Here is a 57,671-nt window from a genome sequence, read left to right on the forward strand (position 1 = left end):
TGTAGTCGAACAGCGGGCCGCTTACCGGATCGATGCGATGTTGCAGTCCGTCGGCTGCCAGCGCCGCGACGCTCGCCGCGTCCGTGCCGAGCAGCACGGCTGCCTCCGCGACGGGGGTGTCGAAAACCGCCAGGTCGGCGGGTGTCTGCACGAAGGAGATGTTCACGCCCGCTCCGCGATTAGTGCGGCCAGCTCGCGGACCGTGGTTGCGGCGTAGGCGATATCGTCCGGGATCTCGATGCCGAGCGCGGTCTCCACGTCCACGACGACGCGCAGTACCGCGAGGGAGTCGACGCCGGGCAGGTCCGCGATGGCGGCCTCGGTGGTGATCTCGGCGGGGTCGAGTGCGAGCCGCGTGGCGAATGCGGCGGCGAGAGCGTCTTGCACGATGTCGGCGTTCATGCGGGCGCGCCTTCCTCGGTGAGTCGCCGGCAGATATCGCGGGCCGCGCGGCGGCGCACCTTGCCGGAGCTGGTGTACGGAATCGTTTTGGGCGCAACGGGATACACGCGGGCGAGCTGGGGCCCGAGCGCGGCGCGGATGGCCGCCTCGACGGTGGCGGCCAGGTCGGCGGCGGCCTCCGGGTCGAGGGAGGTCTCCAGCAGCACGGCGATGTGTTCGGCTCCGGCGTCGTCGACGCCGATCGCCGCGCAGCGCACCCCATCCAGGCCGGGCAGACCCCCGACTATGTCCTCGACGTCTTCGGCGTAATAGTTCTGCCCGTGCAGGATCATCATGTCCTTGACCCGACCGACGAGGTAGAGCTCACCGTCGCGTTCGAAGCCGAGATCGCCGGTGCGCAGCCAGCCGTCGGCGGTGAAGGGCTGCGCGGTCTCAGGCACGCCCAGATAGCCGCCCATGACCGGTGCACCCGAGATCTCGACTTCCCCGACCCGACCCGGTTCGCTTATCCGCCAGCGCATTTCACCCACCGCGCGGCCCGCGCTCACCACGGTGCGCGCGACGGGATCGAATTCGGGGACCGTGCGCGGCTGGTCGCCGGGTCCGAGCCGGAAACGATCCACGATCACCGTGCGCACCGGCTCGCCCTGGCGCGCACAGGTCACCATCAGGGTGGCCTCGGCCATGCCGTAACACGGGCGCATGGCCTCGGCGCGAAATCCGCTGGGCGCGAAGGTCTTCGTGAATTCCTCGAGGACCGGCCGGCGCACTGGTTCGGCCCCGTTGAAGGCCAGCCGCCACCGCGACAAGTCCAGTTCGGGCGGTACGCCGTCCGGGAACGCTGACGCGAGCAGGTGATAGGCGAAGTTCGGCATGGGCACAGCGGTGGTGGGCGAGCCCGCGCATTCGCGCAGCCAGCGACCGGGATCCCGCACGAAATCCGAAGGCCGCCAAAGGCAGACGGGATTGCCGCGGACCAGTCCGGTCAGCGTCGCGAACAGGCCCATATCGTGAAACAGCGGCAGCCACAGGCCCATACAGTCCGTGACGTCCCAAGCTGCGGCCGTGGCGATGACATCCAGCCCGGCCATGATGTTGTCCGCGGTGAGCGCGACACCCTTCGGGGCGGAGGTGCTGCCGGAGGTGTACTGGATGACGGCGTACCGGTCCCGCCGAGCGCGATTGCGTTGCGCTCCAGGCGAATCCGTAGGCCGCGGGTCTCCCGGCTCGGTGATGTCGAGAATCCGCACCCCCGGCAGATCGACCTCGAGCCGCCGCAACAACCGCAGCCCCGTGTCGTCCACCAGCAGCGTGTCCAGTTCCGCGTCGACGGCGATCCGCCGCACCTGTCGCACGTAGGCCGCACCGCCCAGCGCCCCCGGCAGGGCGATCGGCACCGCCGCCGCCTCGGCGCGCAGACAGGCCAGCAGCCCGCGCACCCACGGTTCGCCATTGGCCAGCAGCAGGCCCACCCGGCGATCACCGTCCAGCGCGGCGGCGGTCAGCTCCGCGTCGCGCAGTATCCGCGTCACCGGAATCTCATGTCCCGCCGCAGGGAGGTGCAGCACCGTCCGCGGTTGCACCGCACGATCGATCTCGTCCCAGAGCATGGTGTCTGTCCTCCCTACGGCCACCGCGGACACTACCGACGCGGACCCCCGCCGATCGGCCGCGTTCGGCGGTTCTGTGACTGGCGATAGGAGCTCCCAATGAGCTCGCTCACCGGCGGTGCCGCGCGGACATACTGCGAACCGAAAGCACATGCCAGATCACTCGATTCGACGCAGTTGGGAACCGGGACCATGACCGAGACATTGTTCTTCGACCGCGCGTTCGCGCCGTTCACGCCGTTCGCCACCGAGAATCCGGATTACGCGAAGCTCGCCGAGATCGCGGGCGCGGCGGTGCCGTTCGGCGTCTACGCGGGCGTGCGGGTCACCGAACTCGACGCCGAGCACGCCCTGGTCGAACTCCCCGACAAGCCGGAGTTGCGCAACCACGTCAAGACCGTGCACGCCGGCGCGCTGTACCTGGCCGCCGATATCGCCTGCGCGGTGGCGTTCGTCGGCGCGGCCGCCACCGACCTGCCCGCGGTCGAATGGATGGTGGTCCGCGATTCGCGCTCGGCGTTCTTCAAGCCCGCCGTCGGCCGCATCCGCGCCATCGGCACCGTCGACCCGCGTGACATCCGCGCCATCGCCGAACGCACCGCGGCCGGCAAGTTCGACCTCGACACCCGCGCCGGTCTCTACGACGACAACGATGTCCTCGTCGGCAAGGTGAGCTTCGAATACGTCTGCAAACTCGCCGCGCCGACGGCCGACTGATCAGGAACGGAAGTCATGTCGACCCCAAGTCAGACCCCCGCCGCTGCCAAGCGGCCGTCGGAATTCGACACCCTCGAGGCGCTGCGGGTTTCGGTTCCCGCCTCCGATATCTCCGCCGCGGCGGAGTTCGTCGTGCGGGTGCTGCCCGCCGCCGACCCGGCCGCCCCGCTGCTGCTGGTGCTGCCCGCGATCGCGTTGAAGGCGAAATTCTATCTGCCCCTGGCGAAGTCGCTGCACGCCGCCGGATTCTCCACCGCCACGGTCGATCTGCGCGCGCAGGGCGAGAGCACCCCGCCCCTGGGCCAGGCCCGCAACTACGGCTACCGTCAGATGCTCGAAGCCGACCTGCCCGCGATCCTGGACGCGCTGCGGGAACGGTTCCCGCAGGCTCCGCTCTACCTGGTGGGCCACAGCCTGGGCGGTCAGCTCTCGCTGCTCTACAGTGCGGCCAATCCGGGCCGCGTGAGCGGCATCATCACCATCGCCACCGGCGTCGTCTACTGGCGCGCCTTCGATATCAGCCGCTGGGCTTCGGTGCTCTACGGCAGTCAGTACGTCGGCGTGGTGTCGCGGCTGCGCGGCGTCTGGCCCGGCGGCAGGATCATGGGCGGTCCGATGGCGGGCGGCGTCATGGCCGACTGGTCCTGGCACGCGCTGACCGGACGCTACCGGCCGGCCGGCTCGAAACTGAATTACGATCGCCTGCTTGCCGAATCGGCCACGCCGACCCTCATGGTGTCCTTCGAAGGCGACCCGCTCGGGCCGAAGTCGACGGTGGATCACCTCGCCGGGCGTTTGCGCACGGCGCGGCCCGCCCGCTGGCATGTGGGCCCCGGCGACGGCATCGCCAATCTCGACCATTTCGCGTGGATCAAAGACAGCCCGGCCCTCGGAATTCGCTTCGCCGAGTGGATCCGGGACAACCGGTAGGCTTCGCCGCAGCAGCCCGCCGGTACACCGAACGTCCGGCTCCCCCACTGCCTCTCGGGGGAGCCGGACGTTTCGTTTCGCGGTGTCTCAGGTGAGGCCGGCGATCATGGCGGTGTCGTGCCGGACGGCACGGAAGCGCGGGTGGTCCAGGAGGCCGTCGAGGAATTCGGCGGTGGTCGAGACCGCGGGGCCGCCCATGCGCAGTTCGGCCAGCGCGCGGCGCATCCGGGCGATGGCGGTCGGCCGATCCGGCGCCCACACCACGACTTTGGCGAGCAGGGAGTCGTAGAGCGGCGGCACCCGGTAGCCCAGGCGGGCGTGAGTGTCCACCCGGACGAAAGGACCACCGGGCAGTTCGAATTCGGTGAGTTCGCCCGGAGTGGGGGCGAAATCACGCGCCGGGTCCTCGGCATTGATGCGGCATTCCAACGCGACGCCGCGCGAGACGATATCGGCCTGGGTGTAGCCGAGGGGTTCACCGGCGGCGATCCGGATCTGTTCGTGCACCAGATCGATGCCGGTGACCATCTCGGTCACCGGATGCTCCACCTGGAGACGGCAATTCACTTCCATGAAGTAGAAGCTGTGGTCGGTGGGGTCGAGCAGGAATTCGAACGTGCCCGCCCCGACATAGCCCGCGGCGGTGGCACCGCGAACCGCCATGGCGCCCAGGTTCGCCAGCACATCGGCGGGCAGCGCCGGAGCGGGCGCCTCCTCCACCAGTTTCTGGTGCCGGCGTTGCAGCGAGCAATCACGGGCACCGAGATGCACCACCGTGCCCTCCTGGTCGGCCAGCACCTGAATCTCCACGTGGCGAGCCGATTCCAGATAGCGTTCCACATACAGGCGGCCGTCGCCGAACACCGCGAGCGCGGTGGCCCGGGTCCGGGCGTAGGCGGCGGGGAATTCGGCAGGATCGGAAACCACCGCCATGCCACGCCCGCCACCGCCCGCCACCGCCTTCACGATGACCGGGTAGCCGATCTCGGCCGCGAACTCCGCAGCTTCGTCCGGATCGGTGATCGGGTCGCGGCTGCCGGGCAACAGTGGCAAGCCCGCATCCACCATGATGGCGCGAGCACGCGCCTTGTCACCCAGTTCGGACATCACCTTGGCCGGGCAGCCGATGAAGATAATGCCTTCGGCCGCACAGACTTCGGCGAAATCCGGATCCTCGGAAAGGAACCCGTAGCCCGGATGGATGGCGTCCGCCCCCGACATACGGGCGGCTTCGATGATGGCGGGAATGTGCAGATAACTGGATTTCGCCGGGCCGGAACCGATACGGATGGCCTCGTCCGCGAAGCGCACCACCGCACTGTCGGCATCGGCGGTGGTGTACACCGCGATGGTGCGCAGCCCGAGCTCGCGGCAGGTGCGAGCGACACGCAACGCAATCTCGCCGCGATTGGCGATGAGAACCGAGGTGATCACCGTTCGGCCTCACGCAACAGGAGCAGCGGCTGACCGAATTCGACGGCGGTGGCGTCGGAAACGAGGATCTCCGCCACGATGCCCGCACGGTCGGCCTCCACCGGAACCATGAGCTTCATGGCTTCGGTGATGCCGACCTGCTGGCCCCGGGTCACCGTGTCACCGACGGCGACGAAGGGGTCCGCGCCCGGTTCGGGAGCATGGTAGAAGACGCCTACCATGGGCGCACACAGCGGGAAGGTGCCGGAATCGTCTGTCCCGGAACCGCTCTCGTCAGGTGCGGCGGCCGAGGCAACGCCACGCGCACCGGTTGCCGCCACCCGGCCGCCATGGCCGGCGACGGCACCCGGGCCGCTCTGTCCGACGGCGGTGACGGGACCGCCGTGGCCGCTAGCGGTGACCGAATCACGATGACCGGTAAGGCCAGCCGGGCTCTGGCCGTTGCCGGCGAGTGGTTCCAGGACCGCATCGGCGGCGTCGGTGGCCGGCTGCGCCCAGGTCACTTCGACCTGGAACACACCGGCCGCCACCCGGATCGACAGCGGTGGGCGGTCGGCGCGCGCGGCGGCGGCGAGCACGCTGTCGGCCAGCGCGGTGACGGTGTCGACGGTGTCGAGCAGCGGAGTGCTCATCGGGCGTCCTTTCCCAGAAGACGAGGGTGCTCGGCGGGGCTGTCGGCGAGCACCGCGCTGTTCGCGCCGAAGCGGCGGAAGCGGTTGTGGCGGGCGGTGATCAGCGTCGGCTGATCCTGCGGAAGCAGTTCGGCGAGGTAGTGGACGAGCGCGGCGCGCAGGTTGGCCGCCGCGGCGCCGTGATCGGTTTCCGCACCCGCGCCCGGCTCATCGATCACTCCGTCGATGACACCGAGTTCGAGCAGTGAGCGGGCATCGACCCGGAGCGCGGCCGCCGCGCGCGCCGCCTCCCCGGGCGTCTTCCACAGGATCGACGCGCAGCCTTCCGGGCTGATCACCGAGTAGACGGCATTGGCGCACATCAGAACCCGGTCCGCGACGGCCAGCGCGAGCGCGCCGCCGCTGCCGCCCTCACCGGTGATCACGGATATCACCGGAACGGGCAGTCCCGCCAGCAGTCTCAGATTCTCAGCGATCGCCACCGCCTGCGCCTGTTCCTCGGCCGCGATGCCCGGGTAGGCCCCGGCGGTGTCGACCAGGGTGATGACGGGCAACCCCAGCTTGGCGGCCAGCCGCATGACCCGCGCAGCCTTGCGATAGCCCGCCGGGTCGGGCATGCCGAAGTTGCGCTGCGCGAGTTCGGTTGTGCTACGGCCCTTCTGGGTGCCGATAACCGCCACCGGAACACCGGCCATCCGGCCCAGACCGGCCACCACGGCCGGGCAGTCGGCGGCGGCCCGGTCACCGTGCAGTTCGAAGAAATCGTCCACCAGGTGCGCGACGTAGTCGAGGGTGGTCGGACGGCCGAAGCGCCGCGCGGCCCTGACGCAGTCCCATGCCTCGCGTTCGGGCAGTCGTGCTGGGTCGGTAACCAGGGCACCAGTTTCCAGGGCCGCCACCCCGGACTCCAACGGATCTGATTCCAGCGCACCAGATCCCGGCAGTGCGGCATCCCGCTCACCGGATCCCCGCACCGCTGCACCCGGCCGACCGGATCTGATCACCACCGCGCCCGGCTCAGCGGAGCTTGCGACAGTCGGTCCGTCGCCTGCCGACAGCAGTTTCGCGAGGGTCGTCGCCAGCTCGGCGCGGGGCCGGATCATATCCACCACACCGTGTTCGAGCAGGAATTCCGCGGTCTGGAACTCCGGCGGCAGGCTCTGGCCGATGGTCTGTTCGATGACTCGGCGACCGGCGAAACCGAGTCGTGCGCCTGGTTCGGCGATGATCACGTCGGGCAGGGTGGCGAACGAGGCCGCTACGCCACCGAAGGTGGGGTCGGTGATGACCGCGACGGTGAGGATTCCGGCGGCGTCCAATTGCCCCAGTGCCTGAGCGGTTTTCGCCATCTGCATGAGCGCGAGAATGCCCTCCTGCATTCGCGCCCCACCCGAGGCGGTGACCAGGATCAGCGGGGTGCGTTCGGTGAGGGCGATCTCCGCCGCCCGGGTGATGGCCTCACCGACGGCGGTGCCGAGACTGCCGCCGAGGAAACGGAAGTCCATGACGGCGAGCACGGCCGCGTGGCCGCCGATGGTTCCTCGCGCGCATTGCACGGCTTCGGCGGATCCGGTGCGTGCCTGGGCTTCTCGCAGCCGCTGCGGGTACGGGCGGGTGTCGGTGAACCGGAGCGGATCGGTTTCGGTCACCGCGACTTCGAGGATCCGCACCGATCCGGGGTCGCAGAGCAGGTCCAGGCGTTCGATCGCGGTCAGCGGGCCGTGCCATCCGCAGGCCGGGCAGACCTGGGCCGCGAGCTCGAATCGCTTGCGGTACAGCATCTGCCGGCAGCCGCCGCACAGCACCCAGTCGGGTGGGGCGGCGGTCCGGGCATCGGATTCGACGAGGGTCATGGTCATCCCTCCAGCGGGGTGGGCAGATAGGCGCAGGCGGCGGCGGGCAGCCGGGCCCCGGCCAGGCGCAGCGAGTGCACCCGGGCGGCGACGGCGGTGCCGCGCATGATCTGCGCGGCCAGCTCCGCCACCTGCCGGTTGCGGGCCGGGGCGAGGTAGGAGCCGGCGGCCCAGGCATTGAATCCGCCCATCGCGGGGCCGCACCACACCTGGTAGTCGGTGGCGCGGTCCGGCGCACCGGCGATGCTCCAGGCCGAGGAGAGGCCCAGATACCAGCGGAAGATCAACGCCATCTTGCGTTTCGGATCGCGTTCGGCGCGGGCGAGCTGTTCGGGATCGCGTTCGGTGAAATAGCCGACGCAGCCCTCCCACACCTCGTCCAGGGTGCGCTGGAAGACGCGCTGTTCCAGGCCGAGCCGTTCGGCGGCGGGGATGGCGTCGATGCCGTCGTAGGCGCGGTAGGTCTCGTAGAGCTGTTTGGCGCGCGCCGCGAACATGGTGCCTCGTTTGAGCACCTGCACCTCGACGCCCATCTCGAACATGTCCGCCGACGGAGCCATGGCACAGTCGGCGGTGCCCGCGGTCACCAGCAGCTGTTTCGTCGAATCCGATTGCGCGGCTTCGACACTGGCCTGATTGATGGAACCGGTGACCACATAGGAGGCCCCGAGCGCGAAGGCGGCGAACGCGGCGGTGGGGGTGCCGATACCGCCGGCCGCGCCGATCCGCACCGGCTCCGCGTACCCGAGTTCGGCCTGGATCCGGTCGCGCAGGGCGAGCAGTTCGGGCACCAGCACGGTGAGCGGCCGGCGGTCGGTGTGCCCGCCCGAATCCGCTTCGGCGGTAATGTCGTCGGCCATCGGCATCCGCCGCGCCAGGTCGGCCTGTTCGGCGGTGACCAACCCGGCCGCGACCAACCCCCGCACCATGGCCTCGGGCGCGGGCCGCAGGAACAGTTCGGCGACCTCGGCACGCGATACCTTGGCGATCACCTTGTTCTCGGCGATCACCCGGCCCTCGCGCGCCACCAGTCCCGCCAGCCGGTAGTGCACCACCTGCGGGGTGAGGCTCATGAACGCCGACGCCTCGATGCAGCGCACCTGATGCCGCAGGCACAGCTCGACCGTGGCCCGCTCCATGGCGAGTTCGCTGGGGCTGTGAATCAGGTTGCAGGCGAACGGTTTACCGGGCGCTCGGCGGGAGATCTCGCCCAGCGCCTCGTCGACGCGAGCGGGCAGCACGCCCGCCGCGCCGTAGGAGGCCAGGATGCCGTCGCGGGCCAGGGCGATCACCATTTCGGCCGAGGCGATGCCGTTCGCCATGGCCCCGGCCATATAAGCCGAGCGGACACCGTGCGCGCGCCGGAATGCCTCATCGCCCAAGGCTTCCGGGCGGCCCGGCGGCACCGCGGCCAGCACCTGCGCGCCGCGCGCTGCGGCCGGATCGTTGCCGACCGCGAGCCCGCCCGGGGTGCGGACCAGGAAGAACGGCTCGTCCAGCCGCAGCAGCGCGGCGCGCACGCTCGCCACATCACCGGCCAGGAGGGGAGATTGCGCGCTCACCATGACGGCGCTCCTTCCGCACGCAGTTCGACTGCGATATCGCTGAGTTCGTAGATGCGCAGGCCGGGCTTCCACATGCTGGCCTCGCCGACCACCCGCACCCGGCCGGGCCGGCGCTCGACCCGCGCGATGTGCACCTCGAGGGTGACTTCGCCGTCGGTGGGCAGGAATTGGCCCCGGTATTTCCAGGTGAACGGCACGCCGACCGGCAGCACGAAGCCGGGATTCTCCAGGCCGTCACCGAATCCGCTGTCCAACACCCATTCCTGCATGGCCTGGATGCAGGATTCGATGCCGAAGGATCCCGGAATGACCGGGTCGTACCGGAAGTGGCGGGCGAACACCCAGTGCGCGGGGTCGATGGGCTGTACCGCGTGCAGATAGCCCGCACCGAACTTGCCGCCACCGTCGACCACCTCCACCCGGTCGAGCAGGGCGAGGTGGTCCCGCGACACCAGCCGGGCGTGTGGATCGGCGCGCCGGGCGGCGATATCGATGGTCCGGGTGGCGGGCCGCACCGGCTGACTGTCCAGCCAGGTCGGCACATGCCGCCCCGCATCGAGTCCGGTCTGGTTCGCCATGGCGGCGTCACTGAAATACCCGAAAAGCGTGTCGCCGGAGTAGAACGGCTCGCCGTCCACCGTCATCGTGTAGTCGAAGGTCTGAAGGGTCGACCCCGGCATGGGCGAGGTGGACAGCAGCCGCGAATGCTCGACGATGGTCTTGTCACGCAGATCCACTTCGCGCAGCACGGTCGCGGTGCCACCCAGATTGCGCAGGCTCACGGTCGCCTCCGGATCGGCGAGCGTCGGCCCCAGGTAGTAGCCGAGCAGCAGCGCCGCCTGCAACGAGGTCTCCATGTACACGCAGTTGGGCATGGAGGCGTTGGCGGTCTCGTGGTAGTACCAGGAGTCGGCCGGGGAATCGTATTCGGTGGTGTGCGAACCGCTGTCGAGCTTGCCGCGCGTTCCGGTCATCCCCATGAACCGGTCCACCAGCAGCAGTCCCCCGTCCGGTGGCCGGGTCGCCTTGCGCGCGCTGTTGTTCGAGAATTCCGGTCCCATACCGATGCCTTGGTCGCCCCGGCACATCTGCGCGAGATGGAATTCACCCAGCAGGGCGCGTTCGCCGTAGCGTCCCATCCGGCCCAGCCAGCGGGCGGGAACGCCACCCGCTTCCGGTCCGATCGGCACGCCGGGCTTCTCCACCACCGCGACGGTCACGCCCCGCACCCGGCCGACCGGTGTCCCCGCCACCGAAACCACCGCGTCGACACGCAGATACGGCCTTGGCACCAGGTCGATTTCGGTGACGTCCAGCGCCAGTTCCAAGTCACCGGTGGTGAGCGGAGCGAGCTCCACCGCCACCGGCATCACCGGCAATCCGGGTGCTTCCCGTTCGAAAGTGGCATCGACCAAGCACAGGTGCAGCCCCACGGAGAGCGCGAACACCTGAGCCGCCTGCACGACCGCCTCGATCACCGAATCGTGATCGCCGGAGGACACGGCAATCCGGGCGACGAGTCCGCCCCTCCCCCGGTTCCCGCCGTAGAGCGCCAGCCCCGACACGGCGTTAATACCGTTCCCGCCCAACCGAATATCCGGATTGGCGTCATCCTGCGCGTACGCGGGTCCGAAAACGCCCGCGATATCCCCGGCCGCGAGACGGGCCAGCGCCGCACCATCCAGTTCCGTGATGGTGGTCCGAGCCAATGGCTTGAACCGCGCCTCCCGATCCACCACCGCCGCCGGCGCAGCACTCACCGGTTCGACAACCCTACCGGCCAAATGCTGTTCGAATGCTCTGCGCTGCAAGGCATCCTGTGCCCGCAATACTTGTTCATGGGACCGCACCAGGGCAGCCCGCAGGTCCCGCACGAGACCTGCGGCCGCATCATGCGCGGGCGCACCCGGCCACCCGAATGGGGACGCGGCCTTCGCATCGCGAGTGGTGAGAGCGGCACGGGCCTCGACCACACCCGAGTCGGTCCGAGTCGTCCCCGTCAGGGCCGAGGTCGGAGAGTGGTGGTTCGCAGTCGAGAGCAGAGCTGTGGTCTCGGCCGGGTTCGCCGCAGTTGTGGGCACCGGTGCGGGAGCGGCCGAGACGGTCTGGTCAACCGCCGCAGACGACGGTGCGGGAGCGACCGAGACAGTCTCGTCGGTCGCCACGGACAACGGTGCGGGAGCGACCGAGACGGTCTCGTTGGTCGCTGCGGACAACGGTGCGGGAGCGACCGCAACGGACTGGTTGGCCGCCGTCGGCCTCGAGGTGGTCGCGGTGGGGGCGAGCGCGTCGAACGGCTCGCCGACGAAATCGAGTTCGGCGGAATTCATTGCGCTGTCTCCGTTCGCCAGTGCGCCACCGATTCGGCGAACTTGGCTGCCATGGCCGGTGTCGCTACGAACACCAGCTCGTCGAATCGCAGGAGTACCCGGCCGGCGGGGTCGGTGGCCGTGGCGGTGGCGGTGATGCCGTTGGCATTTCGGCGGACGGCGTCTACCACCAGGAGGAAGTCGGTGTCGCCGGGCAGCGGGGCGAAGTAGTCCGCGCTGCCGATCGCCAGGGGCAGACAGGCTTGGCCGAGCAGGCGGCCGCCGAGCACCGAAGGGCCTTGCAGCATCAGGTCGGCGAGGACCGGGCTGTGCAGGGCTCCGCTGAAGGCTCCAGCGGCAACGCGGGTGTCGGTCAGGCGGCATCGCACGACCAGGCGGTCGTCGGTGAATTCGAGGATTTCCCGAAGTCCTTGCAGGCGTGGTCCGTGGAATTGCGTTGCGCTGGTGTAGATTTCCGCGCCGTCCGCCGCGCCTATGCCCAATGGCAGCGGGGGCCGCAGGGGTGCGGGTGCGGCGGCGGCCGCCAGTTCCAGGGTGGCCGCGTAGTGCGAGATGGGCAGCGCCCGGCCGCCGTCGCCGCGTGCGACCGCATCCACGATGATGCGGTCGCCCTCGACGCGGCCTTCGGAAAGCTCCACCCAGCGCGGGATTTCGGGACTGTCGTCGAAGACTATGCCCTTGTTCACCTGGAACCCGCGTACCCGGACCACTCGGAGTCCGGGGTGCGCCCGTTCGGCGACGTTGATCAGCCAGCCGAGACCGAAGGTCGCGGGCAGCACCTCCCGGTCGCCGATGCGATGGTCGCCGATCACCGGATCCGTTCGCAGGCCGGTCAGTTCCCGGCGTGCGATGAGCGCGGGCGCGGGATGGGGCGTGCTCCCACCCAAGGCGGTGGCTTCGCCGATCAGTACCCGGGTGTCCGCGCGGTGCGCTGCGGTGAACTCGTTCACGAAAGCCTGTGCGCCCGTGACCGGATCGAGCAGCGACACGCCCCGCGAAGCGAACAGGCTGCGCAGTTCGGGAGTGACCATGCCGCCGTCCCACGCGGCCCAGTCGATGGCGACGGCGTGCACGCCGGGATGCTGGCCGCGCCAGCCCGCCACGAAGCGGGCGAGTGCCTCGTTGGCGGCCGCGTAATCGGCCTGCCCCGGATTGCCGAGCAGGCCCGCGATGGACGTGAACACCACCAGGTGCCGCAGCGCCGTCTGGTCGACGGCGTCCAGCACCGCCGACAGGCCACGCAGTTTCGGCGCGAACACGCGGTCGATCTGCGCGATCGTCTTGTCCGGCAGCAGCGCATCGGCGAGAACACCCGCCCCATGCACGACACCGGTGACCCGGCGGCCGTGCAGCGCCGCACGTACCGCATCCGCGTCGGTGACGTCCACGGCGAGATACTCGGCCTTGGATCCGGCCGCATGCAGCCGCTCCAGGGTTTCCCGGATCTCCCGCTGCGCAACGAGTTCGCCGTGCAATCTTTGGATCTCACGCGGCGCGGGCCGTTCGCCGCCGGCACGCAGGTGGGCGATCACCGCAGCACGCAGGTCGGAGTCGGCCACCCCCGCCGCCCAGGCCGGCTCAGCGGTGAGCTCGGTCCGGCCCAGCAGCAGGAATTCCGCCGGGCATGCCTGGGCAAGGGCGATGACGCATAGTGCGGTGACGCCGCGCGCACCACCGGTCACCACGAACACGTCATCGGGTTCGATCAGCGGTTCCGCGGTCGGCTCCGGGTCGATCGGTGCAGCACCGACCGGAGCGGCGTCGACTGGATGGCGGTAGCGCCCGGGGACGATGGTGCGCCGCGTCCCCGCGAGGTCCACGCCGACCTCGAGGGTGTCCACGGCCGCGTCCGCGAGCTCGTCCAGCAGCGCCGCGACCATCCGGTCGGCATCCGTTTCGGGATGGATGTCGGCGGCCCGGCAGAAGAGCTGGGGCGCTTCGGCCGCAAGGGTTTTCACCACGCCGCCGACGCCCGCCGTCAGCCCTGCTTCGGGGGTCGCCGCACCGGTGAGTCCCAGCCCGCCGTCGACGCGGGTGAGCGTGAGGAACGCCGCCCGGCCGCCGTTGCCGTTGCCGTTGCCGTTGCCGTTGCCGTTGCCGTTGCCGTTGCCGTTAAGCGAACCCACCGCGTGCTTGGCGAGCAGAATGGCCGAGCCGAGCTGCCGTTCCGCACCGTGCCCGCCGGTCTCGCCGCCGAGCACATGCAACACCAGATCGACGGGCTCGCCCAGGTTTTCGCCGATGAGTCGCTCCGCCGAGGCCAGATCGGCATCGCCCGGCAGCTCGACGTGCCGCACCGTCCAGCCCCGCTGTTCCAGTCCCGCAATGATTTCCGTGGCATCCGGGCCGCCGTGATCGACGATCGCGGCGGTCGGTTCGGCCCGGAAGGGGCGATCTATCCGATCGATCGCGGGCAGCTCGACCAACTCGACCCGATGCCGGAGCGTCACGCTCCGGTCCCCCGAGTCATTGCGCTGATCCAGCGGTTCACCGACCTCCGAGCTCGGCTCAGCGATCGGCGACGGTGCTTTTGGGTCGACACCACCCGCCTCTCCGACCAGGACGTCGACCATCTGATCCAAAGTGCGTAGCTCACCCAGCATTTCGGGTCCGATGACCGGCAGCTCCGGGAAGCGCTCCTGCACCTCGCCGAGCACCTGCACCCGCTTGATGGAGTCGACGCCCAGGTCGGCTTCCAGATCCATGGTGGGATCGATCAGGTCAGTCGGGTAACCGGTCTTGTCGGCCACCACCTCGACCAGCGCGGCCCGCACCGACTCCGCGTCGAAACCCTGTCCGGCCGTATCTGTCTGGACAGCTTCGGATTCCGTCGCTGTCACCGCAGTCGCGGATCCGGTCGCGGCGGTCGCACTCGCACCCACGGGAGCGGTCACAGCGGCGGACCCGGTCACGGCCGGAGCAGCCGTCGCGGCCGCCGACGTCGCGGAATCGACCGCAGTTATCGCGACGGTGGCCGAATTCGTGGGCAGGGGCGCGACCGCACCCGCACCATTCGACGCGGCAATTGGCGCGGTCGCGACAGGATCGGACAGCGTGGGCACGGCCGGATTCGACGCCGCGACGCCGTTCCCGGACGCGGCCACTTCCTGCCGCACGGCTCCGTTCGCCGGAACAGCGTAGGGCTGGGGCGCGGACAGCTCACGGGGCTCGGCCGGGGCCGCGTCCACATAGTCAACGCGCTCCGACCGGATCGCCGGTGCGGCACCGAATTCCAGTTCGGCGAGGCGAGCGAGGACTTCGGCGGCACGCTCGTGAGCGTGTCCGATGGCGACGCTCTGATCACGCACCGAGGCGATGACCTCCGGCAGTCTCGGGTCGTCCAGGCCGTGCTGGGCGATCAGGCCGATGACGGTTTCGGCGACGTTCAACTGGCTGTCCAGGTAGCGCGAGTGCAGCGCGAGATGCTGGGCGGCCGGATCGTCCTCGGCGCGATTGCGGGGCTGGGGGTGGACGGACATCGGGGGTTCCTCCTGAAGATGGTGTGCCACAGCGCCATTGCTGGATATCGGCGCCGGCCCGGCGGGATGGCCGGACGCGGCGGCCGGGGCCGAATCGAAAGCAGAACTGGTGACCGGCGTACGTCCGGCAGCCGAGCCGGTCGCCGGCGCAAACCCGGAAGCCGAATCGGCGACCGCCGCGGGACCGGACGCCGATTCCGCGACCGCCGTGGCTCCCTGGCCCGGCACGGTTTCCGCAAACCGGGCGGGGGCGGGCTGTGCGGCGAGGGCGGAGACGCGGAAGCCGTCGGTGAGGCCGTTCTCGTAGGCGGTGCGCCGGGCGGGCGAAATGTGTTCGGGGGCGGACAGGGTGACCGTCATGCCCTTGCGCGTGGGCTGTTCGGGCGTCGGGGCGTCGTAGCGGTTGATGCCGGTGAGTTCCACGCCGAGCACCGCGAGCTGAATGGCCGCCTGCTTGAGGGCGAGGTCGGAGTCGCCGAGGGGGCCGCTGTCGGTGGGGACGGCGATTACGTCGGCGGCGCCGAGGATTGTCCGGACCAGGCCGGTGAGGACCTGTTTGGGACCGAATTCCACGAAGACCGTGACACCGTCGGCGTGCATGGCCAGCACCGCGTCCACGAATTCGACCGGGCGCAGCAGCTGCTGGGCCAGGATGTCGGCGTTGGCGGCGGTGTCGTCGGTGTAGCGGGCGCCGGGGCTGTTGGCGTAGACGGGTACGGCGGGCGCGCCGATGTGCGCGGTTTCCAAAGCGGCGCGGAAGCTTTCGACCGCGTGCCCGACGTAGGGCGTGTGGAAGGCCGCGGCGACCGGCAGCTTGCGCGCGGTGATGCCGCGCGTGGCGCATTCGGCCAGCAGGGCGTCGATGGCCTCGGTGCCGCCGCCCACCACGACCTGTTCGGATGCGTTGTGGTTGCACACCAGCACATCCGGCGTCGCGGCGAGCAGTTCCTCGACGGTTTCGCGGGTGGCGGCGAGCGCGGCCATCGTTCCGGTGTCGGCGCTACCGGGTGCGGGCGCCATGGCACTGCCGCGTGCGGCCGCCAGCCGGAAGTATTCGTCGTCGCCGAGTGCGCCGCCGGCCCACAGGGCGGTGAGTTCACCGAAACTGTGCCCCAGCAGGCCATCACAGCGCAGTCCGAGTTCGGTCAGGAACCGGAACTGCCCGGCGGCCAGCGCGCCGATGGCGGGTTGCGCGTATTCGGTGCGCCGCAGGGTGGCTTCCTGCTGCTGACGCAGCGCCGGGTCGAAGATCGGCGGCGGGAAAACCGCTCCCGCCAAACCCGGTTCGGTCCCGGGGAAGGCCGCGTTGGCGGCGTCGAAGGCGGCTGCCACGGTCGGCACGTTCACCACCGCTTCCAGGCCCATGTCCAGGTACTGGCTGCCTTGACCGGCGAAGAGCCCGCCCACCTTCAGCCCGGGGCGCGCGGTCCGCCGGAAGTGCACGCCCTGCGGCGTACTCCACTGCGCCGCATCCGGTTCCGCGTTCAGTCGCTCCACCGCCAGGGCGCGCAACCGCTGCTCGGTCTCGTCGTCGGCCGCCACGAATCCCACCCGGGCGTGCGCCGCGGGCACCGGCCCGCCGTCCACCGCGGGCGCACCCGAGCGCAGCAGTTCCAGCAGCGCGGCGGTGTCGGGCGCATGCCACAGGTAGCCGCGCGCGGTTCGATGCAAATTGCGCACCGCGGCCCGATCCGCGTCGTATTCCTCGAGCACCATGTGAAAGTTGGTGCCGCCGAAACCCATCGCCGAGGCCGCCGCGCGCCGCACCGACCGCCGCGGATCCCGGATCCAGGGCCGCAGTTTGGTGTTGACGTAGAACGGGGCCGAATCGAAGTCGATCCCGCTGTTGGGCCGCTCCACATTGATGGTCGGCGGAAAAACCTTGTGGTACAGGGCAAGCGACAGTTTCATCACGCTGGCCGTGCCCGCCGCGCCCTTGGTGTGCCCGATCTGCGATTTCACACTGCCCAGCGCCGCACCGTGCAGCGGGGCGGCATTGTCGACGAGCAGCTCGCGCAGCGCCGTCAGCTCGGTCTTGTCCCCGACCGCGGTACCGGTGGCGTGCGCCTCGAACAATTCCACCGAGGCCGGTGAGCAGTCGGCGTCCGCGTAGGCGCGATCGAGTGCGATGCGCTGCCCTTCCGCACGCGGCGCGTAGATGCTCTTGGCCCGCCCGTCGCTGGCCGATCCGAGCCCGCGGATCACCGCGTAGATCCGGTTGCCGTCGCGTTCGGCGTCGGCCAGCCGCCGCAGCGCCAGCATGCCGATGCCCTCACCGAGCAGCGTGCCGTCGGCGTCGTCGGAGAAGGGACTGATCCGGTCGGTCTTGGAGAGCGCGCCGACCTTGCCGAAGGACATGTACACGAAGATGGTGTTCTCGGTGTCCACGCCGCCGGTGATCATCATGTCGGCCCGGCCGTCCACCAGTTCGGCGATGGCCACCCGCATGGCGGAAAGCGATGCGGCGCAGGCGGCGTCGACGGTGCAGTTCAAGCCGCCCAGATCCAGCCGGTTGGCCACCCGCCCGGCCACCACATTGGCCAGGAACCCCGGGAAGGAGTTCTCCTCCCACGGCGCGAAGGCCCGCACGTACCGGTCGGAGATCTCCTGGGCGTCGGCCTCGGTCAGCCCGGCCGCCCGCACCACCTCCTTCAGCACCGGCGTGGAGAGCCGCGCGGCGAGCGGATGCATGAGCGGCACCGGCCCGGTGGTGCCCAGCACCACGCCGGTGCGCGCCGGCAGATACCACTGCGATCCTTCGGCCCCGCTGTCGCGCAACAGGTCTCGCGCCACCATCAGGCTCAGCGTCTGCATGGTGCTGGTGACGTCGAGCTGGTTGGGCGGCATCCCGAATTCGAGCGGATCGAACTCGACGTCGGGCAGGAACGCGCCCCGCCGCGAGTAGGTCTTGTCCTGGGCGGCGGGATCGGGATCGTAGTAATCCTCGATCTTCCACCGGGATTCGGGCACTTCGCTGGTGCAGTCGGTGCCGTCGACGATGTTCTGCCAGTAGTCCCGGTGATTGCGGGCCATGGGGAACAGGCTCGACATGCCGACGATCGCGATCGGATTGTCGGCCAGTCGCCGTCCGATCCGCGTGGTTTCCTCGCTCACGTGCTTCCTCTCTAGATGACGACGGCGGCGCTAGGCCGCGAAAGACGCCGTGGCCATGGGCATTCCGGTGGCGCCGGCCAGCAGTTCGGCGACGGCGTGCGCGAACCAGGCGTGCCCGCGCGGGCTCGGATGCAGCCCGTCCGCGTCCCACATGCCCGGGTCCGCCCAGTCGTCGATGGCGGTGACGTCGATGCACAGCGCGCCGGTGCGGGCGGTGGTCTCGCATAGGACGTCGTTGGCCCAGGCGAACCGGTCCCGCAGCAGGCCCCGGAAGGCTTCGGGCACCGGCAGATTCGCCGGGATATCGGCGTAGGTGGCGGTGAAGACCACGGTGTCCATGCCGCTCGACTGTTCGAAAATGGCGTCGAGATTGCGCCGGAAGCGCGCGGGATCGAAATCGCCGACGAGGTCGTTGACCCCGGCCACGACGCCGATCACCGGCGCTTTGTTGATCAGGGCGCGGGTCAGCTGCTGATCGACGACGTCCTGGGTGGTGGCCTGGAAGGTACCGAGATTGCGTACCGAATCGCCCGGGATGCCGAGTGTTTCGGCCAGCCGCGGCACCCAGCCGTGCCAGCCGCCGCCGGGCGCGGCGTCCCCGCGCCCTTCCACGAAACTGTCGCCGAGGGTGGTGAGTCTGATGGTCGGCATGGCTTGCCTCCTGTGCGGCGGGTCGGTCAGGACGCCGTGGCCGGATACATTCGCTCCCCCATGGGGGTGCCGGCCGCGGTGTAGAGGACGTCGAGGTGCTCGGGGGCGAAGAACTCCTTGCCGTGCAGTCCGCCGCCGATCATGCGGAAGAACTGGGTCAGGCCCAGTTCGCTGGCGCCGGCGGCCCGGAACACGGTCTCGTAGAACGGCGGCGCCTTCAGCTCGGAGATCATGCAGGTGAAGGCGAAGGTGTCGGCGCTGCGTTCGTCGCGGATGCGCTCGTATTCGCGCGCGGCCTCGTCGATGGGCCGCTCACCGGCGAGTCCGGCGTGCAGCTGCTCGGCGAGCACCTCGGAGTAGATCAGCGCGTCCGAGATACCCCAGCCGGTGAACGGGTCCTTGTGATAGCCGGCGTCGCCGACCAGCGCCCAGCCCGGTCCGGCCGAGCGGCGGTAGTAGTTGTCCGGGTAGCGCATGGCGCGGAAACGCTCGGTGCGTTTTCCGCTGTCCCGCAACTGTTCTCCGAATTCCGGCATGATCTGGTCGTAGACCTGCTGGAAATTGCCCTCCACATCGGCGCGGAATTCCGCGAACCGGTCGAGCGGGCGCATGACGGTGACCAGGTGCTGGTTGTCGTGGGTCGGCCAGGTGCCGAACTGCTGCCGGTCGAATCCGGTCCAGTGGTGAAATTCCCAGTCCAGGCCGTCGTAGTAGCTGTAGTAAACGAAGCAGCCGGCCGGATGCACCGAATGATATTCGGCGTCCAGCAGATCGCCGACGGTGGAATTGCGGCCGTCCGCGCCGACCACGAACTTCGAACGGAATTCGACTTCGGCGCCGTCGGCGGAGTTGCCGCGCACACCGCACACCCGGTCGTTCTCCCACACCAGCCCGGTCACGGTGAAGCCCTCGACCACCTCGGCCCCGGCTTCGCGGGCGGCGTCGACCAGCAGGCTGTCGAGCACGGTGCGCCGCGGCGCGTACACCTCGCCGATGCCCTCGACCTCGGCGAAACCGCGCAGCGTGATGCCGGTGTAGGAGAAGTTCAGGCGGCGGATCGGGGTGACGCCGGTGGCGACCAGCCGGTCCAGCAGGCCCCATTCGCGCAGCCGCGCCACGCCGACCTGGTGCATGTAGTGGGTGGAGACGGTGTCGCTGGGGAACGTCGAGCGGTCGACCACCAGGACCTTGTGTCCTTTGCGGGCGAGCAACATGGCCAAGGGCGAACCGGCGCACCGGGCGCCGACCACGATCACGTCGTACATGAAAATTCTCCTAGCTGCGGCGAATTCGACAAAGAAAGTTTCGGAGCTTCGGCGGGAAGCTCTCAATGGGTGTCTCCGGAATCGCATGGCGCGATTGACGATTCCGATCGGAAAGGGGAGTTGTGCGGGCATGCGGAAGTACGCGAATTCGGCGCGGGAGCGCGGCCGAATTCGCGAACAGTTTTCCTACGGGTCGTCAGTTTTCGTACAGTGCGGAAATATCCTCGGCGTATGCCTGTTCGATGACCGCACGGCGCAGTTTCAGCGACGGGGTGAGCTGACCGTTCTCTACCGTGAAATCGCCCGCGACGATGCGGAACTCGCGAATCGATTCGGCCCGCGATACCAGGCCATTGGCGTCGTCGACGGCGGTCGCGATCGCCGCGGCGAGCTCAGGGTTTCGATGCCGATCCTGCTGCGGCTCAGTCGATTCGCGTTCAGCCGCCCAGGCCGCGACGGCGGCGGCGTCCAAGGTCACCAGCGCCGCCACGAAGGAGCGCCCCTCCCCCACCACCATGCAGTTGCTCACCAGCGGATGCAGCCGCACCCGGTCCTCGAGGGGCGTCGGGGCGACGTTCTTGCCGCCGCTGGTCACCAGGATCTCCTTGCGACGCCCGGTGATGGACAGGTAGCCGTCGGCGTCGATCGCACCGAGATCGCCTGTGGGAAGCCAGGTTCCGAGATAGTCGGCGGCGGCGGGCCAATAGCCGGGCGAGGTGTTGGGGCCGCTGACCAGCACCTCTCCATCCGTGGCCAATGCCACCGCGGTCCCGGGCACCGGCCGACCCACACTGCCGTGCCGGTTGGCGTGCACCTGGTTGATGGTCACCGCGGTCGCCGATTCGGTGAGCCCGTACGCGCCCAGGATCTGCACCCCGGCACCGGCGAAGAAGGCGTCGGTGGTGGCGTCCAGGGACGCCCCGCCGCTGATCACATACCGGCACCGGCCACCGAAAACCCCGCGCACCGCCGCGAACTCGGTCTCGTTCAACGTCCGGTGCGCCGCCGCCAGCTCCAGGTCCACCGCGTCGTGGTCGAACAACGCCCGGCCGTAGTCGACGGCCACCCGCTCGGCCTCGGGGCCGATCGCGCTGCGGCAGCGCTTGCGGATCTTCTCCAACGCATACGGCACCAGGGCCAGGAAGGTGGGCCGGAAACCGGGCATGGCCGCGGGCAGCTCCGGGATCCCGGCCAGCAGCCCGCTCCGGGTCCCGCCGTACAGGCAGGCCAGCAGCACGGTGCGCCCGAAGATATGCGACAGCGGCAGCGCCAGCAGGGTGGACGCGTCCTCGGCGCGGAACAGTTCGGGCAGGTGCCGCACCGTATTCGCCGACGAGGCGAACATATTGCGATGGGTCAGCACGCAGCCCTTGGGCATACCGGTGGTGCCGCTGGTGTAGACGATGGTGGCGATGTCGTCGGCGCGCACCGCCGCGCGGCGTTCGGCGAAGGACGCCACCGGCACGGCCCCCGAACCGATGGGCGCGGGATCACTAAGCAGCCGCACCGGCTGCCGCCACCGCGCACCACCCAGCCGGGTCAGCAGCTCACGCTGCTCGGCGGTCTCGGTGAACCCGTATACCGCACCGGAATCCGCGAGCAGATGGTCGATCTGCTGTTCGGAGGCGGTCGGATACACCGGCACCACGATCGCGCCGATGGCCAGCGCCGCGAAATCCACCACGACCCATTCGTAGCTGTTGCGCCCGAGCACGGCGATCCGGTCGCCGTGCTCGACGCCCCAGGCCAGCAGCGCTTCGGCGAAGCTCACCACGTCCCGGTGGAATCGCCCGAAATCGACATCCTCCCAGCCGGATTCGACCGGACGGGACAGCACCGCCCGGCGCGGGCGCAGGCGCGCGCCCTCGGCGATCACATGGAACAGGCCCACCCGGTCGGGCAGGAGATCGGCCTCGGCCTCGCCTCGCGAGATCGCCGTCAGGCCGGGTTCGTCGACGGATGTGGACAGCAGCACGGTAACCACCTGAGGTTTTCGTTGACGTCGGTGCTCGCCACCCGGAGGCCGGCCGCTACAACGCGGCCAGCACCCGGTCGAGCCGTTCGAGGGTTTCGGCGTTTTCGCGATGCCGGATCGCCTGCCAGCCGGCCGTTTCGGCGGCCCGGCAGTTGTCCGCACTGTCGTCGATGAGCAGGCAGGAGGAGGCGGCCACGCCGAGATGCGTTTCGGCGAGGCGGAAGATGCGGGGATCGGGTTTGCGGATGCCGTGTTCGTGCGAGCGCAGGATCGCCTCGAAGCCGGCGGCATCCGGAATCAGTGCGCGGCGGTAGGGTTCCCATTCGCGCACGCTGTTGGTGAGCATCGCCAGCCGGCAGCGGGCGCCACGGCGATGGAGCAGGGCCTCGTAGAGTTCGGCGTTGAAACTACGGTCCCGGTACCACATTTCGCTGAACCGGCCGAGATCGGCGGCCGGGGTCCAGTCCGGCGCAAGCGCCGCGGTGACCAGCCCGCCCCACTCGGCCTCACCGAGCGCGCCGAGCTCCAGCGGAGCGAGGCCGTCGCCACCGTAGGCGGCGGCGACGGCCTCGCAGGCCAGCAGCAGCGCGGCGGCGGGCACCGCGCATTCGGCGGCCACCCGGTCCAGCACCGACGGCACCGGATCGGTGAGCACGCCGCCGAAGTCGGACCAGATGACCAGTTCGTCGAGCACGTCTTCGAGTCTCATCGCGTCCGAATCGCTCGGCAAGGCCGAGAATCCACACGCGCGGTTGGCGATTCCTATTGCGCCAGACCGGATTCCATCTTGATCGCGGATTCCAATGGCCGCGCCGATTCGATGCAACCCAGGAACGAGCGCACGATCGGCCGGTTGTCGTCGGCCCGCCACACCACGCACAGGTCGACCGTCGGCACCGGGTCGTGCAGCGCCACCGTCACGGTCTGGTTGTACCCGCCGGTGGGCGCGGCGCCGGCCCGCACGGCGGAGGCGAAACCGACCATCGGCTTCACCGACACCATGATGGCGGTGGCATTGGGGTCGTCGAGCTGGTGCTCGACATTGAGTTTGATCCCGCTGCGTTCGGCGGCGAGGTGGATGGCGTCGTACATGGCCGGGCACTGCTGGCGTTCGAACAGGATGCAGGGCTGGTTGGCCAGTTCGCTGAACGAGGTCCGGGAGCGCCGCGCCCAGCTGTGCCCGCGCCCGACCACCGCGACCAGCGACATCTGTAGCAAAGGGCGGCAATGGAATTCGGTGGAGGCGGGCCGGCCGTAGACCAGCCCGACATCCAGTGCGCCCGAGGCCAGCGCCGCCAGCTGCGGCCCGGTGCGCTGCTCGATCATATTGATGGTGACATTGGGCAGGATGGTGTGCATCCGGGCCAGCGCGGCGGGCAGAATGCGCTGCCCGCCCGCGAAGTTGTAGCCGATCCGCAGCGTGCCCGCGCGGCCGAGCGCCACTTCGCGCACCGCCGATCGGGCTTCCTCGGTCTGGGTGAGAATATTGCGGGCGAGGTCGCACAGGACCTCGCCCGCGGGCGTGAGATTCACCTGGTGCGAACTGCGTTCCACCAGTTGCACACCCATACTTCGTTCCAGCCGCTGGATCTGCTGGCTGAGTGAGGGTTGGGCCAGATGTAGACGGGCGGCCGCCCGGCCGAAATGCAGTTCCTCTGCCACGGCCAGAAACGACGACAAGAGTCTGAGCTCCATGCTTACCTCCCCTTCGGGATGGAGCCCAGCGTATCTCGCGCGGGTAACGACGGGTGAACCTCGCGAAGGGCGAGATGAACTGTCAGCTATCCCCCTGCACCCCCGGGCACGGTCGGCTACCCGATCTCGTGCACCAGACCCGGATGCGCCAGCCGCACCCGGCCCGGAAACAGTTGCACCGCTTCGGCCAGCCGCGCCTTGAGCCACACCTCGTCCGCGGTCGGCAGATGGGTGAGCAGCAGTTCGTGCGCCCCGGCCGCCGCCGCGGCGCGGGCCGCGTCGGCGGCACAGAGGTGACCGTGCGCGCTGCGGTCGGTGCGCTCCAGGCTGGCCTCGGCCAGGAACAGGTCCACCCCGGCCGCGAGCCGTTCCAGCGCGTCGGAGACCCCGGTGTCGCCGGTGTAGGCGAGCGTGCCGCCGGGCCCCGAGATACGCAGCCCGCAATTAGGTTTCGCGTGCGGCAGCGCGATGAACTCGCAACTGTCCGCCCCGATGGCGACGATATCGTCGGGCCGGTATTCGCGAATGTCGAAGCCCGCCTCGAAAACCCGGTCCAGCAAGGGCAGCGATTCGGTGGTCAGCACCGAGGCCAGGTTCTCCAGCACCGCACGCCCGCCGGCGGGCACGTACAGCGGAATCGCCGGGAACTCCGCCGGCAGGTTCTCGAACCAGGATTCGAACCCCGGAAACTTGGCCAGCGCGTACGGGGCCAGCAGCATCTTGCCCAGCGGCAGCAGGTCGTAGCAGTGATCGATATGCAGATGGCTGATGATCACCGCGTCCAGCCCGGCCGGATCGCACACCCCGCTCAGGGCGGTGGCGATACCGGGCCCGCAATCCAGCAGCAGCCGGCTGCCGCCCGTATCCAGCAGATAACCCGAACTGGGGTGGCCCTCGGCGGGCATACCCGCTCGGCAACCGAGCACAGTGAGGCGCATTCTTCTTCTCCGTTCCGCAGCTCTGCGAAAATCAGGTGGGGTGGATGGGACGAGCCGGCCGCTCCCCAGGCGACCGCTCGGTTACTTGAGCCCCGACCGCACGAAGGCGTTCACGATCTGCCGCTGCAACAGCAGGTACAGCACCAGCACCGGCAGGCAGGCCAGGCTGGCGACGGCCATCATCGGGCCCCACTGCTCGCCCTCGGTGCCCATGAAACTGCGCAGGCCCAGCTGCAACACGCCGTTGGAGCGCCGCAGAAGCACCGCGGGCCAGAAGTATTCGTTCCAGGCCGTGATGAAAAGCAGAATGGCCAGCGCGGACAGGGCGGGGCGCAGGTTCGGCACCACCACCGTCCACAGGATCGACCACGAATTGCGGCCGTCGATCTTGGCGGCGGCGACCAGTTCCTTCGGGAACGCGGCCATGTGCTGGCGCAGCAGCAGCACCCCCAGCGCCGAGCACAGCGTCGGAAGCACCACGCCCACCAGGGAATCCAGCAGGCCGAGGCGGCTGATCAGGATGTAGTTGGGCAACATGGTCACCTGGAACGGCACCAGCCAGGTGCCGACGAAGGCCAGGTACAGCAGCCGCTGCAACGGGAAGGTGTACATGGCGAAGGCGTAGGAGGCCAGCAGCGCCACCAGCAGCTGGCCCACCGTCGAGAGCGCCGCCACCACAAAGGTGTTCGCCAGCAGTCCGGCGATATCGACCTTGTGCGCGGCGTCGGCGTAATTGTCCAGCGACAGCGGCCACGGCACCGGCGCCAGCGAGTTGATGTCCTCGGGGCGGCGCAGCGCGGTGGCGAACAGCCAGTAGATCGGGAATACGCACACCACCGCGGTGAGCGCCAGCAGCGCGTGACTGCCCAGCGCGCGCAAACGGTCAATCGTCATGGAAGGCCACCTTTTCCGAGATCCACACCAGCACCCCAGCGACCACGCCGAAGCCGAGGAACAGCAGCACCCCCGCCGCGGCGCTGAGCCCGGCGTCGAAGCTGTGGAACGCGTAGTCCCACAACAGGTAGAAGACGTTCGTGGTGGCCTGCGTCGGCCCGCCCTGGGTCATGGAGTCGATGAGCGGGAAGGTCAGGGTGGGGCTCAGCACGACCGTGGTGAGCACCAGGAACAACAGCGTCGGCGAGAGCAGCGGCAGGGTGATCCAGCGCCGGATCTGCCCGTCGCTGGCTCCGTCCACGCGCGCGGCCTCACCGTAATCACCGCTGATCCCGGCCAATCCGGCCCACATCACCAGCATGGCGAAGCCCAGCAGATGCCAGCCGGTGATCACGATGATCACCCACGGCGCGGCCTGCGCATCGTAGACCCAGTTCCGGTCGGTGCCCAGCACCCGGTCCACCATCCCGTTGCCCGGATGCAGCAGCCAGCGCCACACCGCCGCCGCCGCGACCGGGGCCACCAGGAACGGCGCGAAAGCGAACGCCTGGTAGACGGTTCGGGCGCGGCCGGAGACCCGGCGCGCCGCGAAGGCGATCAGCAGTGGCAGCAGCACGGTGAACGGCAGCAGGCCCACGATCAGCACCACGGTGCGCCGGATGGACGCGCCGAACGCCGGAAGCTCCAGCAGCCGTTCGTAATTGGCGGTCCCCACCGAGCGCATCGGCGAGGTGGGCAGCAGGTTCCACGACAGGGTGGAGAGCTCGAACGCCTGCACCAGCGGGCGGTAGGTCCAGATGATCAGCAGGGCCAGCGCGGGCAGCAGGTACAGGTAGGACACCAGGCCCCGCGGCCGGCGCCGCCGCGCGTGCGACGCCGGGATCGGTTCGGAGACAGCGGTTTCCCGCTGCTCCGGCGCTTCGAGGACGAACATCAGGGCAGCAGTTTCGCGCCGGTGTCACGGGCGGAGGTCAGGGTGGACTGCGCGTCCTTGCCCTGGAACACGACGGCTTCGACGGCCTCCATCATGCCGTCCCGCACTTGCAGATAGCTGTTGCCCGGCATGGAGATCCACGGCTCCATCCGCTCCAGCTGCGCCACGTTCGGGGCCAGCAGCGGGTTCTGCTTCGACCAATCGGCCAGGCCGTCGGCGGCCTCGAGCAGCCCGGTGCGCAACGGCAGGTAGCCGATGCCCTGCGAGATCTTGATGTAGGCGGCCTCGCTGGTCAGGAAGGTGATCAGCTCCCAGGCGGCGCGCTGTTTGAGCGGATCCGAGGTCAGGATGTGCAGTCCGGCACCGGAATTCGTGGGAATCGTGGTCTTGCCATCGAAGCTGGGCATGGCGGTCGAACGCAGATCCCATTTGCCCTTCGCGCCGTTGACGAAGGTGCCCTGAATGGCGCTGGATTCCAGGATCATGCCGATGTCACCGCGCGCGAAAGCCTCGTAGCCCTGCTTCTGGTCGAGCTTGGGCATGGCGCCGGAGTTCACCAGGTTCTGCCCCATTCGGGCTACCTCCACCACCGGCTGGTCGGCGTAGGTGAGCTTGGCGCGGTCCTCGGAGATCACCCGGCCGCCATTGGAGCGCACCATCGACTGGAAACACCAGTCCTTGGCGGATTTGGTGAGGCAGTCGACGTAAACGCCGCCCTTACCGGTCTTGTCGGCGATCGCCTTGCCCGCCTCGGCCACCTGCGCCCAGGTCTTGGGCGGTTCCGCCGGATTCAGCCCCGCCTGCTCGAAAAGCGAAGCGTTGTAATAGAGCACGGGCGTGGACAGCACGAAGGGGATGCCGTAGGTGTGGCCGTCCCAATCGCTGAGGGTGCGCGCCTTCGGGGCGAAGCCGAAGCGCGCGCCGTCGAAGTTCTGCTGCACGGCCTGCTTGCCCACCAGGGTATCCAGGGGCTTCGCGCCGAGCTGATGGATGGTGAAATCCAGGTCGCTGAAACCGAGCTGGGCCACGTCCGGCGGGTTGCCGGCCACGACCTGGCTCTGAATGCTGGAGATGGTGTCGGTGGTCGGGTTGGGGCTGTTGCCCTGCGGCTTCTGCGGCGTCACCTTGATATTCGGGTGCTCGGTCCGGAACTGCGCGATCAGGGCGTTGAAGGTGTCGGTCCAGGCCCCGGCCAGACCGTAGTTGTAGGACTCGAAGACGATCGAGACCTGTTGTCCGGCAGCCAGTTCCGGAATGGTGGCGACCGATGTGGTCCCGGTCGCGGGGTCGGTGGTGCCGCCGAGACCGCAGGAGGTCAGGGCGAGCATGGCGGCGGTCACCATTCCCAGCAGGGGCACGGTGCGTTTCACGGTTTTCTCCTCATCGGGGTGGTGAAAATCAGGGGACCGGGACGGGGTGGGCGTCCTCGGCCGCGACCGGGTCCGCGGTCTCGGGCTGCCGCCAGGTCAGGCGCAGGCCGGTTTCGGGATCGAACAGGTGCATGTCGGCGGGGTCCACGGTGAAACCGATGGCGTCCCCGGCACGCACACCGCACGGGCGCGGGGCGCGGGCGCACACCTCCGCGCCGGGCCCGTCCGCGGCGGCCGCGCCGAGCCGCACGTGGATCAGCTCCTCGCTGCCCAGGTTCTCCACCATGGTCACCCGGCCGCGAATCGCGCTGTCGCCGTGCGTGATACGCAGCCGCTCGGGCCGGATGCCCGCGGTCACCGGGGTCGGTTCGAGCGCATCGCCCGGCTCGATGCCGAGCGCGGCGTCCACCCCCTCCGCCGTCACCCGCAAGCCGTCGACCTCGGCCCGGACCCGCGCCGGGAAGAGGTTCATCGGCGGCGCGCCGAGGAATCCGGCGACGAACGTGGAGCGCGGACGGTCGTAGAGCTCCTCGGGCGTGCCGACCTGTTCCACGCTGCCCGCATTGAGCAGGGCGATACGCCCGGCCATGGTCATCGCCTCGACCTGGTCGTGGGTGACGTAGACGAACGTCGCGCCCAGGCGGCGGTGCAGGGCGATCAATTCCGCGCGGGTGGCGCTGCGCAGTTTGGCGTCCAGATTCGACAGCGGCTCGTCCATCAGGAACGCACCCGGATCACGAACCATGGCGCGCGCCAGCGCGACTCGCTGCCGCTGCCCGCCCGAGAGCGCGACCGGGCGGCGGTCCAGCAGTTCCGACAACTCCAGCACGGCGGCGACCTCGGCCACCCGCTCGGCGATCCGCGCGCGCGGCTGCCGGCGCGAACGCAGCGGGAAGCCGATGTTCTTCGCCACCGTCAAATGCGGATAGAGCGCATAACTCTGGAACACCATCGCCAGATCCCGGCGCTGCGGCGGCTCCTGCGAAATATCGGTGCCGTCCAGCAGAATTCGCCCCGACGTCGGCTCCTCCAAACCGGCGATCAGCCGCAACAACGTCGACTTTCCGCAACCGCTGGGGCCGAGCAGAACGAGAAATTCCCCGTCCGCGATATCCAGCGTCACCGCTTTCACCGCATCGGTTCCGGCGAACCGCTTGGAAATCGCATCCAGGTACAACCGCGCCACGACTACTCCTTCAGACCGCGTCGGTCACTGTCGGCATATGAGTCACGCGGTCAGTCTGGGACACCGGACGGCATTCGAACCCGGGCGATTGTCAACACCAATCGGACGAATCGAGTAGCCACCGCGACCGTGCGGAGCGCGGGCGGCTCGGTGAAGGTGGTGGCGACGACGATCGGATTTCGCTAATCGACAGGGGCCGAACGTGACCGAGTTTCCCGTGCGAGTAGTCGGCCGCCGTGACGAGGCCGAGAATGTCTTCTCCCTGGAGCTGGCGGCGGCCGGCGGCCGGATGCTGCCGGAGTGGACGCCCGGCGCGCATATCGACCTCGCCGCGGGTCCGGCCGGGACGCGCCAGTATTCGCTGTGCGGCGATCCGGCCGACCGGCGGCGGTGGCGGATCGCGATCCTGCGCGAACCGGCCGGGCGGGGCGGGTCGGAGTACCTGCACCGCACCGCGCTGCCGGGCACCGATGTGCGGGTGTCGCTGCCGCGCAATCACTTCGAACTGACGCCGAGCGAGTCCTACGTGTTCATCGCGGGCGGCATCGGCATCACCCCGATAGTGCCGATGCTCGCGGCCGCCACCGCGGCGGGTGCGCGGGTGCGGCTGTACTACGGCGGGCGCACCCGCGCTCATATGGCCTTCGCCGACCAGTTGGCCGACCGCTACCCCGACGTCACCCTGGTGCCGCAGGATCGGGACGGACTGCTGCCGCTCGCGCGCCTTCTCGACGAGGCCGGTGCCGCCGAAATCTACTGCTGTGGACCGGAACCGCTGCTCGCCGCGCTCGAAGAGGCCGCGGCGGCCCGGAACTTGACCGTTCGCAGCGAGCGTTTCGCGCCCCGGCCGGTCGCCGGCACCCCGGTGAACACCGAATTCCGGGTCCGGCTGGGCGATTCCGGCACGGAGTACCGCATCGGCCCGAACCAGTCGATCGCCGACGTCCTCGAGGCGGCCGGCGTCGACATCATCACCTCCTGCCGCGAAGGCACCTGCGGCAGTTGTGAAACCGCCGTGCTCAGCGGAGATATCGACCACCGCGACGACCTCCTCACCGCCGAGGAGCGCGCCCGCGGAAACACCATGATGCTCTGCGTCTCCCGCGCCCGGACCGGCACTTTGGTCCTGGATCTCTGACCCTTCGATTCGTTGTACGCACTCTCGACACAGAAAGAAAACCGATGAGGAAAACCGCTGCGGCGTCCATGCTCGCCGCCGCACTGGCCATCGCCGCCGTGCCCGCTACGGCGCACGCGGACGAGGCCGTCGTCAACTACGCCGCGACCACCACCGACAAGTCGATGACCATCCGGGTCGACAACGGCGCCCTGGTGGTCGAGGACGGCGTATTCAAGATCAAGGACGCTGCCGGCAAGGTGCTCGGTGGCACCGAATTGTCCTTCCGTGTGGACGATTTCGTCTTCCCCATCGCCGCCGCGGTCGACGGCCACAGCGCCACCCTGACCCCGGAATTCACCGCGGAGCACGCGCAGTACAAGCCCGTGGCCCTCCCCTACGAGAACCAGGCGCCCTGGAAGAGCGAATACGAGCGCGAGCAGGCCGCCTGGAGCCGCATGACCAGCACCATCACCATGGGCGCCACCATCGGCACCCTGGTCGGCGGCATCGGCGGCGCGGCCGTGGGCTGCCTGCTCGGCGGCGCCACCAGCGCCGTGCTGACCGGCGCCCTGTCGGCCATGTTCGGCGCGCTGCCCGGCGCGATCGTCGGCTGCATCGCCGGCCTGAGCGTGATCGGCTTCCTGGGCACCATCGCCGGTCAGATCTTCGTCACCGCGCCGGTCGCGATTCTCGCTGCCGCGCAGTACTTCACCACCATCAACCAGCCCTTCTCGGCTGCCAAGTAGTTCCACCGTCCGGACTCCGCGCACCGCCGGATCGCTCTCGATCCCGCGGTGCGTGGCCCGCGACACCCGGCGGCGGCCGATTCGAAGCATTGCGATTCGACACCACTGCGATCAGAAAGCACGGCCATGGACACCAGCCCGAGCACCGAGACCGGGAAGCCCGAGCCGCGGAACAAGACGATCAGCAATCCCTATATTCACCGCCTGCAACGCAGGCACTTTCTGCTCTTCGATATCCTGCCGATCGCCGGAATGGCGGCGGCGGTGGCATTCACCTGGATTCGCCCGTTCGGCGTCCTCGAATTCACGCTGCTGTTCACGATGTGGCTGCTCACCGGCCTCGGCGTGACCGTGGGTTATCACCGGCTGTTCACCCACCGCACTTTCCAGGCCGCCCCGGCGGTGGTCGCCGTACTGGCCGTGCTCGGCTCGATGTCGGGTCAGGGCAGCGTCATCTCGTGGGTGGCGTTGCACCGGCGGCATCACGAATACAGTGACCGCGAGGGAGATCCGCACTCCCCCAACCTTTCCGGGTCCGGATTGCGGGGAGCCGTACGCGGACTGGCACATTCGCACTTCCTGTGGATGCGCCGCCACGAATACCCGAATATCGTGCACTACGCCCCGGACTTGATCAAAGACCGGCGGCTGGTGCGGGTGGCCCGGCTCTACAACTGGTGGGTCGCGCTCGGGCTGCTGCTGCCCGCGGTCGCCGGCGGGCTGATCAGCATGAGCTGGACCGGCGCGGTCAGCGGGCTGCTGTGGGGCGGGTTCGCGCGCATCTTCATCCTGGAACACATTGTGTGGGCGATCAATTCGTTCCTGCACATGTTCGGCACCCGCCCCTACGAGTCCCGCGAGAACAGCCACAACGGCGGCGTCTTCGCCCTGGTGACGCTGGGTGAATCGTGGCACAACAACCATCACGCCTTTCCCGAATCGCCCTCCTTCGGCCTGGACTGGTACCGGCTCGATCCGGGCTACTGGCTCATTCGCGGGCTCGCCGCGACCGGGCTGGCCTGGGATCTGAAGGTGCCCACCGCGGCCCGCATCGCATCCAAACGCATCGCCTGAGAGGCAAAGACATGGACAACCAGCCCAACAGCAAAGCCGCCATCGTCTCCTGGTGCCAGGAATACCTGGCGAGCCAGCTCGGGGTGCCGGCGAGCGCCGTCGACCCGGCCGCCGACTTCGACCGGCTCGGCATCGATTCCACCCTGGCCGTCGCGCTGCTGATCGAGGTCGAGGAGCGGTACGGCATCGATCTCTCGCCCGAGGACCTGTTCCGCAATCCGAGTCTCGACGCCGTCGCCGCCTACCTGCACGAGCGGGTCGGCGAGAACGCGGCCTGATCATGACCGGCCTCGAAGCGGATACGACCGCGCGCACCGACGCCGCCGCCGCGGCCATCCGGCACCACTACGACATCGGCAACGACTTCTACCGGCTCTGGCTCGACTCCAGCCTGAGCTACTCGTGCGCGCTGCGCGAGCGACCGGGCGACACGCTGGAAGTCGCGCAGGAGAACAAGCTTCGCCATCATCTCGACGCGGTGGACGCGCGCGGCGCGGGCGCGGTGCTCGATATCGGCTGCGGGTGGGGTGCGATCCTGCGGCGGTTGTCCCAGGAGTGCGGGGTACCGCGTTCGGTCGGACTGACATTGAGCGACGCCCAGGCGGATTACGTTCGGGCGCAGGAGTATTCCGGCGTCGAGGTGCGCGTCGAGGATTGGCGGCACTACCGGCCCGAGACGCCGTTCGACGGGATCATCAGCATCGGCGCGTTCGAGCATTTCGCGCGCCCGGACGACTCGGCCACGGCGAAGATCGCGGTGTACCGGGAGTTCTTCACCCGCTGCCGGGACTGGCTGCGGCCGGACGGGACACTGTCGCTGCAAACCATCGCCTACGCCAATATGACAGCCGCGCAGGCGGATTCGTTCATGCAGCAGGAGATCTTCCCGGACGCCGAACTGCCCACGCTGGCCGAGATCACGACGGCCGCCGAGGGATTGTTCGAGGTGCAGCGGATCAGCAGCGGCCGTCTGGACTACGCCTGGACCTGCGCCGAATGGGCGCGGCGGCTGCGCGCGGCCCGCGAGCCGGCCACCGAGGTCGCCGGTCCCGAGGTGGTGGCCCGCTATCTGCGGTATCTCACCCTGTCCGCCATGGGATTCCGGATGGGCAAGCTCACGCTGTACCGGCTGGTGCTGCGGCCGTATCCGAGCGGCTTCTTCGGCACGGGCGAACGCGCATGACCGCGGCGGGGCCGGCCCGGGTCCGGTTCAATCCTTTCGGCGCCGAATTCCGGCGCGACCCGTATCCGATGTACCGGGAACTGCGGGAGCGGAAGCCGGTGCACAAGACGCTCGGCATGTGGGTGCTCACCCGGCACGCCGACGTGCGCGCGGTACTGGCGAACCGCGACTTCAGCGCCGGGCTGATCCCGCGGCTCGTCGCCGAACAGGGCGCGAAGTTCGGGCAGGACGGCCTGGACCGGATCGAGCGGCTGGGCCGGAAATCGCTGGTGTTCACCGACAATCCCGACCACGCGCGGCTGCGCGGCCTGGTGAACCGGGTGTTCACCGCGGCCGCCGTGGAACGCCTGCGGCCGGTGGCGGACGCGGTCGCCACCCGCCTGCTCGAATCCGCCCGCGGCGACGGGGAATTGGACGTGATCGCCGATCTCGCCGCGCCGCTGCCGGTTTCGGTGCTGTGCGAATGGATGGACCTGCCCGGCGAGCTGCGCGCCCGGGTGGGGCCGTGGACCCACGACATCCGGTTCCTGCTGGAACCGGGTCTCATGCAGGAAGCCGACTTCGCCCGGGTCCGCGAAGTGGTCGAGGAGTTCGCGGGGGCGCTCACCGCCGTCCTCGCCGACCGCCGGCGGCGGCCCGGCGACGATCTGATCAGCCGTTTGCTCGGCACCCGCACCGCCGGCGGCGACGCCTTGAGCGAGGAGGAGCTGGTCTTCGTCTGCATCATGTGCTTCGTCGCCGGCAACGAGACCACCAAATCGCTGATCGGCACCGGCGCCCTGGCCCTGCTCCGCCATCCCGAGCAGGCCCGGCTGCTGCGCACCCGCCCCGGCGCGGTGAAACTCGCGGTCACCGAGGCGCTGCGCTACGACAGCCCGTTGCAGCTCACCAAACGCCTGGCCACCCGCGATGTCGAGATCGGCGGGCGGACGGTGCGGGCCGGTGATCAGGTGCTGGTGTGCCTGGGCGCGGCCAATCGCGATCCCGAGCGGTTCGCCCGGCCCGACGAATTCGATCTCACCCGCGGCGGTCTCGGCCATCTCGCCTTCGGCCACGGCATGCACGGCTGTCTCGGCGGGCAGCTGGCCGAGCTGCTGGCCGAGGTCGCCTTCGAACGGCTGAGCGGGCTCGACCTCACCCTGCGCACCGCTGAATTCGATTGGCAGGACCACAGTTTCATCGTCCGCGGGCTGCGCAGCCTGCCGGTCGCGGTCCACGCACCCTAGGAATCCCGAATGTCGCTGCCGCCCCTGCTGCCGGAGATCCTCCGGCAGCGCGCCGCCACCGAACCCGACCGGACCGCCTACATCTTCCTCGACGATCACGGCGAAGAGACCACCGTGCTGACCTACGGCGAACTGCACGCCCGGGCGCTCGGGGTGGCGGCGCGGCTCGCCGAGCGGTGCGCGCCCGGCGATCGCGCGCTGCTGGTGTTCCCGCAGTGCCCGGAGTTCGTCATCGCCTATTTCGGCTGCCTGTACGCGGGCGTGCTCGCGGTGCCGTTGCAGCCGCCGCGCCGCGCCCAAGTGCGGGAGGCCACCCGGTCGATCACCCAGGATTGCGCGCCCGCCGCGGTGCTGACCCTCGAACTGTTCCTGGAACCGCTACGGGCCGTGCTGGACCCGCTGTGCCCCGGCGCGCACTGGCTGGCCGCCGACCGGATCCCCACGCCCGCAACGCTGTTCGAGCCGGTGCTGCTCACTCCGGCGAATGTCGCCTTCCTCCAGTACACCTCGGGTTCCACCGCCGCCCCCAAGGGCGTCATGGTCACGCACGGCAATCTGATCGCCAACGAGGAGATGATCCGCCGGGGCTTCGGCCACGACCGCGACTCCACCGTGGTCGGGTGGGCTCCGTTCTTCCACGATCAGGGGCTCATCGGCAATGTGCTGCAACCGCTTTACGTGGGCGCGACCGCCGTCCTGATGTCACCGTCGGCGTTCATCCGGCGGCCGCTGCTGTGGCTGTCCACCATCTCCCGCTACCGCGCCCACACCAGTGGCGGACCCAATTTCGCCTTCGATGCCTGTGTCGCCCGCGCCACCACCGCCGCCTCCCTCGACCTGGACCTGAGCAGCTGGCGGGTCGCCTTCAACGGTGCCGAACCGATTCGCGCCGATACCCTGCGGCGCTTCGAGAAGACCTTCGCGCCCTACGGTTTCCGGTCCGGGGCGTGGTATCCGTGCTACGGCCTGGCCGAGGCGACACTGCTGGTGTCGGGCAGCACGCCCGGCACCGGGCCGCGCGTGCGCGAGGTCGATGCCGAAGCCTTGGCGCACCGCCGCGTCGCACCCGCCGGCGCCGCCAAACGCACCAGCCTGGTCGGTTCGGGACGGGTGCTGGCGGGTGAAGACGTGCGGATCATCGACCCCGGCACCGGCGTGGACTGCGCGCCCGATGCGGTCGGCGAGATCTGGGTGGCGGGCGCGCACGTGGCCGCCGGATATTGGCGCAACCCGGACGCCACCGATCGGACCTTCGGCGCGGCCGGGCGTTTCCTGCGCACCGGCGATCTCGGATTCCTCGCGGACGGCGAACTGTATGTGGTCGGCCGAGCCAAGGACATGATCATCATCCGGGGCCGCAACCACTACCCCCAAGACCTCGAGCAGACCGTGCGATCGGCGCATCCGGCGCTGCGTTCGGGGCCGTGCGCCGCCTTCACCGTGCCCGGGCCCGACCATGAGAAACTGGTGGTGGTCCAGGAGATTCGCGACCCCGCCCCGATCGATCCGCTCGAACTGGCCGCCACCATCAAGGCCGCGATCATCGCCGAGCACGAGATCGCCCCGGCCGCAGTCCTGCTCACCGCCCCCGGCCAGGTCGAGCGCACCAGCAGCGGCAAGATCATGCGCGCGGCCGCCCGGACCCGTTATCTCGCAGACCAATTCGTGCCCTGGACCCCACTCCCCGAACCGCATCGGAGCTGACCGTGCCGAATCCGCAACCCCCGAACCCCGATTACGCCCAGCTCGTCGAGGCGGCGGTGCTCAGCATGCCCGCCGCCCGGCACCTCGGCTTCACCTTCCATCGCATCGCGCCCGGTGAGGTGGAGCTGCATCAGCCGCACCGCCCCGAACTCACCCAGCACAACGGCTACTTCCAAGGCGGGGTGCTGGGCTCGCTGGCCGACTTCGCCGCCGGCTCCGCCGCGGGCACCCTGCTGGCCCCCGGCTGGATCAATATGACCCTCGACTACACCATCAAACTGCTGGCCCCCGCCAAAGGCACCCACGTCCTGGCCCGCGGCCGAGTCCTCAAACCCGGCACCTCCATCACCACCGCCGCCGCCGACCTCTACTCCGTCGACGGCGACGCCGAAACCCTCTGCGCCACCGCCCTGGTCACCATGCGCAACGTGAAGGTGGCCTGACCGGGCGAACTCGGTTCGGCAGCAACGCCGCGGAAATTTCGCGGCGCGCCGCATGCCGAACCCGCCCCGCACGGATCATGATTGGGCCGGTTCAGGTGCCCTTTTCCGGTGCATTGTCGAGCGCCGTCGAGGCCGGCGGTGAGAGGCGGTTCGGTGTGATCAGTGCGGCGTCCGAGGCGGTTTCGGGGAACCCGGCTCCCTTCACCTGGGTGACCGCGGTGTCCATGCTGGTGTTCTGCGCGATCCTGTGGGTGATCGTCGATTACATGCGCACCCATCCGCGCCCGGCGATGTGGGTGTGGGGGCTGTCGCTGCTGACCTTCCCGCTCTGGATCTGGGGGCCGGGCCGCGATATCGGGCTGATCAACTGGTTCTCGTGGGCCAAGATCCTGTCGGTGCTCATCCCGCTCACCCTGGTCGGCGCCATGCGGATCGCGGTCGCCGAGCAGCGGGAGGGCCGGTTCTGGGAGTTGTTGCGCAATCCGCGATTCCTGTGGTTTCCCTACGCCATCCTGTTCCTCAATATCGCCGAGGCGACGCTGCGCGATGCCGAGATCGGCAACTATTGGAACGCGGCCGTCGGGCTCGGGCTCTGCCTGACGATCCCCTACTGCCCGCGCTTCTGGGAGGTCCTCCCGGGCCGCAATGCCGAGCTGGTCGCCTACACCACCATGGCCTGGAACTTCCTCTACACCACCTGGAATCTGTGCTTCACCTTCGGTGGATATCCGCCCCAGGAAGAGCATTTCGCGGCCAGCATCTGCATTCTCGGTGTCGCGGAGATCTATCCGCTCGTCAAGGGCCGGCCCGAGCTCTACATCATGGCCCGCATCTACACGCTGCCGGTGCTGATGCTCGTCATCGCCATCTACAACATCTTCCCCACCGTGATGCCGTCGGACGGCTGGTTCGACAATGACGTCTGGATCGTCTGGGGCATAGTCAATTTCGCGCTGACCGTGCCGTATCTGTTCTGGTACACCTGGCAGCTGGAGACCGGCCGCGCCTTCGCCAATTTCCGCCGCGGCCGGGCCCGCGCCGAATTCCTGGCCGAGCACGGCGAGACCGTCGAGCAGATCATGGCATTGAGCGATTCGCTCGATGCCGCCGTGGACCCACATGGTCGCCACCGGTAGCTCACGCGGGTCCGGGCGCGCCTCCGCCCTCAGACGTCGAGGTCTTCCTCGATCTCCTTCAGGCGGTGGCGGGCCAGCGCCAGATTGCCGCGGTTGCGATCCAGCGCGAGGTAGAGGAACAGGCCCTTGGCCCGGCGCGCGCGGGTGGGCCGGATGAGGTGGTACTGACCGCTGAGCGTGATCAGGACGTCTTCGATCTCCTGGTTCAGCCCGAGCTGCTCGATGGTGCGCATCTTGGCGCGCACCAGTTCGGTATTGCCGGCCGCGGCGATGTCGATGTCGAGATTCTTGGTGGCCACCACGGTTCCCAGCGGCATCCCGCTGCCGTAGTCGACGACGGCGGCGCCGAGAGCACCATCCAGCAACATCATTTCCTTCAACGCAACGTCCAAGTCCGCCATGGTTTTTCCTCTCTCACGGTGCCCGGAAACAGGCCGAGCAGCCGCGACGCTACCGAGGCGGCGCAGTCGCGTCCGGCGTTCGATGAAGGATTCCGCAAGGTACGCAATTCACAAGTTATGCAATTAGCAGACCTGGCAGGCGAACGCTCTGATCGGACGGGTAAACCTACGGGTCGCGCGGTTCCGGCGCTGTCCAGGACGGTTGACGGCCGTGCGCGCGTTCGTAGGCCGCGCGGGCGGCGGCGGACCGCTCGCGTTCACGTCGGTCGGCCAGGGCGGGATCGAGGCCGTGCTTGGCCAGGCGGGCACGCCGGTAGACGTACATCAGCGCGGCGGTGAAGTAGATGAGCGGGAGATACAGCAGCGCCATCATGGCCAGCCCCATCCACAATGGGCCCGGGATGAGCAGGAACAGGCACAGCGGCGGGATGATCGGGATCAAGATGCGCAGCAGGTAGCGCCGGGTCGCGCCGGGGCCGGTGAGATCCTCGATCACCCAATCCGACATGGACGACGGCAGTACTCCGCCGGTGATGTAGCGAATCCGTTGGGCGAGAGTCGGACTCGTGCGTTCGGTCATCTAGGGCTGCTTTCGGCGGGGCTGGACAGGAGACCGCGGGCGACGGCTATGGCGTCGGGGGTGTGGTCGAACAGGTGGCCCGCGTCCGGTAGTGCGCCGACCGCGGCCAGACGGCGGCGATGGTCCGGGCGCAGACCGGAGATGAGGACGGTGATGCCGCGATGCTCGAGTTTGCCGATGGCGTCCTTCAGCGTGCGCGCGCCGGTGCTGTCGAGGGCGGTGATGTGGGACATGCGCAGGATCACCACGCGCACATCGGAGACCTCGGCCAGCTCCAGCAGGAAGCGATGGGCGGCGGCGAAGAACAGCGGGCCGTCCAGGCGGTAGGCGACGATGTGATCGTGCAGCAGGTCGTGTTCCTCCGCCGAATGGTCGCCCTCGTCCAGGGGAATCTGGTGCAGCCGAGCCTCTTTCGACACCGCGCGCAGGGCGAGCAGGACCGCGATGCCGACACCGACGGCGACCGCGGTGACCAGGTCCATGGCGACGGTGACCACGAAGGTGGCGATCATGATCGCGGTGTCGCCCTTGGAGGCGCGGGCGATAGCGCGCAGCGACGCGGTCTCGACCATGCGCACGGTGGTCGCGAGCAGCACCCCGGCCAGCGCGGCCAGCGGGATGTGCGCGACCAGCGGCGCGGCCAGATACACCAGGGCGGCCAGTACGACCGCATGGAAGAGCGCCGCGAGCCTGGTCCGCGCTCCGGATCGGACATTGACGGCCGTGCGGGCGATCGCCCCCGTCGCGGGAACGCCACCGAACAACGGTGCGGCGATATTGGCCAGACCCTGACCGAAGAGTTCCCGGTCGGGATTGTGGCGGGTGCCGACCGCCATGGAATCGGCGGCCGTGGCCGAGAGCAGCGATTCGAGGGCGGCGAGTGCGGCCACCGCCAGTGCCGGGGCGAGCAGCCCGCCGAGATCGGACAGGTGCAGGAACTCCAGTGTGGGAGCTTGTAATCCGGCCGGAATCGCGCCGATGGTGGCGACATCCAGATGCAGGACCACGGCGGCGAGCGTCGCGACGATCACCGCCAGCAGGGCGAAGGGCAGCTTCGGCAGGTACCGGCCGCCGAGCAGCAGGGCCGCCGCCACCGGCAGGGCGATCAGCAGCGGCAGCGGATCGGGGTGCGAAAGATATTGGCGCACCGCGTCGGCCGCGGACTGCCACACCTTCTCCCCTTCGGCATGCGCGATGCCCAGCGCCGCCGGGAACTGTTGCAGCGCGATGACCACCGCGATGCCCGCGGTGAAGCCCTCGATCACCGGGGCGGGCATATAGCGCACCGCGCGCCCCACCCCGGCGATCGCGAGCACCACCAGCACGAGGCCGGCCAGCAGCCCCACCGCCAGCACCCCGCCCCCGCCATGCCGGTGGAAGATCGGCACCAGCACCACGGTCATGGCGCCGGTGGGTCCCGAAACCTGGAAGCGGGAACCGCCGAAGACGGCCGCCACCGCGCCCGCGACCACCGCGGTGGCCAGTCCGGCGGCCGCGCCGAGCCCCGAGGAGATGCCGAAGCCCAGCGCCAGCGGTAGCGCGACCAGCGCCACGATCAAACCCGAAAGCAGGTCCGCCCCGGGTGCTTTCACGGCCGGTCGCCAATCCGACCAGGCCGGTAACAGCGCCCGCGCGCTCAACGGGCTTGCGACAGACGCTGTTTCAGCGCCGCCAGCTGCTCGCGGAGTTCCTCGGGCAACCGGTTGCCGCCGATACCGGCGTACCAGTGGTCGATGGAGGCGAGTTCGCGCACCCATTCGCCGTTGTCGACCGCCAGCGCGCTCTTGACCAGTTCCCGATCGGCGGGTTCGAACCCGTCGAGGTTCAGCGCTTCCGGGGTCGGCACCCAGCCGATCGGGGTCTCCGTCGCCTCGGCGGTGCCCTCCAGGCGTCCGAGCGCCCAGTCGAGCACGCGGACGTTGTCACCGAATCCGGGCCACAGGAATTGGCCGTCGGCGCTGCGGCGGAACCAGTTGACCTGGAAGATCTTCGGCAGCTTGGCCGGGTCGGCGGCCGCGCCCAGTTTCAGCCAGTGCGCGAAGTAGTCGCCGACGTGGTAGCCCAGGAACGGCAGCATGGCCATCGGATCGCGGCGCACCACGCCCACCTTGCCCGCCGCGGCGGCGGTGGTCTCCGAGGAGAGCACCGAGGCGGTGAAGACGCCGTGCGCCCAATCGAAGGTTTCGGCGATCAACGGAATGGTGGAGGCGCGGCGGCCGCCGAAGAAGATCGCCGAGATCGGCACGCCCCGCGGATCGTTCCATTCCGGAGCCACCGACGGGCACTGTTCGATCGGCGTGCAGTACCGCGAATTCGGGTGCGCGGCAGGGGTTCCCGAGGCGGGCGTCCAATCCTGTCCGTGCCAGTCGATCAGGTGCGCCGGGGCTTCGCCGGTCAGCCCTTCCCACCAGATGTCGCCGTCGTCGGTGCGGGCGGTATTGGTGAAGATGGAATTGCCGCGCTCGATGGTGGCGATGGCGTTCGGGTTGGTCTTGACGCCGGTTCCCGGTGCGACGCCGAAGAATCCGGCCTCCGGGTTGACCGCGTAGAGCCGCCCGTCGTCACCGAAGCGCAGCCAGGCGATGTCGTCGCCGACCGTCTCGGCCTTCCAGCCCGGCAATGCGGGTTCGAGCATGGCCAGGTTGGTCTTACCGCACGAGGACGGGAAGGCGGCCGCGATGTAGTGCGTCTTCCCTTGCGGGGAAGTCAGTTTCAGGATCAGCATGTGCTCGGCCAGCCAGCCCTCGTCACGCCCCAGCACCGATGCGATGCGCAGCGCGAAGCACTTCTTGCCCAGCAGCGCGTTGCCGCCGTAGCCCGAGCCGTAGCTCCAGATCTCGCGGCGTTCGGGGAAGTGCGAGATGTACTTGGTCTTGTCGCAGGGCCAGGCTACATCCGGCTGCCCGGGGCTCAGCGGCGCACCGACCGAATGCAGGCATTTCACGAATTCGGTTTCGCCGGTGAGCTTCTCCCACACCTGCTGCCCGGAGCGGGTCATGATCTGCATCGACACGGCCACGTACTCCGAATCGGTGATCTGCACACCGAATTTGGGGTCGGCCGCTTCCAAGGGCCCCATGCAGAAGGCGATCACGTACATGGTCCGCCCGGCCATCGCACCCCGGTAGTGCTCGGTCATGACGGTGCGCATATCGACCGGATCCACCCAGTTGTTGGTCGGCCCGGCATCCGCCTTCTCCTCGGAGCAGATGTAGGTGCGGTCCTCCACCCGCGCCACATCGTCGGGATCCGAGACGCACCAGAACGAGTTCGGCTTCGCCGGTAGCGGTACGAACGTGCCCTTGGCGACGAGCTCGGCGGTGAGCCGGTCCCATTCGCCGCGGGAGCCGTCGCAGAACACGATCCGCTCGGGTGCGGTCAATTCGGCGACCTCGGCGACCCAGGCCAGGATGCCCTCGTGGTCGGTGGGCGCGGCCACGGTCGCGGCGACAGAACGTTCGGACACGGCGAACCTCTCTTTGCGGAACAACTAGATAGTTATTTTAGAAACTCTGCAATCAGCAAGTACAGAGGGCACCCCTGTGAGGTTGGGCGCACCGCTATGCGGGTTGTTCGAGCACCTCGGCCTGGCCGGCGACGACCCCGGTCAGAATGGCGCGGGCGGCGGCGAGCAGCTCGGCGACCTGGGGCGAGGTGAGTTCATAGGTCACCGACAGCCCTTCACGGCGGGCCACCACCAGACCGGCGCGACGCAGAATCGACAGCTGCTGGGACAGATTCGCCGGCTCGACCTCGATCTCGGTCAGCAATTCCGAGACCGCGTGCTCGCGCTGGCTGAGCAGCTCCAGCACCCGGATACGTACCGGATGTCCGAGCGTTTTGAAGAAGTCGGCTTTCATTTGATAGAGCGGCCGTTGCAGTCCTGGCATGTACGCGCCCGCTCCTTCCGCTGACGACCGTCCTCGACACGGACCGGCCATCTCCTGATTGCAGAGTTTAGCAAATAACACATCCATCCCCGATGATGTCCGAGCAACCACGCACCCGCGTGACCGACAGGAGAACGCTCATGCCCCTCGCCACCCTCAATGGGATCCGGCTCAACTACGACGTGACCGGCACCGGGCCGTTGGTCGTGCTGATCATGGGTACCGGCAGCCCGGGGCGGGTGTGGCGCACATACCAGGTTCCGGCCCTGGTGCAGGCGGGCTTCCGGGTCGCCACCATGGACAATCGCGGTATCGCGCCGTCGGACGAGTGCGCGCACGGCATGCGGGTCGAGGATCTGGTCGCCGATACCGCGGCGCTGATCGAGCATCTCGGCGGCGGCCCCGCGCATGTGGTGGGCACTTCGATGGGCGCGCGGGTCGCGCAGGAACTCGCGCTGGCCCGGCCGGGATCGGTGCGAAAGCTGGTGCTGCTGGCCACCACCGGGCGTCCGCATCCGATGGCGCACACCATGAATCTGGGTGAACAGGCGTTGATCGATCAGGGCATACAGCTGCCGGCCCAATACGCGGCGGCGGTCAAGGCGTCGCTGAACCTGTCCCCGCACACGCTCGAAGACCCCGTCAAGGCCCAGGAGTGGCTCGACATCTTCGAGTACACCGCGGGCGCCAAACCCTCGCCCGGCGTGCGCGCGCAGCTGCGTATGGATCGCTCCCGCGACCGGCTGGCCGATTACGCGCGGATCACCGCCCCCACCCTGGTGGTGGGATTCGCCGACGATCGCATGCTGCCACCGGTATTCGGCCGCGAGGTGGCCGCGGCCATCCCCGGCGCGCGGTTCACCGAAATCGAAAAGTGCGGCCACTACGGCTATCTGGAGCGTCCCGAAGAGGTCAACCGCACCATCATCGACTTCCTCACCGCCCGAACCGCCTGACCCGCAACACCTTCCGACCACCGACGAACAGGACCAGCCGATGAGCCAGTTACCACCCTGCCCCGCGTGCGCGAGCGAATACACCTACGAGATGGGCGCACTGCTCACCTGCCCCGAATGCGCCCACGAGTGGCAGGCCGAATCCGCCACTGACGCAGGGGAAGAGCAGGTGATCCGGGATGCGGTCGGCAATGTCCTCGCCGACGGCGACACCGTCACCGTGATCAAATCCCTCAAGGTCAAGGGCAGCCCCACCGGCATCAAGGCCGGTACCAAGGTCCGCAATATCCGTCTCGTGGACGGCGTGGGCGATCACGACATCGACTGCAAGGTCGACGGGATCGGTCCGATGCAGCTCAAATCCAGTGTGGTCAAGAAGGTCTGACGGCCGCTGATCCGGCCGCCAGCACCAGGCCGAGGTTGCCGTCGTAGCGGCGGTAGAGCAGCCGCCCGCGGCCTGCCTCGGCGTCGGTGTAGAACAGGAACGGCAGGCCGTAGCGGCACAGGCGGGCAGCGGCTTCCGCTTCGGTGAGCTCGCGGGTCGGCTGCGGGTTCACGGTCAGGCGCAGAGCGGTGATCTCGCGGGGCGGGCGGGTGTGGTGCTGGCGGGCCAGGCGGACTCCGGTCGGCCCGGCCCAGTAGACGAGGGCGTCCTCGCCGGTGTCGCGGTCGGTGAACAGGTGGGCGTCGTAGTCCATGGCGTCCATCGCCGCCACGGCCGCGCGCACGTCGCCGACCATCGGGACGACCGTCTTCCAATGCACCACGGGCTTTTCCGCACCGGCGTACGCGAGCGGGGCGCGGCCCGGGTCGGGTTCCCAGCGGGGCGGGGCCAGATCGAGCAGGCGGGTCAGTTGGCGGTCCAGGCGTTCGGCGGCGAAGGTGAGCGCGAAGCCGCCGGGACCGTCGGCCTGAGCGCGCACCGGCCGGCCCGCGCATTTCACGTTCACCTGCGCGATGGTGGTGCCGTGGGAGTTGCCGAGCGCCGTCAGCCGGATCCGCGCATCCTGCCCGAGATGGTGCCGCCGCAGCAGCTGGCCGATCACCCGGCGGGCGCGGCGCACCATCACATCGTCCACTCCGCCCGCCGCGACCACCTCTACTTCGGGCTCGACCACTGTCGCCAATCCCCTTGCGCTCACGGTTACCGACCTCCTCCGCTTCGATTCGACCGGGTCCCCGGCCGTCACCAATGCCACCATCGCGCCGGACCCGCCCACAGGGCCGAAAGTCCCCGTCCGGCACCACCTGCGCGAGGTGCCCGGCGTGTCGGAGAACGCGCGGCTAACTCACCTCCGGGCTCGTTCGCGGGCGAGCGCCCGATCGCGCTGTTCTTCGAAGCGCGGGATCTGCACCTGCCGCAGGTCGTCCAGGTAGACCGCCAGGCGGTCCCGGGCCTTCTCCCCTTCGGCACCGAAATCGTTGCGGCCGAATACATCCCAATGCCGGAGCACCGGCTCGAGCACGTCCTCCAGGTGCTGGCGCAGATCGTAGACGCCGTGTTTGGCCATCAGCACGCCGTTGCGGCGGAAGTTGGGCATGCCGGCGCCGGGCATCCGGAAGTTCTCGACGATCAGGTCGATGGCCTGCATGGCTTGATCCGGCACCAGGTCCAGCGCCGCACCGCACAGGGTCCGGTAGAAGATCATGTGCAGGTTCTCGTCGAGCGCCAGCCGCTGCAACATGCGGTCGGCGATCGGATCGTCGCACACCTTGGCGGTATTGCGATGACTGATCCGGGTGGCGAGTTCCTGGAAGCTCACATACGCCACCGAGTACAGGAAGCCGGCATGGGCGGCCGCGGTCGCGGCGTCCAGCGGCGCGGCGAAACCGTGTGTCATATGCACCATCCGGTCGTTCTCCAGCGCGACCGGATCGACGCCGCGGGTCACCACCAGATAGTCGCGCAGCACCACGCTGTGCCGGTTCTCCTCGGCGGTCCAGCGCCCCACCCAGGTGCCCCACGCGCCGTCGCGGGAGAAGTTCTCGGCGATCTCCCGGTGATAGGAGGGCAGATTGTCCTCGGTCAGCAGATTGGTGACCAGCGCCGCCTTGGCCACCTCCGACAGCGTGGATTGCCCCGGCTCCCAATCGATTCCACCGAGCTGCGCGAAATTGCGCCCCTCGTCCCAGGGCACATAGTCGTGCGGATGCCAATCCTTGAACACCGACAGATGCCGATCCAGCGCCTGCCCGGCAACCGGTTCGAGTTCGACGAGAATCTCATGCTGCGTAAGTTCACGCGCCACTGCTGGATCCACCTTCCGCTCCGCTGATCGGGTTGAACGCCATCGATCACCGTTCCGGATCGGGTATCGGACCGGCAGGGTCGAAGGTCACCCGGCGGGCGGGCCTTTCGATCACGGAATCGGGGTCCCGGAGCTCGCATCGCATTTTGCCGCGCCAATGAGGTCTTTCGACACTGGCTCGGGAACCGTTGCGCCACAGAGGATCAGCTGAAAACGAAGCGAAGGAGAGATCTCGTGAAGAAGCTGACCGCCGGTGTGATCGGGGTGGCGTCCGCCGTGGCGGGGCTCGCTGCCGGATACCCGATCCTCGCCCGCACTCGCTGCCTGACCTGGGGTGCGACCGCCGAGGAGGCGGGCCGGGCGCTACCCGGTGACGGGCTGCTGCCCACGCCGCAGGTGATGAGCACCCGTGCGGTCACCATCGAGGCGACCGCCGAGAAGATCTGGCCCTGGCTGGTGCAGATCGGGCCGGGGCGCGGTGGGGCGTACACCTATGACTGGATCGAGCAGCTGTTCGGTCTGGATATGCACAGCGCGGACGATGTGCTGCCGCAGTTCCAGAATCTCGCCGTCGGGGATGTCATGCCGCTCGGCGAATCGGGGCCGCGGATGCGGGTGGCCATTCTCGATCGGCCGCATTCGCTGGTCTTCGCGTCCGAGGATCACAACTGGGTGTGGGAGTTCGTGCTCGAACCCGTGGCCGCCACCGAGAGCACCCGGTTGATTTCCCGGAATCGGATCGCGCAGCCGGGCGCCGCCTGGCCCGCGCGCCTGTTCTCCATGCTCGTGATGGAGCCGGGCAGTCTGCTGATGGAACGGAAGATGCTGCTGGGTATCAAGGAGCGGGCCGAACGCCGGGATGCGTTGCCGGTGGTGACCAAAGACCTCGCCGGACAGCCACAAAGCCTGTATGCGCCGGACGCGCCCGCCCGAACACTTTAGCTATGACCGCCATGACCCCCTCCGCTGACGAGATGCCCGACCGCCGAACTGTGCTGGCGGCCATCCGATCGGCCGCCCGCGCGCCCTCAGTCCACAACACCCAGCCTTGGCGCTTGGTGCTGGAGGGCAAGACCCTGCATCTGTACACCGATCCGGATCGGCTGCTCACCGCAGCCGATCCGCACGGCCGGCAGCTGATCATCAGCTGCGGCGCGATGCTGCATCACATCCGCACCGCCTTCGGCGCGCTGGGCTGGCATACCGACACCGTGCGGCTGCCGAACCTGCTGGAGCCGGGACACCTGGCCGAAATCACCTTCCGCCCTTGGGAGAATCCGCCCCCGGGCCTGTCGGCGCGCGCCGCGGCCATCGATCGGCGGCGCACCGACCGCCTGCCCCTGGATCCCCCGCGCGACTGGGCCGCCCTGGCCCCGCGCCTGCGCATGCTCGCCTCCCCGCACTACCTCGAGCTGGACACCCTCGACGACAGCGTGCGGGCCCGCCTGGCCGCGGCCTCCGAGCACACCGCCGTCCTGCGCCGCCACGACATGATGTACCAAGCCGAAATCGGCTGGTGGACAGGGCATTCCGGGTCGCCCGAAGGAGTTCCCGCCGAGGCGCTGGTCTCCGACGCCGAGTTCGCCCGCGTGGGTGTGGGCCGGGCCTTCCCCGCCGCACCGCATTCGGCCCGCCGAGCGGGCACCGAGGACCACGCCGTACTCGCCGTCCTCAGCAGCGAAGGCGATTCCCTCGAACAGTGGCTGCATACCGGCGAAGCCCTCTCGGCCGTCCTGCTGGAATGTACGGTCGCTGGCGAAGCCTCCTGCGCACTGACCCACATCACCGAACTCCCGGCGAGCCGCACTCTGCTCGCAGCCTTGGTTCCGGCGGGGCGTCATCCGCAGATGGTGATCCGGATCGGTCACCCCCCGACCCCGGAGACCGGTGCCCCGACACCGCGCCGGCCGCTGGCCGACATCCTCACCTTCCGGTGAGCCGAAACACGGGCGCGGCGGGACTGATGGCCTCGCCGCGCAGCCGTGTGGTGTTCAGCTCGCCAGGTCGCGGGTTCGCGTGTCGGGCAGCGGCTCCAGGGCGGGCTCGCGCGGCCCTTGGTCGAGCTTGAAGGGCGGGTATTCGTCGCGCATCAGAGCGCTGTAGGCGAAAACCCGGTAGAACCAGCGGTTCACGCCGAGCACGAAATCGAACAGGCCGCGCGGGTAGCGGGCGGTGAACAACAGGGCTACGGCCGCGACCAGGACCAGGATGCCGATCAGCGGGATCGTGGCGGCGTCGTTGCCGTCGTTACCGCCGCCGAGCACGACACCGCCGCTGTAGAAGGCGGCGAGCACCAGGTAGTGCGGAATGGCCAGCAACCACCACTTCACCAGCACCAGGCCGCGCGAAAGATGTTGCGGGTAGTCGATTTCCAGATCGGCGGGATAGTCGGTCGAGCGCAGGCTGAAGGGCGGATACCGGTCGGTGCCCAGGGCGGCGTAGGTGTAGAACTGCACGCGCCATGACCAGCGCATCACGCCGACGTTGAAATCGAAGATCCCGCGCGGATACCGGCCGGTGAACAGGATCGCGAACCCCGCCACCAAGGTGAGTACCCAGAAGGCGATCCACAGGAAGAACAAGACTATGTAGTGCGGGATGGCGAGCAGCCATTTCACCAGCCACAGCCAGCGTGACAACGGTTCGTCCAGATCGCCGCGCAGGCGCACGGGCCGCTCCGGGATAACCGGACCGGTGGATAGCGGTTCGGGATTCATGATTACTCCTCATGGACGCGGTATGCCCGTTCCCCATGGCGGAGAACGGGTTTCGATGTACGTCCCGCTCCAGCATCGACGGCCGGGCCATCGCGGCGGCAGGGCCTAAAAGCCCCATCCGCGGGACCGATGGCCTGAAAGCGGTGTACCGAATTCCCGGAATCGTCTCCCGCGCAGAGCTTTCAGGGACGGAGATCCGATCGGTCCGCAGGCAGCAGGTGGGCGGGGGTGACGGTCCGAGCCAAAAAGGCGCCGGTCACCGCCGCCATCACGGCGGCCATCACCAGCCCGCCGAGCAGACCGATCGCCGCCACCAGCGCCGCCGGCTGTCCGGGCTGCCAGAGCGGCATGGTCACCAGCATGAACGCGGTCAAGCCGGCGATCCACGCCACGGCTGTGCCCCAGATCCACAGCGTCGCGCCATCGACGAAGCGGCGCAGGATCATCCACTGGGCGGTGCCGATCGAGAAGACCATGATCAGTGCGCCCGCCGCCACCGCGGGGACTTGCACCCATACCGGCCAGGCTCCGAACCGCTCGCCGTACAGCATCGGCACCAGGCCGATCGACCAGGCCAGCACCGCGCCCGCGATAGTGGCCGCGATCCAATCGCGAGCCCGCAGCCGCGGCAGCGCCGTGCGCAGCACACCGGCTTGGAACGCGCCGAGTACGCCGCCCTCGATCATCCCGGCCAGCAGCATCGCGGCCACGGTGATGCCCGCGCCCGCGTCGGCCACCAGTGTTCCCGCCACCGCGGGCGCGCAGAAGCCCAGGAACTCGCCCAGGGTCACCCTGCGCAACCAGCGACGCCGAAGCGATTGGGCCGCAGCCGGTTTCGCGTCCGGCCGCACCGCGATGACCACATAGGGGTCGGTGGCGGACAGCTGGGCGCGGGGGTGCGCGCCCTGGTAGACGGCTTCGATCTGTTCGTGTTCCAGCGTTCCGGGCGCGACCACGTGCCCGGTGCCCGACAGCCAGCGGCCGTCGACCCGGATCGAAGCGGGATGGGGTGCGCGGAAATTGCGCCACCAGTTCTTGGCCTCGGCCTCGCCCACCCGGATGATCACGCTTTCCTCGGTGCGGACGACCGATACGGGCAGCGCGATGTTGCGGCCCGAACGCCGTCCCGTGTAACGCAACTCCCCCACCGCGTGCCGCAGCCCCGTCGGCAGGCGCAAGGCCATCAGCATCGCCGACGCGCCGAGTCCCGGCGTCTCGTATTTCGTTGTCACGGCGTCCTCCATCCGAGCGCATGCCTTGCGATCCCCGTCCAGGGTCCGCCGCTCGGAACCGCCGGTACAGGATCGAAAGTCACCGCCCCGATGGCCCTCGTCCCCGTGATCGTCTCTGATCAGCCGCGCAAGGTGTGGCCGGGCGGCACTCCGTACTCCTGCCGATACCACGCGGCGAACCGGGCGGGATGGGCGAATCCCCAGCGCGCCGCGACGATTTCGACGGTCTCGCCCGTGCCCGGGTCGGCGGCGCGCAGCTCGCGATGTGCGCCGGCGAGCCGCACCCGGCGCAGGTATCGCAGCGGGGTGGTGTCGAGGTGGCGGCGGAATCCGGCTTGCAACCCACGCGGACTCACCCGCACCTCGGCGGCGATGCGCGCCAGCGTCAACGGTTCGCCGGCATGCTCGTCGATGAACCGCACCGCGCGCCGGATGACCGCCGGAGCGGTGTGGCCGGGCCCGGGAATATGCGCCTGGGTCATCGTCGAATTGGGAAATGTGGCAAGCAGAGCGGCGGCGGTAAGCCGTTTCAAACCGCCGAGCAGCAGGGGATCGATGCTGTCGGTCCCCGATTCCATCAGCTGCCGGTACAGGAACGTGGAGGTATCGCTCCAGGCACGGCCAGCGCCGGCGAGCGGCGCGATCCCGTGGAACAGCACCCGCCCGCCGGGCACATCGCACAGTTCGGCGGCGTGTTCGGTCAGCTCCTGCGGCGCGAACCGGACCACCAGGTACACCATGTCCTGGAGGCCGGTCGACCAGCCTCCGTCCGTGGGCGCCAGCAGCATTCCGCCCGCACCGAGCGCCAGCTCCTGCTTCGCCGCGAGCAGCCGCCCGCGGCCCGCGACCAGCACCGCGGCGATCAGGCTGTCGGACGGCTCCCCCTCGGCCTCGTAACCGATTCCGGAGAATCGCAGCAGATCCACCCCCAGACCCGCGGTGGTCGCCGACCGCACCTCGACGCGCAAACGCTCGGGTGCCGACACCGTGATCCGGGCCCGATGGTCGATCACCAAGCTTTTGACCACTTCCACGCCCGATTCGGGGTCACGGGCCCGGACCTCGGTCCGTTCGATCGGAATCGCACCGGAGACCCCGCTCGGCGGCTGTTCTCGGGCATCTGGACTGGCCACGCCTACCAGTATTCCGGGTCAGTTCGCTGGCGGACGATATCCGGAAAACGAAGACCGTATCCGGAAAGCGCATCCCGCCAACGCATCACGCCACGCCGCCCGCACACCGGATCCGATACTGAGTTCGCTGTCGGCACGACAGGGTCACTGCGAAAAATGCACCCCCGGCAGAGGCAGTGCCCGGCCCCCGCGAGCTTCACCGTCCCGTCCAGCCCGCGGGGGCCGCACCTCATCCACTGCGAATCATTCGCCGCGGCAGGCCGATTCGATACGCTTCCGGCGCAGACCCGCGTGTTCCATTCCTCCGTCAGGTCGCTCCGGGCGCAAAGACCATCGATCCGGGGACCCGAGCCGTGTGTGCGGCGGCCCTGCGCTTCTGCCCCAGGCGGCGGGACCTTCTCCTCTGTGGCCGATCACGGCCCCGGACGCACGCTGGAAGCATCACGAATAAAGGAGGAGTGCGATGGAATACCAGGTGTCCGTGTGCGAGACCGTTCCGCACAATGTGCTCACCGTGCCGCTCGAAGTCCGGCCGGATCTGTTGAGCGAGGGCATCATCGGCGGGATGCGGCATCTGAGCGAGGTCGCCGCCCGGGCGGGCTTGACCGCCAACGGTGCGCTCAGCATCACCTTCCATCACGAGCTGCCCGCCGGGGACATGATCGTGGTGGATTTCGGCCTGCCGGTGGAACCCGCGCCGAAACTCGGCCCGAGCAGCGGTGCGCGGATCGTCGTCGACACCGCCACCTTGGTGGCGCGCACCTGCCATCGCGGTCCGTACCAGGAGCTGGACGGGGCCTACCGGGCCTTGCGGGAGTGGATGCAGGCCAACGGGTATCGGCCCGTGGGTCCGCCCACCGAGTCGTATCTGATCGGTCCCGACGAGGTCAGCGACCCGCGCCGGCTGATCACCGAGATCCGGGTGCCGGTCGCGCCCGCGCCGGCCATCACGGTCCATCTGGACGCCGCGTTCCCCGAAGCGGTGGAGATGACGCGAACCGCATTGCAGGAGCATGGTTTCGGCATCGTCACCGAGCTGGATATGCAGCGCACGGTGCGGGAGAAGCTCGGCGAACACATCGAGGAGTACGTGGTCCTCGGCGTCTGCAACCCCCGGCTGGCGTACCGGGCACTCGAGGTGGATCGGCAGGCGGGCCTGCTGCTGCCGTGCAATGTCGTGGTCCGCACCGACGAGACCGGCACCCTCGTCGAAGCCGCCGACCCGGAAATCCTGATCGCCGCCACCGCGATGCGCGAATTGCGCCCGGTCGGCCAGGAGGCCCGCAGGCTGCTGGCCACGGCCCTGGACGGCCTGCGCAGCGTGGCCACCACCGCGAGCTGAGGCGGCCGGGCGACATCCGCTCCGGCCGCCCCAGCGGTGCAGACCGCCGTGATATCCCGGCGGTCGAACACCGGCAGGGCGGCCGCCACGCAGAGTACGGCCGCGAGGGCCAGCCACAGATAGCCCAGGTGCAGGCCGGCGCCGAGCGGGCCGTGGCCGACGGCCTGCTGGAACGGTGACCACGGGCCCCAAGGGCGCACGGCGTCCACGATCTTCGATGCCGCGTACAGCACGTAGGCGCCGACCGCGACGACGCCGCCGACCGCGAGAGCGGGCAGGCGTCGGCCGGTGGCAGCGCCCACCGCCAGGGCCAGGGCGGCAAACGGCGCGGCCAAACTCACCATCGCCACCGAACCCGTTGCGGCGGCGGCGATTCCGACGTGCATGCCGAATATCGCCGAGCAGGAGAGCACCGCGGCGAACAGTACGGTGCCGAGCACGATCAAGCCGGTGAGCAGGACCGCGGCCTGTTCCAGGAGCAGGCGCACCGGCGTCACCCGGGTCATCAGCAGTACTTCGAGAGTTCCGGACTCCTCTTCGCCGGCGATGGCGCGAGCACCGCGGGAGATCGCGAAGACCAGGAACAGGGTGGGCAGCATCATGCTGTAGAGCTCGGTGTTGAGAAAGCCCGCGCCCGTGCCGAATTCGTCGATGGCGAACAGATCGCGGAGTGCTTCCGGGTAGTTCGCCAGCATGTCCGAGAAGCCAGCGATGTTCGAAATCGACGGGTACAGGGCCGATTCCAGCAGCACCAGCGCGACGATGCCGATGCTCCAGCCGATCAGCCCGCGCCGTTGATCGCGCAGGGATTTGAGGTAGACCGTGCGAAACATCAGAGATCCTGTCCGTAGTAGGTGAGGAAGACGTCCTCGAGATCGGGTTCGTGGCTGACGATGTCGGCGATGCCGTAGGGCGCGAGGAACTTCAGCAGCTCGGCGGTGGAACCGTCGACCTCCACGTGCAGCACCCGCCCCGTTCCCGTCACCGACCGCACCCCGCCCACCGCGGTCAGCAGGCGCGCGTCCGGCGGGGTACCGGCGAAGGTCAGGTCGATGCGCCGCAGCGAGCGCGCGGTCAGTTCGGCCACCGACCGCACCTCCACCAGCCGGCCGTGGCGCAGGATGGCGACCGTATCGGCCACCGCCTGCACCTCCGAAAGCACGTGCGAGGACAGGAATACCGTGCGCCCGGCGTCTCGCACCTCACGCAGCATGGTCAGGAATTCGCGCTGCACCAGCGGGTCCAGGCCCTGGGTCGGTTCGTCGAGCACCACTACGTCCGGCTCGGCCATGAACGCCTGCACGATGCCGACCTTCTGCCGGTTGCCGTGCGACATGGAACCGATACGCGCCGAGGTGTCCAGGCCCAGGCGCTCGGTCAGCGCCCGCAACACCGCGGGGTCGACGTCGCCGCGCAGGTGCGCCAGATAGGTGAGGTACTGCTCGGCGGTGAGATCCTGGTAGGCGACGAATTGTCCGGGGAGGTAACCGATATGCCGTTGCGCGGTCGCGCGCTGCCGCACAACGTCCGCGCCGGCGACGGTGATCGATCCGGCGGTCGGCCGCATCAGGCCGACCAGCATGCGGATGGTGGTGGTCTTGCCCGCGCCGTTGGGGCCCAGATATCCGAAGATCACGCCGGGCGGCACCTCGAGGTCGACATCGAGCAGAGCGGGCGAGCGACCATAGGATTTGGTCAGGCCGCGCAGGGAAATCATCGGTCTCATGCCTCGATCGTGCGCTGCCGCAGGGCTTCTCGGGAGAGGCCTGCGGATCGCATGAGATCGACCAATGTCACCTCCGCACGGCCCCGATTACCCCGGACAGCGGCGTGCCGCCGGCCACGTTCAGGGCGGAACGCGGTCGGCGGCAGCCTTTCCGAGGGGAGTGGCGGCTCACGCGACTCCCCCGGTCTACGGGGTCAGGACCATTGCCAGTCCGTCACCTCGGGCGGGTCCTCGCCGAAACGCCGGGCGTAGGCCCGGGCCGCGTCGAGCCGAGTGTGCAGCTCGGCGGTCAGCTCCGCCCGGCGGGGCGCCAGACGCGGCACCTCGGCCAGGGCCGCGACCGCGAGCTGATACCGGTCGATGCCGTTGAGCGCGCACATATCGAAAGGTGTTGTGGTGGTGCCGTTGTCGGTGAACCCGTGTACATGCATGCGGTCGTGGCCGGGGCGGCGATACGCGATGCGGTGGATCAGCCACGGATAGCCGTGGAAGGCGAACACCACGGGCGCATCGGTGAATATCTCCCGGTAGTCCTCGTCGGAGATGCCGTGCGGATGCCGGTCGGGCGGGAACAGCCGGGCCAGGTCCACCACGTTGACGACCCGGACGGCCAAGTCGGGCACCAGCTTTCGCAGCAGTGCGGCGGCCGCCAGGGTTTCCTGGGTGGGTACGTCACCCGCGCAGGCCAGCACCACCTCGGCAGGGCGCTGCTGATCGGTGCTCGCCCAATCCCAGACGCCCAGGCCGCGTTCGCAATGCCGGCGCGCCTGCTCACCGCTGAGGTATTGCAGCGCGGGCTGCTTGCCGGCGACGACCACGTTCACATAGCCGCGGCTGCGCAGGCAGTGGTCGAAGACGTACAGCAGGGTGTTGGCGTCCGGCGGCAGGTAGACGCGGCTCACCTCGGGCCGCTTGCTCAGCACGTGGTCGATGAATCCGGGGTCCTGGTGCGAGGCCCCGTTGTGATCCTGCCGCCAGACGTGCGAGGTGATCAGATAGTTGAGGCTGGGAATCGGTTTCCGCCAAGGGTATTCGGCGGCCATGTGCAACCACTTGGCGTGCTGCACCACCATCGAGTCGACGATGTGGGCGAAGGCTTCGTAGGTGGAGAACACGCCGTGCCGGCCGGTGAGCAGATAGCCTTCCAGCCAGCCCTGGCACAGGTGTTCGGACAGCACTTCGAAGACGCGGCCGTCGGGGGCGAGCCGGTCGTCACCGGGTTTGCGGCTCAGCCGCCAGCGCCGCGCGGTCGCCTCCAGCACCGCGTCGAGCCGGTTGGAGGTGTGCTCGTCGGGCGAGAAGAACAGCAGGTTCCGTGGATTGTCGATGAGCGCGTCCCGCAGATAGCCGCCCAGCACCCGGGTCGCCTCCGCGTGTTCGGTTGCGGGAGACGCGAATCCGACGGTGTAGTCGGCGACCGGCGGCAAGCGCAGATCACTGCTCGTATGGCCGTGCGCGCTCGGTTCCGCGCTCATCCGCCGGTGCGCCGGATGCAGCGCGGCGATGCGCTCGACCGGGCGGCCGCCGGGTTCGAACAGCTCCTGCGGCCGATACGAGCGCAGCCATTCCTCCAGCTGCGCAAGGTGTTCCGGATTCTGCCGCACCCCCGGCAACGGCACCTGATGGGCCCGGAAGGTGCCTTCGACGGCCACCCCGTCCACGGTATCGGGGCCGGTCCAGCCCTTGGGGGTGACCAGTACGATCAACGGCCGGTAGGGATTTCGCGGCCCCAAGCCGAGTTGCGCCTGCTCGCGGATTTCCCCGATGCGCGCGAAAGCCTCGTCCAGAACCGCGGCGTAACGCCGGTGCACTGCCGCGGGATCGGCCCCTTCGACATACATCGGTTCCCAGCGGTGCGCGGTCAGCAACCGATCGAGATCCTCACGCGCCATGCGGGACAACAGCGTCGGGTTGGCGATCTTGTAGCCATTGAGGTGCAGGATGGGCAGGACCGTGCCGTCGGTGAGGCGATCCAGGAACGCCGGAGCATGCCAGCTGGTGGCGAGCGCACCGGTTTCGGCCTCGCCGTCGCCGATCATGCACGCCACCACCAGATCCGGATTGTCCAGCGCCGCACCGGTGGCGTGAGCGAGGGAATACCCCAGCTCCCCGCCTTCGTGAATGGAGCCCGGCAGGTGCGGGGAGGCATGACTGGGCACCCCGCCGGGAAAGGAGAACTGCCGGAACAGCTCTCGCATACCGGCCAGATCCTGTCCGACCTCGGGGTGGCACCGCGAATAGGTGCCCTCCAGCCAGGTCGCCGCGTTCAGGGCGGCCGCGCCGTGGCCGGGTCCGAGCACGAACAGCATGCGCTGTCCGGTGCGGGCAATCACCCGGTTGAGATGCGCGTAGGTCAGGGTCACGCCGGGCACCGTGCCCCAGTGGCCGATCAGTCGCGGCTTGATGTGCTCGGGCCGCAAGGGCTCGGTCAGCAGCGGATTGTCCATCAGATAGATCTGGCCCGCGGCGAGATAGTTCGCCGCGCGCCACCAAGCATCGAGATCGGCGAGGCCGTCATCGGTTTCGGTGCCGGGGTCCGGCAGTGTCATCGTCATCGTCGTAGCTCTCGTCTCACCGCTCGCCGTGCACGACCATCACCGGGCAGCGGGCGTGCTGCACCAGCGAATGCGCCGTGGAACCGAGCAGCATGCCGAGGAATCCGCCCCGGCCGTGATTGCCGACCACGATCAGCTGTGCGCTGCCGGACCATTCGGTGAGCTGCTGCGCCGGGCCGTTCACGTATACGCGGCGAGTGACGTGCACGTCCGGGTACTTCTGCTGCCACCCCGCCAGCCGCTCGGCGAGCACGGCCTCCTCGACGGTGTCGACATCCTCGAGCGCCGGCCCCGGATTCTCCCCCAGATAGGCGCCCAGATCCCAGTCGCTCCACACGTGCACGGCGATCAGCTCCGCACCGCGCGCCGAGGCTTCGGCGAAGGCGGCCGCGATGGCCGGCTCGCTCACCGGACCACCGTCGATACCCACCACCACCGGTCCGGAGTCGTGAACAGTGTTGTCCGCCTGCGGATCCGGACGCACCACGATCACCGGACCGTGCGCGTGCGCGGTGACGGCCAGCAGCGTCGAACCCAGATGCGACAGCGTGCCGGTGTTCCCCGTCGCGCCCAGCACCACGGCGAACGCGGACGCGCTGTGCTCGAGCAGCAGCGCGGTCCCACCGTCGGCGTAGGTGTGGCTCTGTACCCGCAGCTCCGGTTCCAGCGACCGCACGGTCTCGACGGCGTGCCGCAGAATCGTCTTGCCGTGTGCCCGAACGGTATCGATGATCGGCGGCGTGATCACCTGATACGGACCGCTCACCCGGCTCACCCCGACCAGATCCATCCCGTACAGGATGTGCAGAGCGCGCCCGTGCGCGGCGGCGTAACGGGCCGCCCAGCGCAATGCGAGCTCCGATCCGGGCGACCCGTCCACCCCGACCACGACGGCCGCGGTGGCCAGTTCGTGCGGGTTGTCGTAGTCCAGGTTGTGCATCGCGACCTCCGAGGTCAGTCGTGTGGGCGTGCCCGGCGGGCAACTACTTTCACGGTAGAAAGCGCGGGCCGGCCCGGATGCGGTCCAGAGTCACCGCCGCCAGGGCCCAAAGACCGTCCGGCGGGGCCGGTCCCCGGCATCGTGGTCTTTGGTCCCGGGCCGGTCGGGAGCATCGACTCTGATCCCGCGGCAAGCCCGCAACCAGGCTGGGCACCATGAGAATTCACCGCCCCCTCGATTCGGTCGCGACCCTGGCCGTGCTGCTCGGCGCGGCGATGTTCGTCGCGGTCCCGGCCTGCCTGCCCTGGCTGGGCGCCTGGGGGCGGCTCTACGGGAGCACGCTG

The 57,671-nt window shown here is 69.1% G+C and carries 48 protein-coding genes and 2 pseudogenes (2 of these 50 cut by a window edge); 17 read left to right on the forward strand and 33 right to left on the reverse strand.

The annotated features are described in order from the left end of the window. The 3 genes in view from NI1_RS18905 to NI1_RS18915 are tightly spaced (each overlapping or abutting the next) and all read right to left on the reverse strand, a layout consistent with a single transcriptional unit that may run on beyond the window. A protein-coding gene (locus NI1_RS18905; protein ID WP_067822015.1) for a transglutaminase-like domain-containing protein crosses the window boundary here: on the reverse strand, nucleotides 1-166 show its 5' portion. Its footprint begins 1,121 nt before the window's first position; the window shows 166 of its 1,287 coding nt (coding positions 1-166); its start codon is at nucleotides 164-166; its stop codon lies off the left edge, out of view. Next, nucleotides 163-402, reverse strand: coding sequence for an acyl carrier protein (locus NI1_RS18910; protein ID WP_067822017.1), 240 nt, complete (start codon nucleotides 400-402; stop codon nucleotides 163-165). The genes NI1_RS18905 and NI1_RS18910 overlap by 4 nt, the downstream gene beginning before the upstream one ends. Next, on the reverse strand, nucleotides 399-2,012 hold the full coding sequence (locus NI1_RS18915; RefSeq protein ID WP_067822019.1) for an AMP-binding protein: 1,614 nt from the start codon (nucleotides 2,010-2,012) through the stop codon (nucleotides 399-401). Before NI1_RS18915 ends, NI1_RS18910 begins: the two co-directional genes overlap by 4 nt. 192 nt (nucleotides 2,013-2,204) lie before the next feature. Between NI1_RS18915 and NI1_RS18920 the strand changes: the two genes are divergently transcribed. Continuing rightward, nucleotides 2,205-2,729 (forward strand): DUF4442 domain-containing protein, encoded by a 525-nt coding sequence (locus NI1_RS18920; RefSeq protein ID WP_067822687.1) that lies wholly within the window; start codon nucleotides 2,205-2,207, stop codon nucleotides 2,727-2,729. A 15-nt stretch (nucleotides 2,730-2,744) separates the two neighbouring features. After that, nucleotides 2,745-3,659: an alpha/beta hydrolase family protein gene (locus NI1_RS18925; protein ID WP_067822021.1), complete on the forward strand. Its 915-nt coding sequence runs from the start codon at nucleotides 2,745-2,747 to the stop codon at nucleotides 3,657-3,659. An 87-nt stretch (nucleotides 3,660-3,746) separates the two neighbouring features. Here the strand turns inward: NI1_RS18925 and NI1_RS18930 are convergent, their stop codons facing one another. The 16 genes from NI1_RS18930 to NI1_RS19005 all read right to left on the reverse strand — a co-directional run bounded on the left by NI1_RS18930 (nucleotide 3,747) and on the right by NI1_RS19005 (nucleotide 28,974). After that, nucleotides 3,747-5,093, reverse strand: coding sequence for an acetyl-CoA carboxylase biotin carboxylase subunit (locus tag NI1_RS18930; protein ID WP_067822023.1), 1,347 nt, complete (start codon nucleotides 5,091-5,093; stop codon nucleotides 3,747-3,749). Continuing rightward, nucleotides 5,090-5,725 (reverse strand): acetyl-CoA carboxylase biotin carboxyl carrier protein, encoded by a 636-nt coding sequence (locus NI1_RS38870; protein WP_218026773.1) that lies wholly within the window; start codon nucleotides 5,723-5,725, stop codon nucleotides 5,090-5,092. The genes NI1_RS18930 and NI1_RS38870 overlap by 4 nt, the downstream gene beginning before the upstream one ends. Next, nucleotides 5,722-7,578 (reverse strand): acetyl-CoA carboxylase carboxyl transferase subunit alpha, encoded by a 1,857-nt coding sequence (gene accA / locus NI1_RS39395; RefSeq protein WP_245663288.1) that lies wholly within the window; start codon nucleotides 7,576-7,578, stop codon nucleotides 5,722-5,724. The genes NI1_RS38870 and accA overlap by 4 nt, the downstream gene beginning before the upstream one ends. A 2-nt stretch (nucleotides 7,579-7,580) precedes the next feature. Beyond that, nucleotides 7,581-9,143: a PfaD family polyunsaturated fatty acid/polyketide biosynthesis protein gene (locus NI1_RS18945; protein ID WP_067822025.1), complete on the reverse strand. Its 1,563-nt coding sequence runs from the start codon at nucleotides 9,141-9,143 to the stop codon at nucleotides 7,581-7,583. Continuing rightward, nucleotides 9,137-11,473 (reverse strand): hypothetical protein, encoded by a 2,337-nt coding sequence (locus NI1_RS18950; protein ID WP_067822027.1) that lies wholly within the window; start codon nucleotides 11,471-11,473, stop codon nucleotides 9,137-9,139. The genes NI1_RS18945 and NI1_RS18950 overlap by 7 nt, the downstream gene beginning before the upstream one ends. Beyond that, a complete protein-coding gene (locus NI1_RS18955; protein ID WP_084523393.1) occupies nucleotides 11,470-18,066 on the reverse strand; it encodes a type I polyketide synthase in 6,597 nt (2,198 codons plus the stop codon). The genes NI1_RS18950 and NI1_RS18955 overlap by 4 nt, the downstream gene beginning before the upstream one ends. Before the next feature lie 30 nt (nucleotides 18,067-18,096). After that, nucleotides 18,097-18,717, reverse strand: coding sequence for an SGNH/GDSL hydrolase family protein (locus NI1_RS18960; RefSeq protein WP_067822029.1), 621 nt, complete (start codon nucleotides 18,715-18,717; stop codon nucleotides 18,097-18,099). Nucleotides 18,718-18,743: 26 nt separating this feature from the next. Beyond that, a complete protein-coding gene (locus NI1_RS18965) occupies nucleotides 18,744-19,982 on the reverse strand; it encodes an NAD(P)/FAD-dependent oxidoreductase (protein WP_067822031.1) in 1,239 nt (412 codons plus the stop codon). Nucleotides 19,983-20,178: 196 nt separating this feature from the next. Beyond that, on the reverse strand, nucleotides 20,179-21,957 hold the full coding sequence (locus NI1_RS18970) for an AMP-dependent synthetase/ligase (protein WP_245663289.1): 1,779 nt from the start codon (nucleotides 21,955-21,957) through the stop codon (nucleotides 20,179-20,181). 55 nt (nucleotides 21,958-22,012) lie between these two features. Continuing rightward, on the reverse strand, nucleotides 22,013-22,666 hold the full coding sequence (locus tag NI1_RS18975; RefSeq protein ID WP_067822700.1) for an HAD-IA family hydrolase: 654 nt from the start codon (nucleotides 22,664-22,666) through the stop codon (nucleotides 22,013-22,015). Between the two features lie 53 nt (nucleotides 22,667-22,719). Beyond that, nucleotides 22,720-23,652: a LysR family transcriptional regulator gene (locus tag NI1_RS18980; protein WP_067822033.1), complete on the reverse strand. Its 933-nt coding sequence runs from the start codon at nucleotides 23,650-23,652 to the stop codon at nucleotides 22,720-22,722. Between the two features lie 116 nt (nucleotides 23,653-23,768). Continuing rightward, a complete protein-coding gene (locus NI1_RS18985; RefSeq protein ID WP_067822035.1) occupies nucleotides 23,769-24,590 on the reverse strand; it encodes an MBL fold metallo-hydrolase in 822 nt (273 codons plus the stop codon). A gap of 81 nt (nucleotides 24,591-24,671) precedes the next feature. Further along, a complete protein-coding gene (locus NI1_RS18990) occupies nucleotides 24,672-25,484 on the reverse strand; it encodes a carbohydrate ABC transporter permease (protein WP_067822037.1) in 813 nt (270 codons plus the stop codon). After that, nucleotides 25,474-26,418 (reverse strand): carbohydrate ABC transporter permease, encoded by a 945-nt coding sequence (locus NI1_RS18995; RefSeq protein ID WP_084523394.1) that lies wholly within the window; start codon nucleotides 26,416-26,418, stop codon nucleotides 25,474-25,476. The genes NI1_RS18990 and NI1_RS18995 overlap by 11 nt, the downstream gene beginning before the upstream one ends. After that, nucleotides 26,418-27,788: an ABC transporter substrate-binding protein gene (locus NI1_RS19000; RefSeq protein WP_067822075.1), complete on the reverse strand. Its 1,371-nt coding sequence runs from the start codon at nucleotides 27,786-27,788 to the stop codon at nucleotides 26,418-26,420. Before NI1_RS19000 ends, NI1_RS18995 begins: the two co-directional genes overlap by 1 nt. 28 nt (nucleotides 27,789-27,816) lie before the next feature. Further along, nucleotides 27,817-28,974, reverse strand: a complete 1,158-nt coding sequence (locus tag NI1_RS19005) for an ABC transporter ATP-binding protein (RefSeq protein ID WP_067822078.1) — start codon at nucleotides 28,972-28,974, stop codon at nucleotides 27,817-27,819. Nucleotides 28,975-29,176: 202 nt separating this feature from the next. Between NI1_RS19005 and NI1_RS19010 the strand changes: the two genes are divergently transcribed. The 9 genes from NI1_RS19010 (at nucleotide 29,177) to NI1_RS19050 (ending at nucleotide 37,606) form a co-directional block, all read left to right on the forward strand. Next, entirely contained in the window at nucleotides 29,177-30,112 is a 936-nt protein-coding gene (locus tag NI1_RS19010) for a PDR/VanB family oxidoreductase (RefSeq protein WP_067822082.1), read from the forward strand. Between the two features lie 44 nt (nucleotides 30,113-30,156). After that, on the forward strand, nucleotides 30,157-30,840 hold the full coding sequence (locus tag NI1_RS19015) for a DUF8020 domain-containing protein (RefSeq protein ID WP_067822085.1): 684 nt from the start codon (nucleotides 30,157-30,159) through the stop codon (nucleotides 30,838-30,840). Nucleotides 30,841-30,966: 126 nt separating this feature from the next. Next, nucleotides 30,967-31,914, forward strand: coding sequence for an acyl-CoA desaturase (locus NI1_RS19020; protein WP_067822087.1), 948 nt, complete (start codon nucleotides 30,967-30,969; stop codon nucleotides 31,912-31,914). Between the two features lie 11 nt (nucleotides 31,915-31,925). Beyond that, entirely contained in the window at nucleotides 31,926-32,192 is a 267-nt protein-coding gene (locus NI1_RS19025; protein WP_067822089.1) for an acyl carrier protein, read from the forward strand. Nucleotides 32,193-32,194: 2 nt separating this feature from the next. Beyond that, entirely contained in the window at nucleotides 32,195-33,097 is a 903-nt protein-coding gene (locus NI1_RS19030; RefSeq protein WP_067822091.1) for an SAM-dependent methyltransferase, read from the forward strand. After that, entirely contained in the window at nucleotides 33,094-34,323 is a 1,230-nt protein-coding gene (locus tag NI1_RS19035; RefSeq protein WP_067822093.1) for a cytochrome P450, read from the forward strand. Before NI1_RS19030 ends, NI1_RS19035 begins: the two co-directional genes overlap by 4 nt. 9 nt (nucleotides 34,324-34,332) lie before the next feature. Next, nucleotides 34,333-36,027 carry a fatty acyl-AMP ligase gene (locus NI1_RS19040; RefSeq protein WP_067822095.1) on the forward strand — a complete coding sequence of 565 codons (1,695 nt, stop codon included), beginning with the start codon at nucleotides 34,333-34,335 and terminating at the stop codon, nucleotides 36,025-36,027. 2 nt (nucleotides 36,028-36,029) lie between these two features. Then, nucleotides 36,030-36,470, forward strand: a complete 441-nt coding sequence (locus NI1_RS19045) for a PaaI family thioesterase (RefSeq protein ID WP_067822100.1) — start codon at nucleotides 36,030-36,032, stop codon at nucleotides 36,468-36,470. Nucleotides 36,471-36,625: 155 nt separating this feature from the next. Further along, entirely contained in the window at nucleotides 36,626-37,606 is a 981-nt protein-coding gene (locus tag NI1_RS19050) for a hypothetical protein (protein ID WP_174564506.1), read from the forward strand. Nucleotides 37,607-37,635: 29 nt separating this feature from the next. Here NI1_RS19050 and NI1_RS19055 read toward each other — a convergent pair whose 3' ends face one another. The 5 genes from NI1_RS19055 to NI1_RS19075 all read right to left on the reverse strand — a co-directional run bounded on the left by NI1_RS19055 (nucleotide 37,636) and on the right by NI1_RS19075 (nucleotide 42,477). Next, nucleotides 37,636-38,007: a hypothetical protein gene (locus tag NI1_RS19055; protein ID WP_067822106.1), complete on the reverse strand. Its 372-nt coding sequence runs from the start codon at nucleotides 38,005-38,007 to the stop codon at nucleotides 37,636-37,638. Nucleotides 38,008-38,173: 166 nt separating this feature from the next. Further along, a complete protein-coding gene (locus tag NI1_RS19060; protein WP_067822110.1) occupies nucleotides 38,174-38,587 on the reverse strand; it encodes a DUF5313 family protein in 414 nt (137 codons plus the stop codon). Beyond that, entirely contained in the window at nucleotides 38,584-40,227 is a 1,644-nt protein-coding gene (locus NI1_RS19065) for a SulP family inorganic anion transporter (RefSeq protein ID WP_245663290.1), read from the reverse strand. The genes NI1_RS19060 and NI1_RS19065 overlap by 4 nt, the downstream gene beginning before the upstream one ends. Continuing rightward, nucleotides 40,224-42,053 carry a phosphoenolpyruvate carboxykinase (GTP) gene (locus NI1_RS19070; RefSeq protein WP_067822125.1) on the reverse strand — a complete coding sequence of 610 codons (1,830 nt, stop codon included), beginning with the start codon at nucleotides 42,051-42,053 and terminating at the stop codon, nucleotides 40,224-40,226. The genes NI1_RS19065 and NI1_RS19070 overlap by 4 nt, the downstream gene beginning before the upstream one ends. 94 nt (nucleotides 42,054-42,147) lie before the next feature. Continuing rightward, a complete protein-coding gene (locus tag NI1_RS19075; RefSeq protein ID WP_067822128.1) occupies nucleotides 42,148-42,477 on the reverse strand; it encodes an ArsR/SmtB family transcription factor in 330 nt (109 codons plus the stop codon). A gap of 140 nt (nucleotides 42,478-42,617) precedes the next feature. Between NI1_RS19075 and NI1_RS19080 the strand changes: the two genes are divergently transcribed. Beyond that, entirely contained in the window at nucleotides 42,618-43,433 is an 816-nt protein-coding gene (locus NI1_RS19080) for an alpha/beta fold hydrolase (RefSeq protein WP_067822130.1), read from the forward strand. 40 nt (nucleotides 43,434-43,473) lie between these two features. Continuing rightward, on the forward strand, nucleotides 43,474-43,818 hold the full coding sequence (locus tag NI1_RS19085; RefSeq protein ID WP_067822132.1) for a zinc ribbon domain-containing protein YjdM: 345 nt from the start codon (nucleotides 43,474-43,476) through the stop codon (nucleotides 43,816-43,818). Here the strand turns inward: NI1_RS19085 and NI1_RS19090 are convergent. Together NI1_RS19090 and NI1_RS19095 are read right to left on the reverse strand one after the other, a co-directional pair. Beyond that, nucleotides 43,805-44,575 carry a sigma 54 modulation/S30EA ribosomal C-terminal domain-containing protein gene (locus tag NI1_RS19090; RefSeq protein ID WP_084523395.1) on the reverse strand — a complete coding sequence of 257 codons (771 nt, stop codon included), beginning with the start codon at nucleotides 44,573-44,575 and terminating at the stop codon, nucleotides 43,805-43,807. The genes NI1_RS19085 and NI1_RS19090 overlap by 14 nt on opposite strands. 147 nt (nucleotides 44,576-44,722) lie before the next feature. Then, complete coding sequence (locus NI1_RS19095) at nucleotides 44,723-45,682, reverse strand: acyl-ACP desaturase (RefSeq protein ID WP_067822134.1); 960 nt, start codon at nucleotides 45,680-45,682, stop codon at nucleotides 44,723-44,725. Between the two features lie 234 nt (nucleotides 45,683-45,916). On the opposite strand from NI1_RS19095, the gene NI1_RS19100 reads away from it, so the two are divergent. Both NI1_RS19100 and NI1_RS19105 read left to right on the forward strand, forming a co-directional pair. Continuing rightward, nucleotides 45,917-46,624: a hypothetical protein gene (locus NI1_RS19100; RefSeq protein WP_067822137.1), complete on the forward strand. Its 708-nt coding sequence runs from the start codon at nucleotides 45,917-45,919 to the stop codon at nucleotides 46,622-46,624. 2 nt (nucleotides 46,625-46,626) lie between these two features. Next, nucleotides 46,627-47,619, forward strand: coding sequence for an Acg family FMN-binding oxidoreductase (locus tag NI1_RS19105; RefSeq protein WP_067822140.1), 993 nt, complete (start codon nucleotides 46,627-46,629; stop codon nucleotides 47,617-47,619). A gap of 54 nt (nucleotides 47,620-47,673) precedes the next feature. Here NI1_RS19105 and NI1_RS19110 read toward each other — a convergent pair. From NI1_RS19110 to NI1_RS38880, 3 genes and pseudogenes are all read right to left on the reverse strand, one after another. Beyond that, nucleotides 47,674-48,354, reverse strand: a pseudogene (locus NI1_RS19110) (DUF4389 domain-containing protein); the annotation flags it as partial. A gap of 227 nt (nucleotides 48,355-48,581) precedes the next feature. Beyond that, nucleotides 48,582-49,631: a PNPOx family protein gene (locus NI1_RS37260; RefSeq protein WP_157535191.1), complete on the reverse strand. Its 1,050-nt coding sequence runs from the start codon at nucleotides 49,629-49,631 to the stop codon at nucleotides 48,582-48,584. Nucleotides 49,632-49,750: 119 nt separating this feature from the next. Continuing rightward, nucleotides 49,751-50,764, reverse strand: a complete 1,014-nt coding sequence (locus NI1_RS38880) for a helix-turn-helix transcriptional regulator (protein ID WP_067822144.1) — start codon at nucleotides 50,762-50,764, stop codon at nucleotides 49,751-49,753. A gap of 463 nt (nucleotides 50,765-51,227) precedes the next feature. Here NI1_RS38880 and NI1_RS39400 point away from each other — a divergent pair, with 463 nt between their 5' ends. Next, nucleotides 51,228-52,106, forward strand: a complete 879-nt coding sequence (locus tag NI1_RS39400) for a DUF302 domain-containing protein (RefSeq protein ID WP_245663291.1) — start codon at nucleotides 51,228-51,230, stop codon at nucleotides 52,104-52,106. Nucleotides 52,107-52,231: 125 nt separating this feature from the next. Here NI1_RS39400 and NI1_RS37265 read toward each other — a convergent pair. The 4 genes and pseudogenes from NI1_RS37265 to NI1_RS19145 form a co-directional block, all read right to left on the reverse strand. Next, nucleotides 52,232-52,939, reverse strand: a pseudogene (locus tag NI1_RS37265) (efflux permease Rv1217c-related protein); the annotation flags it as partial. Next, entirely contained in the window at nucleotides 52,939-53,832 is an 894-nt protein-coding gene (locus NI1_RS19135) for an ABC transporter ATP-binding protein (protein ID WP_067822148.1), read from the reverse strand. The gene NI1_RS19135 and the pseudogene NI1_RS37265, both read right to left, overlap by 1 nt. A gap of 194 nt (nucleotides 53,833-54,026) precedes the next feature. Continuing rightward, nucleotides 54,027-56,387, reverse strand: coding sequence for a phosphoketolase family protein (locus tag NI1_RS19140; RefSeq protein ID WP_067822150.1), 2,361 nt, complete (start codon nucleotides 56,385-56,387; stop codon nucleotides 54,027-54,029). 16 nt (nucleotides 56,388-56,403) lie between these two features. Beyond that, the gene (locus tag NI1_RS19145) at nucleotides 56,404-57,327 is read right to left on the reverse strand and encodes a universal stress protein (RefSeq protein ID WP_067822153.1); all 924 of its coding nucleotides are present in this window, start codon (nucleotides 57,325-57,327) and stop codon (nucleotides 56,404-56,406) included. A gap of 215 nt (nucleotides 57,328-57,542) precedes the next feature. On the opposite strand from NI1_RS19145, the gene NI1_RS19150 reads away from it, so the two are divergent. After that, a protein-coding gene (locus NI1_RS19150; RefSeq protein ID WP_067822156.1) for a hypothetical protein crosses the window boundary here: on the forward strand, nucleotides 57,543-57,671 show its 5' portion. 78 nt of this gene lie beyond the right edge of the window; 129 of the gene's 207 nt are visible here — the first part of the coding sequence; the start codon lies at nucleotides 57,543-57,545; the stop codon falls past the right edge of the window.

Origin of the sequence: Nocardia inohanensis NBRC 100128 (assembly GCF_001612945.1) — a bacterium.
Lineage (GTDB): Bacteria > Actinomycetota > Actinomycetes > Mycobacteriales > Mycobacteriaceae > Nocardia > Nocardia inohanensis.

Coding starts and splice junctions, on each gene's coding strand:
- NI1_RS18910 (WP_067822017.1), bottom strand. CDS start 402: ATGAACGCCGACATCGTGCAAGACGCTCTCGCCGCCGCATTCGCCACG.
- NI1_RS18915 (WP_067822019.1), bottom strand. CDS start 2,012: ATGCTCTGGGACGAGATCGATCGTGCGGTGCAACCGCGGACGGTGCTG.
- NI1_RS18920 (WP_067822687.1), top strand. CDS start 2,205: ATGACCGAGACATTGTTCTTCGACCGCGCGTTCGCGCCGTTCACGCCG.
- NI1_RS18925 (WP_067822021.1), top strand. CDS start 2,745: ATGTCGACCCCAAGTCAGACCCCCGCCGCTGCCAAGCGGCCGTCGGAA.
- NI1_RS38870 (WP_218026773.1), bottom strand. CDS start 5,725: ATGAGCACTCCGCTGCTCGACACCGTCGACACCGTCACCGCGCTGGCC.
- accA (WP_245663288.1), bottom strand. CDS start 7,578: ATGACCCTCGTCGAATCCGATGCCCGGACCGCCGCCCCACCCGACTGG.
- NI1_RS18945 (WP_067822025.1), bottom strand. CDS start 9,143: ATGGTGAGCGCGCAATCTCCCCTCCTGGCCGGTGATGTGGCGAGCGTG.
- NI1_RS18950 (WP_067822027.1), bottom strand. CDS start 11,473: ATGAATTCCGCCGAACTCGATTTCGTCGGCGAGCCGTTCGACGCGCTC.
- NI1_RS18960 (WP_067822029.1), bottom strand. CDS start 18,717: ATGCCGACCATCAGACTCACCACCCTCGGCGACAGTTTCGTGGAAGGG.
- NI1_RS18965 (WP_067822031.1), bottom strand. CDS start 19,982: ATGTACGACGTGATCGTGGTCGGCGCCCGGTGCGCCGGTTCGCCCTTG.
- NI1_RS18975 (WP_067822700.1), bottom strand. CDS start 22,666: ATGAGACTCGAAGACGTGCTCGACGAACTGGTCATCTGGTCCGACTTC.
- NI1_RS18980 (WP_067822033.1), bottom strand. CDS start 23,652: ATGGAGCTCAGACTCTTGTCGTCGTTTCTGGCCGTGGCAGAGGAACTG.
- NI1_RS18985 (WP_067822035.1), bottom strand. CDS start 24,590: ATGCGCCTCACTGTGCTCGGTTGCCGAGCGGGTATGCCCGCCGAGGGC.
- NI1_RS18990 (WP_067822037.1), bottom strand. CDS start 25,484: ATGACGATTGACCGTTTGCGCGCGCTGGGCAGTCACGCGCTGCTGGCG.
- NI1_RS18995 (WP_084523394.1), bottom strand. CDS start 26,418: ATGTTCGTCCTCGAAGCGCCGGAGCAGCGGGAAACCGCTGTCTCCGAA.
- NI1_RS19015 (WP_067822085.1), top strand. CDS start 30,157: ATGAGGAAAACCGCTGCGGCGTCCATGCTCGCCGCCGCACTGGCCATC.
- NI1_RS19020 (WP_067822087.1), top strand. CDS start 30,967: ATGGACACCAGCCCGAGCACCGAGACCGGGAAGCCCGAGCCGCGGAAC.
- NI1_RS19025 (WP_067822089.1), top strand. CDS start 31,926: ATGGACAACCAGCCCAACAGCAAAGCCGCCATCGTCTCCTGGTGCCAG.
- NI1_RS19030 (WP_067822091.1), top strand. CDS start 32,195: ATGACCGGCCTCGAAGCGGATACGACCGCGCGCACCGACGCCGCCGCC.
- NI1_RS19035 (WP_067822093.1), top strand. CDS start 33,094: ATGACCGCGGCGGGGCCGGCCCGGGTCCGGTTCAATCCTTTCGGCGCC.
- NI1_RS19040 (WP_067822095.1), top strand. CDS start 34,333: ATGTCGCTGCCGCCCCTGCTGCCGGAGATCCTCCGGCAGCGCGCCGCC.
- NI1_RS19055 (WP_067822106.1), bottom strand. CDS start 38,007: ATGGCGGACTTGGACGTTGCGTTGAAGGAAATGATGTTGCTGGATGGT.
- NI1_RS19060 (WP_067822110.1), bottom strand. CDS start 38,587: ATGACCGAACGCACGAGTCCGACTCTCGCCCAACGGATTCGCTACATC.
- NI1_RS19075 (WP_067822128.1), bottom strand. CDS start 42,477: ATGCCAGGACTGCAACGGCCGCTCTATCAAATGAAAGCCGACTTCTTC.
- NI1_RS19080 (WP_067822130.1), top strand. CDS start 42,618: ATGCCCCTCGCCACCCTCAATGGGATCCGGCTCAACTACGACGTGACC.
- NI1_RS19085 (WP_067822132.1), top strand. CDS start 43,474: ATGAGCCAGTTACCACCCTGCCCCGCGTGCGCGAGCGAATACACCTAC.
- NI1_RS19105 (WP_067822140.1), top strand. CDS start 46,627: ATGACCGCCATGACCCCCTCCGCTGACGAGATGCCCGACCGCCGAACT.
- NI1_RS39400 (WP_245663291.1), top strand. CDS start 51,228: ATGGAATACCAGGTGTCCGTGTGCGAGACCGTTCCGCACAATGTGCTC.
- NI1_RS19135 (WP_067822148.1), bottom strand. CDS start 53,832: ATGAGACCGATGATTTCCCTGCGCGGCCTGACCAAATCCTATGGTCGC.
- NI1_RS19140 (WP_067822150.1), bottom strand. CDS start 56,387: ATGACGATGACACTGCCGGACCCCGGCACCGAAACCGATGACGGCCTC.
- NI1_RS19145 (WP_067822153.1), bottom strand. CDS start 57,327: ATGCACAACCTGGACTACGACAACCCGCACGAACTGGCCACCGCGGCC.